This is a genomic window from Cryobacterium sp. M96 (genome assembly GCF_002929845.1).
Classification (GTDB): domain Bacteria; phylum Actinomycetota; class Actinomycetes; order Actinomycetales; family Microbacteriaceae; genus Cryobacterium; species Cryobacterium sandaracinum.
Genome location: NZ_PJJS01000048.1, coordinates 57,672 through 114,367, shown reverse-complemented (window position 1 = coordinate 114,367; position 56,696 = coordinate 57,672). Strand labels below are relative to the sequence as shown.

Sequence of the window (56,696 nt, the reverse complement as noted above, 5' to 3'; positions counted from 1 at the left end):
AGGATCGTGGCAAGCAGGCCGACGGTGACCGAGGCCTGCGTGCCGAAGATGATTCGCGCGTAGATGTCGCAGCCCTGACGGGTGTAGCCGAGCGGATGTCCGTCTCCCGGACCAGCGTGGCTGTCGCCGAGGTCGCACTCGGTGGGTGACACCTGGGCGAACAGGCTCGGGAACAGGGCGACGATAACGATCAGGAGGATCAGGGCCGAAGAGATCCAGAAGGTGGGCCGCACGCGCATGGCGTCCCAGGCATCCGCCCAGGTGCTGCGGGCCTTCTGCGATTCATCGAGGCGGTCGACGACTTCGACCGGGGTTTCTTCGAGCGCGGCCACGTAGTGGGTCTGCGCGTTCGGGTTCTTATTTGGCATAACGAATCCTCGGGTCCAGAGCTGCGTAGAGGAGGTCGACGAGCAGGTTGGCCAGCACGAAGATCACGACCATCACCGCGATGAACGACACCACGGTGGGTCCTTCGCCGAGCTTGATCGCCTTATAGACGGTGCCGCCGACGCCGTTGATGTTGAAGATGCCCTCGGTGACGATGGCACCGACCATCAGTGAGCCGAGGTCGACGCCGAGGAAGGTGACGACCGGGACCAGGGAGTTGCGCAACACGTGCACGCCCACCACCCGGCGGCGGGAGAGCCCCTTTGCTGTGGCGGTGCGCACGAAATCCGCACTGAGGTTGTCGGAGACACTGGCCCGGGTGAGCCGCACAATGTAGGCGAAGGAGACGGAGGCCAGAACAAGGGCCGGCAGCAGCAGTTCACTCAGGGGAGCTTCGCTGCTCACCGTGGTGCGCGCCCAGCCGAGCTTCACCGCGAAGACGTATTGCAGCACGAAACCGATCACGAACGTGGGGACGCTGATCAGGAGGAGGCTGACCACGAGGGCGCTGGTGTCGAAGAGCTTGCCCTTGCGGAGCCCAGCGACGAGACCGACGAGGATGCCGAAGATGGCTTCTATGGCCAGCGCGAGCAGGGCCAGACGGGCGGTGATCGGGAAGGCCTTCGCCATCACGTCGCTGACCGGGCGGCCGGAGTAGGTGGTGCCAAGGTCACCCTGAAAGAAGTTGCCGATGTAGATGAAGTACTGCACGATGAATGGCTTGTCCAGGTTGTACTGGGCGCGGATCTGCTCGATCACTCCAGGAGCCGGGGGCCGATCGCCGTACAGGGCCGCGATGGGGTCTCCGGGAAGAGAGAACACCATGAAGTAGATCAGGAGTGTCGCACCGAAAAACACCGGGATCATCTGGAGCAGGCGTTTGCCGGTATACCAGATCATCAGGTCCCCAAGCCGGAACGTATGTACATGAAATTCACAATCACTGGTTGAGTCTAGTCACGTGTGGGGTCCGGGGCTGTATGCCCCGAACCCCACACGTGTTATCTGTTTACTGCTGACGAGCTGGTTGAACGAGAGCTACTCGCTCTTGGTGATGTCGGTGTACATCGGCACGGAGTCCCAGCCGAAGACGACGTTCTCGACCGACTCGGACCAGACGCCACTGACGTTGGAGTACCAGAGCGGGATCGTGGGGAGGTCGGCGAGGAGGACTTCCTGTGCTTCCTGGTACTTCGCGGTGGCGTCCTCGACGGAGGACGCGGCTGCGCCTTCCTTGAGCAGCGCGTCGAACTCTTCGCTGGTGTAGTCCTCGTAGTTCGAGCCGGCACCGGTCTGGTACAGCGGAGCGAGGAAGTTGTACAGCGACGGGTAGTCACCCTGCCAGCCGGCGCGGGTTCCACCGGTCAGCTTGTCGGCGGAACGGTCGTCGAGCGCCGCAGCGAACGTCGGGTACGGCTTGCCGATGGCTTCGATGCCCAACGTGTTCTTGATGCTGTTGGTCACCGCGTCGACCCAGGCGGCATGGCCGCCGTCGGAGTTGTAGGCGAGGTCGAACGTGCCGGTGTAAGGTGCGATCGCGTCGGCTTCGGCCCACTTGGCCTTGGCTTCTTTCGGGTTGTATTCGAGGACTTCGGCACCCTTGAGGGAATCGGAGTAACCGTCGATGACCGGCGAAGTGAAGTCGGTCGCAGGGGTGCGCGTGCCCTGGAAGATGACGTCCGTGATTTCCTTGCGGTCGATCGACATCGAGATGGCGGCGCGTCGCAGCTTGCCCTCCTCACCACTCCAGTGCTCGAGGTAGTACGGCATGTTGAAGCCCTGGAAGATGGCGGCCGGCTGGTTCACGAAGCGGTCCGGGAAGTCCGACTCGTAGGACTCGAACGCGGCGTCCGGGACGGCGTCGAGCACGTCGAGGTTGCCACCCTGGACATCCGCGTACGCGGCGTCCATCGAGGCGTAGAAGACGATGTTCAGGCCACCATTGGCGGGCTTGCGCACGCCGTCGTACTCGGGGTTGGTGACGAGGTCGATTCCGACCTCGTGCTCCCAGGCGCCCTCTTTGGCCAGCATGTACGGGCCGTTGCCGATCGGGTTCTCGCCGAAGGCTTCCATGTCCTCATACGCGGCGGAGGGCAGCGGCATGAACGCCGTGTAGCCCAGGCGCAGCGGCCAGTCGGCCTCGGGCGAGGCCAGCTCGACCGTGAAGGTGGATTCGTCGACAACCTTCAGACCGGTCAGTTCGGCGTCAGCGTCGTAGCTGAAGCCGGCGATGTTGTCAAAGAAGTAAGAGGCGCTCTGAGCGTTGCTGAACTTCGCTCCGAAGTTCCAGGCGTCCACGAAGGAGTCAGCCGTGACGGCCTCGCCGTCGGTGAACTCCCAGCCGTCGTTGAGCGTGACGGTCCAGTTCTGGGCGTCGTCGGACTCGATCGACTTGGCGACCTCGTTCTCGATCTCGCCTTTGGCGTTGTACGAGACGAGCCCGGCGAAGATCGAGGTGGTGATCTTGCCGCCTCCGGTCTCGGTGGTGTTCGTCGGGACCAGCGGGTTCTGCGGCTCGGATCCGTTCGTGGTGATGATCGCCGCGGTGTCACTCTCTGCCGGGGCGTCTCCACTGGCGCAACCGGAGAGCACGAGGGCTCCCGCGGCAGCCAAGGCGATGGCAGGTATGCCCAGTCTCCTGATTTTCAATTTTCCTCCAGTGCACAGGGAAATGCCGCGTGACCCTCGGGCGAGCAGACATCTCGGATATACCGACCTTAAAGAGTGGGCGCCGACTTCGCATAATCTATTGGGGAAACGTTACAGATGCGAAACAAACTGCGCAGGATAGTTGCGCCACAGCAGGTTCTTGCGCGCAATCCGCCCACCGAATTCAGCAACCTGCACGTTCCGAGCAGTGGGAAGATGGGAGGATGATCGTGACCGCCCACGCACGCCCTCCGCTGTTGATCTTCGACGGCGACTGCGCGTTCTGCACGACCTCCGTGAACACCATGAAGCGTCTGATTCCCGGCATGCCGGCTTCCGCTCCCTACCAGTGGACCGACCTGGCCTCCTATGCGCTGACGACGAAGGATGCCCAGTCCCGGGTTTGGCTGATCGTCGACGACCACCGGTTCGGCGGCGCCGCGGCCGTGGCCGCCCTGCTTCGGCACCAGCCGAATGCGCTCATGCGCGTATTGGGCTGGCTCGGCACCGTGCCGCCGTGGTCGTGGGCGGCCGAAGTGGGCTACCGGCTCGTGGCGCGGTACCGCCACCGGCTGCCCGGGGGAACACCGGCCTGCCGGATGAAGCCGGGCGCGTGACTCTGCGCGGCAATCGAACCGGGCTCCGCTGGGAGGTGGGGATCGTCCTCGGAATGTCGCTCGGGGCATCCGCGCTCTACTCGATCATTTCGATCATCGCCCGGCTGACCGACGCCCGGCCGCTCTCGGAGCAGTCGGCGACCCTGAACGGGTCGCAGTCGCCGCGGGAATGGCTCGACTTCAGCTATCAGTTCCTCGGCATCTTCTTCGCCCTGTTCGCCGTGGCCCTGGTGCTCTACCTCCTGTGGCTGCCGGGGCAGAGCCCGTTCCGGCGGCTGGGCTTCGACTTCACGCAGCCGGGGCGCGACCTAATGCGCGGTTTCGGGCTGGTGCTCGTGATCGGTATCCCCGGACTGGGGCTCTACCTCGCCGGGCGGTCCCTCGGCTTCACCGTGGCGATCGTGCCGTCGCCGCTCGACACGTTCTGGTGGACGATCCCGATCCTGGTGCTCTCGGCACTGCGCTCGGCACTGGTCGAGGAGCTGATTGTGGTCGGCTACCTGTTTACCCGGCTGCGCGAGCTGGGTTGGTCCACCTGGACCATCATCGTGTCCTCGGCGCTTCTGCGCGGCAGCTACCATCTCTACCAGGGCATCGGGCCGTTCTTCGGCAATGCGGCCATGGGGGTGCTGTTCGGCTGGTGCTATCTGCGTTGGGGACGCACGATGCCGCTCGTGATTGCGCACTGGATCCTCGACATAGTTTCCTTCATCGGGTACCCGCTCGCCCTCACCTGGTGGCCGGGGCTCCTCGCCCCCGCTGGCTGACCTGCCGGCCGACCTGACCTGCCTGACCTGCCGGCCGGCCGGCCCGCGAATTCGACGGAGATTTTGCCGAGAATGGCGCGAATCGGGCCAAAACCTGGCCGGACAGGCAAAATCTCCGTCGAATTCGTTAGGGAGTGGCGGTCTACTCGAAGGCCTCGGGGGGCGGGCAGGCGCAGACGAGGTTGCGGTCACCGAAGGCGTTGTCGATGCGGCGCACCGGCGGCCAGTACTTGCCACGGATGAGACTGCGCACCGGGTAGACCGCGGTCTCACGGTCGTAGGCGTGCGTCCACTCCCCCTCGATCACCGACTGTGCGGTGTGCGGGGCATTGTGCAGCGGGTTGTCCTCGGCAGGCCAGCGGCCGGCGGCTACGGCATCCGCTTCGGCCTTGATCGCGATCATGGCCTCGACGAACCGGTCGATCTCGCCCAGGTCTTCACTCTCGGTGGGCTCGATCATGAGCGTACCGGATACCGGAAAGCTCATGGTCGGCGCGTGGAAGCCGTAGTCGACGAGTCGCTTGGCCACATCATCGACGCTGACCCCGGTGGCCTCGGTGAGCGGGCGTAGATCGAGGATGCACTCATGTGCGACCAAGCCGTTGTCACCGGAATACAGCACCGGGTAGTGAGCCTCGAGGCGCTTGGCCACATAGTTGGCTGCGAGAACCGCGGCGCCGGTGGCCGCGTGCAGACCCTCGGCCCCCATCATGCGCACATAGGCCCAGGAGATCGGTAAAATGCTCGGGCTGCCGTACGGCGCCGCCGAGACCGGCCCGCCGGAGTGCACGACCGTGCCGCCCACCGTGCCGCCGACCCTGCCGCCATTTTCATCGACACCGCCGTCGACCGCCGCCGCATCGCCGGAGGCGAGGAGGTAGTGCTCGTCGCTCTGAGCGAGGGGATGCCCCGGCAGGAACGGAGCGAGGTGCGCCTTGGCCCCGACCGGACCGACGCCCGGCCCGCCGCCGCCGTGCGGGATGCAGAACGTCTTGTGCAGGTTCAAGTGCGACACGTCGCCGCCGAAGTCGCCGTAACGGGCGAAACCGAGCAGGGCGTTCAGGTTGGCGCCGTCGACGTAGACCTGGCCGCCGGCGTCGTGCACGGCCGTGCAGATGGCGCCGACCTCGTGCTCGTAGACGCCGTGCGTCGACGGGTAGGTGATCATCAACGCGGCGAGGTTCTCGGCGTGCTTCGCGATCTTGGCGCGCAGGTCCTCCAGGTCGACGTTGCCGAGCTCGTCGCAGGCGACGACGACGACCTTCATGCCGGCCAGCACGGCGGATGCCGCGTTGGTGCCGTGCGCGCTGGACGGGATCAGGCAAACCGTGCGCTGGGTATCCCCGGTGGAGAGGTGGTAGCCGCGGATCGCGAGGAGCCCGGCGAGTTCACCCTGGCTGCCGGCGTTGGGCTGGAGGGACACGGAGTCGTAGCCGGTGACATCCGTCAGCCAGGATTCGAGCTGCCGGATCAGTTCCAGGTAGCCCTCGATGTCGGCACGCGGCGCGAACGGGTGCAGCCCGCCGAACTCGGGCCAGCTGACGGCCTCCATCTCGGTGGCCGCGTTCAGCTTCATGGTGCAGGAGCCGAGCGGGATCATGCCGCGGTCGAGCGCGTAGTCGAAGTCGGCGAGGCGCTTGAGATAGCGCATCATGCTCGTCTCCGAGCGGTGCGTGTTGAACACCGGGTGGGTGAGGAACTCGCTGGTGCGATGAAGTTCGGGCGGAAGGCCGGCCTCGACCATGCTGAAGTCCACCAGGCCGAAGGCATCCCGCCCGCCGAACGCGCCGACGACCAGGGCGAGATCCGCGAGAGTCGTCGTCTCGTCGACGGCGATGCCGACGGTGTCCGCGTCGACCAGGTAGAGGTTGACCCCGCTGGCGGAGGCGGCCCGGGCGATCTCGGCGGCGCGGCCCGGAACGGAGGCACGGACCGTGTCGAAGAACGTCGCGGTGACAACGTCGACACCGGCGGCGAGGAGAGCGACGACGAGTTGCCCGGCGCGCTCGTGCACCTGGGCGGCGATCTTCCGCAGGCCGTCGGGCCCGTGGTAGACCGCGTACATGCCGGCCATCACGGCCAGCAGCACCTGGGCGGTGCAGATGTTCGAGGTGGCCTTGTCCCGACGGATGTGCTGCTCACGCACTTGCAGCGACAGGCGGTAGGCCGGGTGGCCGGCCGCGTCAACGCTGACGCCGACCAGGCGGCCGGGAAGCTGACGCTCGAGGCCACTGCGCACGGCCATGTAACCCGCGTGCGGACCGCCGAAGCCCATCGGCACGCCGAAGCGCTGGCTGGTGCCCACGGCCACGTCGGCGCCGAGCTCGCCGGGCGAGGTGATCAGGGTCAGGGCGAGCAGGTCGGCGGCGACGACGACGAGCGCCCCCTGCGCCTGGGCGGCGGCGATAACGTCGGCCGGGTTCCAGACCCGGCCGGATGCGCCGGGGTACTGCACGAAGAGACCGAAGTACTCGCCGAGGTCCTCAGCGGACCCAGCCAGGTCGACCTCCACGAGGTCGATCCCGACGGCGGCCGCGCGATTGCCCAGCAAGGCCTTCGTCTGCGGCAGCGCGTCGGCGTCGACGAGGAAACGGGTCGACTTCGACTTCGACGCCCGACGGGTGAGGAGCATGCCCTCCACCACGGCGGTCGACTCGTCGAGCATGGACGCGTTGGCCGTGGAGAGTCCGGTCAGGTCGGCGATCATGGTCTGGAAGTTGATCAGCGCTTCAAGACGGCCCTGGGAGATTTCGGGTTGGTACGGAGTGTAGGCCGTGTACCAGCTGGGATTCTCGAACACATTGCGCTTGATCACGGCCGGGGTGACGGTGTCGTAGTAGCCGAGACCAATCATGGACCGCTTCACGGTGTTGCGGCCGGCGAGGTCCCGCAACTCCGCGATGGCCTCCCGCTCGGTGGCGGCGGGCGGCAGGGTGCTATCACCGATGGTGCGGAACTGGTCCACCTGGATCGATTCGGGCACGGCCGCGTTGACGAGGGCGTCGACCGAGTCGTAACCGAGGATCGACAGCATGCGGGACTGCGCGTCGGCATCCGTGCCGATGTGGCGCTGAGTGAAGGGCTGTGACATGTGTGCGGAACCTGGCTTTTCGTTTTCGTTACTCGCCGATGAGGGCGGAGTAGTCGGCGTAACTGAGGAGAGGAGGCAACTCCGCGAACGTGACCTTGAGCAGCCAGCCGGCGCCGAACGGGTCGCTGTTGACGAGCTCGGGGCTCTCGACGACGGCGTCGTTGGTCTCGGCGACGGTGCCCGTGACAGGGGCGAAGAGCTCGCCGACCGACTTGGTGGACTCGATCTCGCCGACGACGGTGCCGCCGGCGACATCGCTGCCGACGGCTGGCAACTCGACGAAGACGACGTCGCCTAGCTTGTCGGCGGCGTAGGCGGTGATGCCGACGGTGGCGGTGTCGCCGTCGACGAGAACCCACTCGTGCTCGGCGGTGTATTGGAGTTCAGACTGTTCGGCCATGGGGGTGTTCCTCTCGAGGGGTGGACTATTTCTGACGCTTGTAGAACGGAAGGGCGGTCACAGTTGCGGGGATGCGGGTGCCGCGCACATCGACGAAGACCTGGGTGCCGAGTCGCGCCAGGCCGGGAGCCACGTAGGCCATGGCGATCGGATGTCCGAGCGTCGGCGACAGCGCCCCGCTCGTGATCACGCCGTCGGCCACGGTCGCGTCGGCACTGCGATATACCGGGTAGTCGGCGCGCCCGGCACGCTTGCCGGCAGATTCCAGTCCCACGAGTACGCGCGCCTCCGCGCTGGGACCCTCTTCGCTGGCCTCGCGGCCGATGAAATCGACCTCCTTGGCGAGGTTCACAACGCGGCCGAGTCCGGCCTGCGCCGGGTAGGTCGAGGTGCTCAGTTCGTGGCCGTAGAGCGGCATGCCGGCCTCGAGACGGAGGGTGTCGCGGCTGGCGAGCCCCGCCGGCACGAGGTGGAAAGAGGCGCCCGCCGCGCGGAGCGCGTCCCAGAGCGCCGCGGCATCCGGCACGTCGACATAGAGTTCGAAGCCGTCTTCACCGGTGTAGCCGGTGCGGGCAATGAGAACGCGGCCGGCCTGGAAGGTACCACCCAGGGCGCGGTAGTACTTCAGCGCTGACAGGTCGCCGCCGACCGTGAGGTCCGCCGTGGCCTCGAGGATGGCGCGCGAATTAGGCCCCTGCACGGCGATCAGGGCGACGTCGTCGCTCTGATCGGTGACGGTGACGTCGAAGCGGGTGGCCCGGGCCGTGAGCGCCTTGACCGCCGGGAAACGGTTGCCCGCGTTGGCGATGACGAGGTACTCGTTCTCGGCCGTGCGGTAGACGACGATGTCGTCGATGATGCCGCCGGCACGGTTGAGGATGAGGCTGTACTTGGCCTGCAGCAGGTCGATCGTGGAGAGTTGGCCGGCGAGGGCATAGTCGAGGAACGCTCCGGCGTCCGGCCCGGCCACCAGGATCTCGGCCATGTGCGAGAGGTCGAAAATGCCCGCGCTGGTGCGCACGGCGTGGTGCTCGGCGAGATCGCTCGAGTAGCGCACCGGCATCTGCCACCCGGCGAAGTCCGTGAAACTGGCGCCGGCATCCACGTGCGCCAGGTGCAGCGGGGAGAACCGCTCCACCGTGGGGGTTGAATCGGTGTGGGCTTCAGTGTCCGAGGTCATGAGTTCTCCAGGTTGTCGCCGGCCGGGGGCCGAGCAAGAATCTCCGGGGCGCGATCGATCGATCGTACCCCTGGGAACTCCCCCTCTGTCGTCAGGCCTGAGAGCTTCACCGCAGCCGTTGGTCGGGCGCGATTTTCACCGTGGGCGAGCCGCTGTCGAGCCGCGACTACTTTTCAGAGTGGCCAGTTCGATGCGGTACGAGTACCTGAGAGATTGTCGGGGAGGATTGCTCCTTCGGTGTTCGACTGCCTGAGGGCGCCGAACTCTCCCGCATCGACCTTGATGGCCCTATATTCACTTAAGGGTGTGCGCTCCGAGCCTAGCGCGTGCGGGCCCGGCAGCGCGGTGCGGCCGCTTCCGTTGCCTCCCGGCGACACCTCCAGCGGGAACGCGTACCCTTGTCACTTCGCCCGCGATTCGTGCGGCCCACACAGAAAGGCGTTCCGTGGACATCACACTCCTCCGGCATTTCATCGCCGTCGCCGAGGAGTTGCACTTCCCGCGCGCCGCGATGAACCTCAATATATCCACCCCGAAATTGCGCTCCTCGATCGCAAAACTCGAGGCGAACATCGGCGTCGTGCTCATCGACCGAACCACGGAGACCACCCGGCTGACCGCGGCGGGCAACCTATTTCTCACGGATGCCCGCACCGAGCTGGTCGCCTCGGATGAGTCCTGGAAGCCGCCGCTTCCGGCGGGCGGAAAGGCCAAGGCGGCGAAGGGCAAGGGCCGCGCGCCCGAGGTGAAGGGCCAGCCGCGTCCCGGCAAGCGCCGCCAGGGCCGCTAGCCCGCACGCTCGACTTCGGACTCTAGACGCCGGCCGAGGCACGGCGCCAGGCCGAGAAACTGGCCACCGATCCGCTATGCGGCGGCACCAGCCACGGCCACGGATGCAGCGCGGCCGCGCCCTCCGCGTAGCGCGCAAAGCTGGGTACCGGTGCAAACGTGACTGCTGCGTCGAGGTCCGGAACGATCACTCGCGGGTCACCCAGGTACACGACCACCTCGCGACGCCGGGCCAGATCCTGAAGGGTTTCCACGGTGAAGATCAGTCTTTTGCTTGAGAGCCGCAGCCTGGCCAGGGCCGGCTCGTCGAAGACGAAGGCGGCCGGGAGTGCGGGATGCGCCGCAAGGGCCGGATCGGCGTCGCCCAGGGAATCCACCGTCAGCAGCACCGACCGGGGTGCGCGGCGGCGCACGACGTCGGTAGGCCCCTGCGTGTCGGACAGGTGCGGATCGTGCGTGAGGTTCGCCGGCGCATCCGTCACCGGCACTGGCGCTGCCCCCACCGGAAACTGCTCGATCGGGCAGGCCCGGGCGAGCGGACAGTCCCGGCAGAGCTGCGGCGCTCGTTTCTCAACCTGCCAGCGGGCGAAGCCGTAGGCGGACCCGGTGCCGGCACCCACGGTCCACTGCCAGCCCAGGAGGTTGGCCGCGCGGGAGCCGTCGAGCAGGTGCCGGTAGAATTCTTCCTGGCCGGCATGCCACCCCGCGCCAGACCGGACCGTGTACTGGGAGGCCAGCCACATCCGGGTCTGGTTGACCAGCCAGCCGTCGGTTTCCAGTTCCGACACGACCGAGTCGATGCAGTGCATCCGGTGCGGCCAGGCCTGGGGTTCGAATTCTCCGGACCAGGGTGCCGCAAAGCGCAGGTTTCGGTGCAGGGCCACACCCACACGCGCATAGAGATGTCGGGCGTATTCCTGCCAGAGCAACTCGTCCCGGAATTTGCGGGTATCTCGGGCAGGTCCGTCTGCGACGTGCTCCCAAGCCCGGCTAAGCGGCACCAGGGAGTGCCGAATGTACGGTGATAGCCGGGATGCCCCGCGATCGATTTCCGGCAGCACCTGGCTGCGCCTAGCCGCATAGCCCGCGACCGAGAATGCCGCGAGGGCACGGTCGGCGCTGGTCTGGCCACCCCGGATGCTCGGGCTCGCCCGCACCTCGTCGTCGACCAGGTGGTGCAGATGGCGCCGCACCACGGCATCCGCGGTTCCGTCATTCAGAGCGATGAGCACACTTGATTTTAGACCCTGCCTGAGGGGCAGCAGAAAGCGAAACGGGCCTGGGCCGGTCACGATCAAAATGATCGGGATCGGCCCAGGCCTGTTGGCGGTGAGCAGGTGGCCGGGTAGGCCTACTTGTTCCGCACGTGCACCGGGGCGGCGATCTCCTCGGCCTCATCGACCGATAGTTCAAGATGTGCGAACGCCGGGTCATCCGCGAACGATTTCATCCGCGCGATCCGGTAGATGATCAGACCGTAGAGGGCCTTGGCGAGGATGTCGGCGACCGAGTATCCGATCTGTTTGCCGACCCAGGCATCCGAGCCGTCGATACCAAGCATGGGCAGTAGGTAGGCGATCGGGTAGACACCCCAGGTCAGCAGCAGAAGCAGACGCAGCTGGCTGATCGTGCGGCGCACACTCCGCGGCTGGCGGTCGAGGGACTTGGTCAGTTCGATGAACAGAACATAGAGGATGTATGCGAACGGGATGGTGGAGAGCAGACCGAAGATTCCGCGCACCCCGTTGTCCCCGCTGAGCTCGCCGGGGTACCCGAGGATGATCATCAGGGCCGAAGCCGGAATGAGCCGGTACAGGAGACTGGTCTGCACCTTGCGGGCCAGGGCGAGAACCGCGATCAGTTCGAGCAGCAGCAGGGGAACCGTGAGCAGCCAGTCGACGTAGCGGTAGCCCTCATTGAAGGACTCCCCGGCGACCTGCACATAGTTGCCCGCCCCGCCGATGGCCTCGGTGACGAAGGCCGCCTTGAAGGAGTCGAAAATGCGGAAGTAGTGGTAGGCGGCAATCGCACAGACGATGGCCGCGACGGTCATCGCCTGACGGTACCGGGGCAGGACCCGCTTGAGCGAGATGATGATGAAGATCGACGTGAACAGCTGTGACGCGATGACGAGCGAGAACACGTTGTAGACGGTGTCGTATTGAATCTGGGTGAGGGAATCGGGAATCACGTTGTCCTCCGAATAAGCGAGAAAGAACAGGAAAGAGCCGTGCTGTAGAGCTTTGCTGTGTTTATTGATTGATCAGTCATTTAACTGCCTAGCTGACTGCTGTCTAAAAATTTAGTACGAGTTTCCTGAATCTTTGCATAGAGTATGCCCCCAGTCAAAAGGTCAATAGCAGGAAGACAGATGACGGCCCCTCGGAGCACGGAAGAGCGGGTTCTCCGGCAGGGGGTCGGCCGATCCGGTACGCGCCACGTCGGTGAACACCCCTCGCCTGACAGCGTGGTGCTTGAGCAGGTGGTTGCGGATGGCGCGCAGCCGCTACACGCTCGGTGACCTGGTCGACACCAGGCCGGCCGCGCCCAAGCCGATGAAGATGGCCGTGCGAATCAGCAGACGCACCATGACTACCCCTTCTTGACCGCGGCCTTTGCCGCGCGCTTGGTTTCCCGCACCCGGGTCAGCGATTCGGGGTCGACAATGTCGGCGACGGACCGGAACGAGCCGTTCTCGCCATAGGGCTCGGAGGCCTCGCGCCAGCCCTCCGCGACGAGCCCCTGACGCTTGCCGAGCAGGGCCAGGAAGATCTTCGCCTTCTGCTCGCCGAATCCCGGGAGCGCTTTCAGGCGCCGCAGGATCTCGGCGCCGTCCGGGGAGTCGGCGGTCCACAGGGCGGACGCATCACCCCTCCAGTCTGAGGCGATCACACCCGCGAGGGTCTGCGTGCGAGCGGCCATCGAGCCCGGATAGCGGTGCACGGCCGGCGTGGCCCGGAACACCTCGACGAGTGCGTCGGCGTCGAAGCCGGCGATGGTCGCCGGATTGAGCGTGCCGATCCGGTCGCGGATCTTGGCCGGACCGGCGAACGCGGTCTCCATCGCGATCTGCTGATCCAGCAGCATCCCGAGGAGGAGCGCGAAGGGGTCATCACTGAGCAGGGCGTCGGCGGCGTCGTCGCCGGTGAGGTGCAGAATCATGCGCCCATTGTGCCACCGGCGGCGCGCCGGCGGGACTCCCCTAGACTCGGCGGATGTCCCGCCTCGTCGTCGTCCTCCCGCTCACGGCGCTCAGCACCGGCGACAGCTTCCCGGTGTCGGAATGGCCATTGCACATCACCGTGCTGCCCCCTTTTCACACGGATGTCGCGGCATCCGTCATCGCGGATGTCATTTCCGGCGTCGTCGCCGCCACGGCATCCGACCGCACCGCCCTCACGGCGGTCGCGGGTGCCGACGCGCTCTTCGGCCGACGCGAGGACGTGCCGGTGACGCTCGTCGGGGACGATCCACGCCTGACCCGGTTGCACCGCGCCCTCATCGAGGCTGTGCGGCCGCTTGCCTCCATCCCCGACGAGCCCGCGTTCACGGGTCCCGGCTTCCGGGCCCACATCACGATCAAGAACGGCGCCCGGGTGCACGAGGGCCAGCGGCTCGCTCTCACCCAGATCGCCCTCGTGGACATGGCGCCCCGATCGGCGGCGAGCGGCCGCACGGTGCTCGCTACGTTCCCGTTGCCAACTGCCGTGTGAGCGCAGTCACCCGGTCGGGTGCAGCGGGTCTGTGCGCCGAGTTCGACGACTGCAAGCGAGTTCGGCGCCTCTGCCGGGCAGGTTGCCGGGTGGGAGGCGATCGCGATGCTCGGCAGCCGATTCGGCGGGCACGCGGAATACGTCTGCATCCCGCAGGATGGCGCGATCACGGCGAAGCCACGGAACATGACCTTCACGGATGCCGTGACTCTCGTCTCCGGCGGGACCACCGCCCATGCTTTTTTCAGTCGCACCGCGATCAAATTGGGCAGCACCGTGCTCGTGAACGGCGCATCCGGTGCCGTGTGCACGGCGGCGGTGCAGCTCGCCAAGCAGATGGGCGCGCGAGTCACCGGTGTGTGCAGCGGCGCCAACCGCGAGCTGGTCACCGCGCTCGGCGCCGACCGGGTGATCGACTATACAACGGAGGATTTCCTGCTCGAGGGGCAAACCTACGACGTCATCATGGATTGCGTCGGGAACGCCCCCTTTGAACGCGCTGCGGCGTGCCTCACTCCGGGCGGGGCCCTGTTGCTCGTCGTTTCCGATCTCCGGGGGGCTGCTTCTGGCCGCCTGGCACACCAGGAGGAGCGGGAGGCGGGTCGTCGCGGGCAACATCGACAGCACCGCGGATGCCCTCGCGCACCTGGTCGACCTTGCCGAGTCGGGTCTGTTCCTGGCGGTCATCGATTGGACGTACGACCTGACCGACATCGCTCTGGCGCACCGTTTCGTCGAGGCCGGCCATAAGAGAGGCAACGTCATCCTGTGCGTCGCGGGCGGTTGAGGGGGCGGAAGGTTGAGGGGGCGGAAGCAGTCGCTCTGGTCCGTGAGCGTCGGGTTACGCGGTTTTGAGTTCATCGAGCGTGGCCCCGATCCCGATTCTGTTGCTCGTCCGCGGAGAAGTCGAGGTGTCGGCCGAGGGATCTCCCCGTTCCCTGCAACACGATTTGCTGAAGCGGGGAGCCCCGCGCGGTGGCTAATTCAGGAGAATTGTCCGGCCCGCGGCGGTATCCACATTGAAAGACCAGTCTGGGGGCATCCCCGGGCGACAGATCTCCTGATTTAGCCACACCCCACCGTGCCGGCTCCGTCGAGCGAGGCCTACCGCGAATTCTCACGCGCCGGATGCCCCGCTGAGAGCGCTGGCAGCGGAGTTCGCCGGCTGCGGTCGAGATCGACCCACAACACCAGGGGAACTCGACCGGACCTGTCGATCTCGGCGACCGCGACCGCGGGCACGGTCGATCGACACGCCACACGCAACGCGCTGGACGTTGAAGCGGAACTCCACCGCATCACCGCACGAAAACACATTACGAGTACCAGATAACTCAGCCGGCCAAGCCAAGGAAGACCATCACGACTCGCTCGAGTGCAACGAGCTTCGCCATCGCAACTGATGCCGGAACGGACAACTGCGCCCCGTGCACCGGCCACAATTGTCCGAAACGGAAACAGTTGCGGCCGGAACTCGGCTAGACGGTGAAGCGGAACTTCACCGCATTCCGTCACCGAAAGACATGGCCCCGCCCACGAAGGCCGCCGACACGTAATTTGTGCAACGATGTCCCGACTGCAGTCAGATCCAAGGCGACATCGGGGGAAGTATGACCGTTCACGGGGTGCCAGATAAGTTCGGCAGAGCGCTGGCAGCTCTGTTTCTGACCGGATGTTCCGGCCCACCGGGTCCCGTCCTCGGCGGCGAAAGCCCGACGGCAACGCCAACGCCGGGCCGCACTGAAGCGGCGCATCCGTCAGCTCCGGCCCCTGTGACGGACCTCCTCATCACTGCAGCGTCGATCGGACTTCGAGACGCGTCCGGCACGACCCTGTCCACGTTCGATTATTTTCAACCTGCCGGCGAGTTGGTTGCCGGTCTGTCCACGGCTTTCGGAAGCGCACCTACCTCAGAGCACTTCGAGGGCGGCAGCGAGGTGCCTCCGGGAACCAATTACATCTGGGGCGATATCCTGCCTACGGGCTCTGAGTCGCCTACTCCATGGGACGGCGATTTCGTCCTCGTGGATGGTGTGCCAGGCGGGACGTCACCACATGAACCGAACACCTGGGTGAAGGTTTCCTCGTCCGCCGTGAACGGTGTTCAGATCAGCACCGTCGACGGAATCGCTGTTGGAGATGATGCCGCCGAGATCGCGGCACGACACCCCGACACAGCGCGCCCACAAGGCAGCAGACGCGACATCTTCGTTGGTCTAGTGCCGCTCCCACCCTTGGACTCCCTGTCAGAACTGACGTTTTCAGTCTGGCTCATCGCCGCCGACCCACTCGGCCCTATCACCGAATTCCGCTCCCCCTCCCCGAACTGGGGCGTGTGAGGTCCACACTCTTGGTGAGAGGACACAGTATCTCGCGGTGAGGCTCCGGGAGCCAGAGTCTCTGTAAGTGAGGTTCCTATCACTGCGAGTGACCTCTTCTGGGGAAGCGTGAATGAACGGAGGCTATGCCCCGGAGCCCTGAATCGACCGAAGCCGCGCGGGGAAGAAGTAGGCTCCGACCAGGCCCCAACATCAACACCTGGAAGACTTTGTAATGCGCCGACCGCTGGCTCTGACCGCCATTGTGGCCGCCGCTTTGCTCACCCTTGCCGCATGCAGCACCGACCAGGTCGAAGGCGATGTCGCCGCATCGTCACCGACACCGGTCGCGACCGCCACGGTAACACCCACACCGGAACCCACTCCATCGGCGACACCTGCCGCGCTGCCGGCAACCATAATCATCGGCGCCGAAGCCACCGATATCGTCACAGCCGACGGCACGGTCCTCGCATCGCTTAACTATCAGAGCGATGGGGATGCAGCTGTGGCCGTACTCAGGGGCCTTCTCGGCGAGCCGACGTCAGAATCGGTGGAAGAGTCCTCCCACTACCCAAGGACCGAACTCACGGAATGGGACGGCTTCACGATTGGGGTGAACCGTCCTGACGCAGACTTCGATCCGCGGCCGGGCCCGTACAACCCCGCCTTTCAGGTCAGGGCATCCGGAACCATGGCCACCAACGGTGTCGCCATTGAGGATGTCAACGGCAACCAGACCGGGCAGGACTTCGAGTCAGCAGCTGACGGCAAGCCTGCCGATCAAGTGCATTTTGACGAAACCTTCGGGATCGACTCTGTCACCCTCGACATGCCGTCGTCATTCTCAGGCGCGATTCCGGATTACGGACTGCCAATGACCTACGGCGTGATCGGTTTCACCGGCCGAGACACCGGCATCATCGAAAAAATCCTCGCCCCCACCGACTTGTTCTCGCTAACATAGCCGCGCCCTCAAACGTCGGGACGAGCTGAATCAACTCACCTGCCTCGTCCTCGACGCACGCCGCAGACATGACGTTGTGTCCCACTTCCCGCACCAGGTCGGACGGATACAGACTCTCGACCGTTGTCATGCCCAACCCGGAGCGGGCTACACGTTGAAGCGAAATCCACGGAGTGGCATCGCGGAGCGACCTTTAGAGCCACGTTTCGCGCCCTCCTGGCTGTCTCCGCATCGTCGCTGCCAGCAGCGTAGTGCCCCCTACTCTCTGCCTTCCTCAAGCGGGATGAGCATTGTTCGAAATGGTCCGGCAACGGCGTGGAGGTCCCAAATCCGATCGGCGACGCCGTCGATGCCGTTGGCAAGCTGAAGCTGAGGAATGCCTCCTGGGATCACGAGTTGGCTGACACGGACTCCCTCACCCGCGAGCGCGTCGTGGAGCATCTCGCCGTAGGCGCTCTCAGCCGGGAAGGCGACCGATGTACCTGCGAAGTCAGCGCGGGCCTTCACCGAGGTTCCGCCGTTGATCATGATGATGCTGCCGCTTCCTGCCTGCCGCATTGCTGGGAGCACCGTACGCACCGCGTGGATGAGTCCGAGGGTCGAGAACTGCAGGGCCTCTAGCGCCAGCTCGGGAGTCATCTCAAGCACCGGCTTCAGGTAGTCGCGCGATGGGAGCGGACTGTACTGCAGCGCGGTGATGGGCCCAAGCTCTGCCGCGGCACGCTTAAGGGCAGCTTCGAGCGACGCCGGCGTGCGGACATCAGCAGGGTAAGCACTCGCGGTGAAGCCGGCAGCGGTGAGCTCGGCTGCCATAGCGTCTAGTTTCGACTGGTTTCTGGCGATCAGGGCAATTGAGAAGCCCTCGCGCCCGAACCTTCGCGCAACTGCTGCTCCGAGTCCCGGTCCGGCTCCGATGATGACGATGACAGGCACGATGGTCTCCTTCGATTGCTGCTGCTTCGATGACTAACGCGAGGAGCTAGAGCCTATACATTGAACCTGAACTCCACCACGTTTCGGAACCAAAGAACGTTACCTTGAAACGGCAACACCAACCCACTCCTGAGGAATATCTGATCGTCTGTGTAACGATGTACCGAGGGCGCTATGCGTCCGATGACTCTGGGGGAAAACCATGGCCGATCACGGCGTGTCTGGTGTGGGCGCAGTCCTCTCAGCCCTGCTCCTCGCTTTTGGCGCGGTGCTGCTGACCGGCTGTTCTGGTCTAGCAGTTCCTATCCCCCGCACTCCCAGCCCGACGGCAATGCCCACGGCGGCACCGACACCAACTCAATCGGTGTCGCCGCCCGATCCAGCCGAAGTGACGGACATCTTCCTCAGTGCGACGTCGATCGAGCTGCGGGATGCATCGGGCAATGCCCTGTCCACATTCGACTATTTCCAGCCCGCCAGCGAGTTGGTCCCTGCACTTTCGTTGGCCCTGGGCAGCGCGCCAATATTCGATACCTTGGGCGACGAGCGGCATCCGAGAATCACCTACTCCTGGGCCGATTTTGTCGTGCAGGATTGGGATCGGGATTGGGATAGCCCGAATGCACCTCGTTGCCCGAACACCACTTTCGCAGTGTCAGCCGAGACCGTGAACGGGGTCCACATCGGCACAGTCGACGGAATCGCCGTCGGAGACAACGCCGCTGAACTTGAAGCCCAGTATCCCGATTCCTCGTGGAACATCTCTTCGCTTGGCCAGCCCACGGATGACCCGCTCCAGCTCCGCATCGTCGTGGGTCATGTTTCACTTCCACCCTGCACGCCATCATCAGACCGACAAGACCGCACATTGTCAGTCGTCCTCATCGCCGACGATCCACTCGGGCCGATCACCCACTTCTATGTCCCCTCGGTGGATTCAGGGGCCTGAGCCGCCACACACCCCGTGAAAGGGTCTGCCCAACCCCGCCGGCTGCTGCGCCCATCGCGAGAGTCGTCCCGGGTCTATTAGTCTGCGGGCTCCACGTTGAAGCGGAACTGCGCCAGCTGACCGGGAAGTGCATGACGCGAAAATAGGCCGTCCAGCCGGCCAAGAGGAGGTAAATCACACCTGAGCGAGACGGAAACTCTGCTGCCGCATGCGGGCCCGCGGTCCACGAGAGAGGTACTCACCCACGAGATCAGGGCAGTTGTTGCCGGAACGGACAACTGCTGCCGGTGCGCCGGCCACAATTGTCCGAAACAGGAACAGTTGCAGCCGGGACTACGAGCTAGACGTTGAACCTGAACTCCACCACGTCGCCGTCCTGCATGATGTATTCCTTGCCCTCGATGCGGGCCTTGCCCCTGGAGCGGGCCTCCGCCACGGAACCGGCCTCCATCAGGTCGTCGAAGGAGAAGATCTCCGCCTTGATGAAGCCCTTCTGAAAGTCTGTGTGAATGACGCCGGCGGCCTGCGGAGCGGTCCAGCCCTTTCGGATGGTCCAGGCGCGTGTTTCCTTGGGGCCGGCCGTGAGGTAGGTCTGCAGGCCGAGGGTGTCGAAGCCGATGCGGGCGAGCTGGTCGAGTCCGCTCTCGGCCTGGCCGGTGGAGGCCAGCATCTCGGCGGCGTCCTCGGCGTCGAGTTCACTGAGCTCGGATTCGAGCTTCGCGTCGAGGAACACGGCGTTGGCCGGGGCCACCAGCGCGGCCAGAACAGCGAGCTTCCCGGCATCCTGCAGCACCGCCTCGTCGACGTTGAACACGTAGATGAACGGCTTGGCCGTCAGCAGGCCCAGCTCGCGGATGGGCTCGATGTCGAGCGTGGCCGATGACAGCGGCGCTCCGGCGTCGAGGATGGCCTGCGCCTTGAGCGCGGTCTCCAGCACGATGGGGGGAAGCTTGCGCCCTTTGACCTCTTTCTCGAAGCGGGAGACCGCCTTCTCGAGGGTCTGCAGGTCGGCGAGGATGAGTTCGGTGTTGATCGTCTCCATGTCGCCGGCCGGGTCGACGGCGCCGTCGACATGCACCACGTCGGGGTCGGCGAAGCCGCGGATGACCTGCGCGATGGCGTCGGCCTCCCGAATGTTGGCAAGGAACTTGTTGCCGAGCCCCTCCCCCTCGCTGGCGCCGCGCACGATGCCGGCGATGTCGACGAACGACACCGGGGCAGGCAGCAGACGCTCGCTACCGAAGACCGCGGCCAGCTTGGCCAGGCGGTGGTCGGGCAGGTTGACGATGCCGACGTTGGGCTCGATGGTGGCGAACGGGTAGTTCGCCGCGAGCACGTTGTTCTTGGTCAACGCGTTGAAGAGGGTGGACTTGCCAACATTGGGCAGTCCGACGATTGCAATAGTAAGAGCCACGAAAGTCAATCGTACCGTCTGCGACCCGAGGCCGGTCGGCACAGCGGCGACGCGCTGTCGGCGGCCCGTGACAGGATGAAGCGGTGCCAGTCAACTTCACCGCCATCGACTTCGAGACCGCCAACTCCTCCAGCGCTTCGGCCTGCTCGGTGGGGCTGGTGAAGGTCCGTGACGGCAAGGTCGTCGACCGCATCGCCTGGTTCATCAAGCCGGCCGTCGGGCACGACGTCTTCCTGGCCTGGAACATCAAGATCCACGGCATCCGGCCGACGGATGTCGCCGGTGCGGCCACCTGGGCGCAGCAGCTTCCCGACCTGGTCGCCTTCGCCGGCGACGACCACCTCGTGGCGCACAACGCCGGGTTCGACCTGGGGGTCATCAAGACGTCCTCCACGGTCGCCGGGCTGGTCGTGCCCGACTTCAACTACGTCTGCAGCCTCCAGGTGGCCCGCCGCACCTACCACCTCGACTCGTACCGGCTCCCGGTGGCCGCGATGGCCGCGGGCTTCGAGGGTTTCGCCCACCACGACGCCCTGGCCGACGCGGAGGCCTGCGCGGCCATCATGATCCACGCCGCCGACCGGCACGGGGCCGACACTCTCGAGGAGCTGGCGCAGATCACCGGCGTGAAGATCGGCGCCATCGGGCCGTTCGCCACGAAGGAGAAGTCCGCCACGCACGGCCCGATGGCGCTGAACTAGGCATCCTTGGGGCACCGGCTCGGGCAATGTCGGTGGCCACTGGCAGAGTAGAACCATGGATTCCTGGTTCAGTCTTCTTCTCGGCCTTGTCGTCGGCGCCCTGCTCGGCACCCTACTCACGGTGGTCCTCACGGCGCGTTCCGCCGAGCGCCGCAACGAAGGCTCGTCCGGCACCGATCCCCTCGTCATCGAGGCCCGGCACCAGGTGGCCTTGGCCGAGGTGTATGCCCGAGAGGCCGGCATCCAGTCCATCCTGCGCGAAGAGCTGGCCTCAGTCCAGGCCACCGCCGACGCCCTGCGCGGACAGGTCGTCGACGCGGGGCGGCAATACCGCGAACTGAGCGACCGCCAGCGCAACGACCAGGACGCGCGCACCGAGCAACAGAATCAGGAAAGCAAGGTGCTCCAGGCCCTCGCTCCGGTCAAGGAGAGCCTGCAGGACATGCAGCAAAAGGTCGCCGAGCTCGAGGCCCAGCGCAGCCTGCAACACGGCGAGCTCAGCCAGCAGCTGCGGTCGGCGACCGAGTCGGAGGAGCGCCTACGGAGCACCGCCGAGTCGCTCGCGTCGGCCCTGCGCGCCAACAACACGCGCGGGGTCTGGGGCGAAACCCAGCTGCGCAGCGTGGTCGAGGCCGCCGGCCTGATCGAGCGGGTCGACTTCGATGTGCAGTCGAGCATCACCTCCGACGCCGGCGCCGGCCGCCCCGACATGGTCGTGCACCTGCCCGGCGGCAAGAACATCGCCGTCGACGCGAAGGTGCCGTTCACGGCGTTCCTTGAAGCCAGCCAGATCCCGGTCACCGCCACCGGTGCCCTGGGAGCCCAGCGGGCCGTCTACATGAAAGCTCACGTCAAGGCCGTGCGCGACCACATCACCGCCCTCGGCAGCAAGGCCTACTGGCAGGGCTTGGAGGCCTCCCCGGAGATCGTGATCGCCTTCATCCCGAGCGAGTCCCTGGTCTCCTCGGCGCTGGAGGCCGACCCCTCGATCATGGAATTCGCGTTCTCGAAACGGGTGGCCCTCGCCTCCCCGGTGACCCTGTGGTCGGTGCTCAAGACGGTGGCCTTCACCTGGCAGCAGGACGTGCTCACGCATGACGCAAAAGTCTTGTTCGACCTCAGTCGGGAGCTATACGGCCGTCTGGCCACCACGGCCACGCACATCGAGAAACTGGGCCGGTCGATCGAGCGCACGGTGAAGGACTACAACGGCTTCGTCGGCTCGATGGAACGCCAGGTACTGCCCACCGCACGCAAGCTCAATGCCCTCGACGAGTCCAAGGTGCTGGCGCCGCTGGCGGGCATCGAGGACACACCGCGCGAACTGGCCGCCTGGGAGTTTGTGTCGGAGCTGGAGGCCGCGGCACTCGAAAGCGCCGCACTCGATGCCGCCGCACTCGAGACCGCCGCACTGACTGACTCCGAGAATCGCCGATAACGCCGAAAATCGCCGTCGGGACGGCGATTTTCGGCCTTGCAGGCAGCTAAAGCCGAGCGCCTAGAGCCACTTCGAGGCGAGGTGCTCGGCGATCACCCGACGCGTGGTGCCGGACTTCGAGCGCAGCACGATGCTCTCGGTGCGGATGATCGGGCCCTGGCGGCGCACGCCGTCGACGAGTCCGCCATCCGTCACGCCCGTGGCGACGAAGAAGGTGTTGTCGCCGCTGACCATGTCGTCCAGCTCGAGCAGCTTGTCGACGTCGAGGCCGGCCGCGACGGCACCCGCACGCTCGGCGTCGTCCTTCGGTGCCAGGCGTCCCTGCATGTAGCCGCCGATGGCCTTGAGCGCGCAGGCCGTGGTGATGCCTTCCGGGCTGCCACCCGTGCCGACGCACATGTCGATGCGCGTTTCCCAGCGGGCCGCGTTGATGCCGCCGGCGACGTCGCCGTCGCTCATCAGCCGCGTGCCCGCTCCGGCGCTGCGAATGGCGTCGATAAGTTCGGCGTGGCGGGGACGGTCGAGCACGGCGAGGACCATTTCGCCGACTGGCTTGCCCGTCGCCTTCGACAGCTCACGGATGTTGTCGCCGATCGGGGCGTCGAGGCTGACGACTCCGCGCCCGGCGGCGCCCGTGACGATCTTGTCCATGTAGAACACGGATGACGCGTCGAGCATGGTGCCGCGGGAGGAGACCGCGATCACGGAGAGGGCATTCTGGCGTCCGGCGGCGGTGAGGCTGGTGCCGTCGATCGGGTCGACCGCGATGTCGCAGGCGGGTCCGGTTCCGTTGCCGACGCGCTCACCGTTGAAGAGCATCGGGGCTTCGTCTTTCTCACCCTCGCCGATGACGATGAGTCCGTCGAAGTTCACGGTGCCGAGGAAGACGCGCATGGCGTCGACGGCTGCCTTGTCTGCGGCATTCTTGTCGCCGCGGCCGATGAACGGGACCGCACGAATCGCTGCGGCCTCGGTGGCCCGCACCAATTCCATCGCAAGGTTGCGGTCGGGGTGCATGAAATTGGGGGCGACTTCGGGGCTGTTCACAGATGGTCCTTCCCGGACGAAGAGTGCGGCAGTGGCAAGACCCATCTTTGGGCCGGCACCGGTGTCGGTGCTGCCTCGTTCAGCCTAGCGCCCGCTCTTCGTCGCGGGGGCGTTCGCTCGCTGGCACGGCCGGAGACCCACCTCGGTAGGATGAGAAGACCGAAACGGTTCAATCGAGGAGACTCAACAATGCCCATCGCAACCCCAGACCAGTACGCCGAGATGCTCAACAAGGCCAAGACGAAGGGGTTCGCCTACCCGGCGTTCAACGTTTCGTCTTCTCAAAGCATTAATGCCGTTCTTCAGGGCCTGACCGAAGCCGGCTCTGACGGCATCATCCAGGTCACCACTGGTGGCGCAGATTACTTCGCCGGCCACACGGTCAAGAACCGCGCATCCGGTGCGCTCGCGATGGCGCGCTTCGTGCAGTCCGTCGCCGACAATTACCCCATTACCGTTGCGCTCCACACGGACCACTGCCCCAAGGGCGCGCTCGAGGACTTCGTCCTCCCGCTCATCTCCGCTTCCGAAGACGAGGTGAAGGCCGGCCGCAACCCGATCTTCCAGTCGCACATGTGGGACGGCTCCGCAATCCCGCTGGCAGAGAACCTCGACATCGCCAAGGACATCCTGAAGCGCACCCAGGCGATCAACACCATCCTCGAGGTCGAGATCGGCGCCGTCGGCGGCGAAGAAGACGGCGTCGAGGGCGACATCAACGAGAACCTGTACACGACACTCGACGACGCGCTCTCGATGATCGATTCCCTCGGCATGGGCGAGAACGGCCGCTACATGGCTGCCCTCACCTTCGGCAACGTGCACGGCGTGTACAAGCCCGGCAACGTCAAGCTGCGCCCGGAGCTCCTCAAGGAGATCCAGGACGGCGTCGCCGCCAAGCTGGGTACCGGCCCGAAGCCGCTCGACCTGGTCTTCCACGGTGGGTCAGGCTCGACCGACGCCGAGATCGCCGAGGCCGTCGCGAACGGTGTCGTCAAAATGAACATCGACACCGACACCCAGTACGCGTTCACCCGCGCGGTCGCCGGCTACATGCTGAGCAACTATGACAGCGTGCTCAAAGTTGACGGCGAAGTCGGCAACAAGAAGGTCTACGACCCGCGCGCCTGGGGCAAGGTTGCCGAGACGGGCATGGCCGCTCGCGTCGCCGACGCCACCCGCCAGCTCGGCTCCGCCGGCCACTCGAACAGCTAGCACCGGATGACGATGGCCGAGAATTCTTCGTCGACTCCTTCGGGAACCCCTCCGGAGGATTCCCGGCCCCGTCCCCAGTACGGTGAGCTTGCGCCCGAGGGTTGGAGCTGGACTCCTAGCCCGGATGAGCCCACGCTCGCCACACCGCCGGCTCCGGGGCCGTCCGCGGCCCCCGAGCGGGCTGTGCGCCCGGCCGGAACCGCGCCGGCCTGGGACCGGCCGGTGACTCTGAGCCTGCTCGTCCTCGGGCTCCTGTCCACGTTCTTCGCGGTCAGCATGCTCACGATGATCACCGAGTCCATTCAGTTGCTCCATACCCAGCTGGATCTCGCCGCGTATGAGCCGGATCCCTCCGCGGCCGGGCTGGTCACGGCCGGGATCATCGGTGTGTCCCTGGTCTGGCTGGCCACGGCGGCAGGCGTGATCCTGTTGCTGGTCCGAGGCAAGCGCGCGTTCTACGTGCCGCTGATCGGTGTGGTCCTGTCCGCGTTCGTGTTCATCGCCTTCACCACCGCGGTTTTGGCCACCGACCCGACGCTGCTCAACGACCCGAACCTGATGGACGTCTACGGCCAGCTGTAGACGACGCCATTCTGCCGGGTCCGGCGTGCACGAAGGCCCCCGTCGGTCAGATCCTGGATCTGATCGACGGGGGCCTTCGTGGTGAACGCGGCTGGCCGGTTCCTAGCTGCTGACCCGTCCGCCGAGACCGCGGGCATCCGCGTTGCCGGCCAGGTCATTGCGCAGTTCCTTCGGCAGCGAGAACAGCAGGTCCTCCTCGGCCGTCTTGATCTCTTCGATGTCGCCGTAGCCGGCCTCGGCCAGATCGGCGAGCACCTCGTGCACGAGTTCGTCGGGCACGGATGCCCCGCTGGTCACGCCCACGGTGACAACCCCGTCGAGCCACTCCTGCTGGATCTCGCTGGCGAAGTCCACGCGGTAGGCAGCCCGAGCACCGTACTCCAGCGCCACCTCGACCAGTCGCACCGAGTTGGACGAGTTCGCCGAGCCGACCACAATGACGAGGTCCGAATCACGGGCCACCTTCTTGATCGCCACCTGGCGATTCTGGGTGGCGTAGCAGATGTCGTCGCTGGGGGGATCCTGCAGATTTGGAAAACGGGCACGCAGGCGACGCACGGTTTCCATGGTCTCGTCCACGCTCAGTGTGGTCTGGGACAGCCAGACCACCTTGTCGGGGTCGCGCACCTCGATGGTGTCGGCGTCGTCAGGGCTCCCGACGAGCGTGGTGTGCTCGGGTGCCTCCCCCGCGGTTCCCTCGACCTCTTCGTGGCCTTCGTGGCCGATCAGCAGGATCTGGAAGTCGTCCCGGGCGAAGCGCACGGCCTCACGGTGCACCTTCGTGACCAGTGGGCAGGTGGCGTCGATTGCCAGCAGGCCGCGGTCCGCCGCCGCAGTGACGACGGCCGGAGACACGCCGTGGGCGCTGAAAACGATGTGGGAGCCGGTGGGCACCTCGTCTACTTCCTCGACGAAGATCGCCCCCTTCTTCTCCAGCTCGGAGACCACGTGGATGTTGTGCACGATCTGCTTGCGCACATACACGGGGGAGCCATACAGTTCGAGGGCCTTCTCGACGGCGATGACGGCACGGTCCACGCCGGCGCAGTAGCCTCGCGGGGCGGCCAGCAGCACCCGTTTGCGTCCGAGCACCGGGGTATCCTTGAGCCTGTTGCGTGCGCGGGGAATCCTTGGCATGCCAAGGCCGATCACAGGCGAATCCGTACTGATAGTCACCTCCTCATCTTATGGGGGCCGACTGTGCAGTCCGTGGGAGGAACGATTGATGACGGACGCACCACCCACCCTCGAGACCCCCTGGCCGGTCGGGCTGCTGGCCAACAAGATCCGCGGCTACATCGAGCGCCTCGGCACGGCCTGGGTCGAGGGCGAGATCACCCAGTGGGGCGCCAGCGGCGGCAACGTTTACGGCAAGCTCAAGGACCTCACCGAAGACGCCACGGTCGGCTTCACGATCTGGTCGTCGGTGCGCGCGAAGCTGACCAACGACTTCAAGCAGGGCGACCGGGTCATCGCCCTCGTCAAACCCAACTACTGGGTCAAGGGTGGCACTCTCACCATGCAGATGCTCGAGATGCGCCACGTGGGCCTCGGCGACATGCTGGAACGGCTCGAACGACTGCGCAATCGGCTGGCCAGCGAGGGTCTGTTCGACGCGTCCCGCAAGAAGCCGCTGCCCTTCCTCCCCCATTGCATCGGCCTGGTCACCGGCAAAGACTCCGACGCTGAGAAAGACGTCATCCGCAACGCCCAGCTGCGCTGGCCGGCCGTCACTTTCGACCTGGCCTACGCCGCCGTGCAGGGTGATCGCATGGTGTCCGAGGTGACCGCGGCCATCCAGCGGCTGGACGCCGACCCGGAGGTCGACGTGATCATCGTCGCCCGCGGCGGCGGCGACTTCCAGAACCTGCTCGGCTTCAGCGACGAGACGCTGATCCGGGCTGCGGCGGCCTGCACGACCCCGCTGGTCAGCGCGATCGGCCACGAGGCCGACCGGCCGCTGCTCGACGACGTGGCCGACCTTCGCGCGTCGACGCCGACGGATGCCGCCAAACGCGTCGTGCCGGACGTCTCCGACGAACTCAACCGGGTACAGCAGGCCCGGGCCCGCCTCAGCAACCGGCTGACCGGTATCCTCGCGCACGAGGTCGACCGGATCGGTCAGCTTCGCTCACGCCCGGTGTTGAGCACCCCCGAGTGGATCATCGATTCCCGATCCGAGGACCTCACCCGCTACGTCGCCCGCGGCGCCGAGCTAATCGACCGGGCGGTCGAGCGGGCCGGAGCGGTGATCGTCGACCTGCGTTCCCAGTTGCGCGCCCTCTCCCCCCAGGGCACCCTCGACCGCGGCTACTCGATCGTGCAGTTGCAGGGCGGCCAGGTGGTGCGCTCGCCCGGGCAGGCACCGTCGCAAACGAAACTCCTGATCACGCTCGCCGAGGGCGCTCTGGCGGCCACCGCGGACGTGGCAACCTCCGACCCGACACCGTCGAATGAGAAATTAGAATGGACACCATGACCTCGGCACCAGACGAAATCAACGCACTGAGCTACGAACAGGCCCGGGATGAACTCGTGCGCGTGGTGAACGCCCTCGAGCAGGGAGCCTCGTCGCTGGAGGAATCGCTCGCGCTGTGGGAACGAGGTGAGGCTCTCGCCCGCCGCTGCGAAGAGTGGCTGATCGGCGCGAAAGCCAGGCTGGATGCCGCCAGGGCAGGCCAAGTCGACTCCGCCGCGACAGCCGGATGAGCCCCGCCAAGCGCGCGCCCCGAATCGTCGCAGAGCTGGGTCGCCCGGAGACGCCGGATGAAACCCGCACCCGGCTGGCCGAGAACTCCCGCAAGTACCGCTCCCACAAGACCGTGAACAATCTGGTCCTGTCCCTGCTGGCCACACTGGGCACAGTCCTGGTGCTCGTGCTGCTGGTGCCGCGCAGCGACGCCCCGCAGAACCGCGACGTCGATTTCGCCGCCGTCGCCGCGCAGGTGCAACCCGGCCTCACCGATCCCCTGCTGGTTCCGGAGTTGCCGAGTGGGTGGACGGCCAACGCCGCGCAGTGGCGCCTGGGCGGAAGCGACAAGATCCCGTCCTGGTACATCGGTCTGATCACGGCCAAGACCGAGTTCATCGGCCTCACCCAAGCGCTCGGCGCCAACCCGAGCTGGCTCGCCGACGAGCTGCAGGATGCTCCGGTCGCCGGCACCGTCATGATCGCCGGAGTCACCTGGGACGTCTACCGCAACACCGCACCGGAAGATGACCGCGGCAATTTCGAATCCGCTCTGGTGACCACGGCCGGCGACAGTACCTACCTCCTCGTCGGCACCGCCGATGACGAGGAACTCGCCGTCCTGGCCGCAGTGCTGGCCGAACAGATCAGTTCCAACAGCACCGAGGGACAGTAATGGGCGAGGCAGCAACACCGGCAGACGTCTGGACCGACCTGCAGCGCGGAAACGACCGCTTCGTGAGCGGCGAGCCGCGGCATCCGCGGCAGGATGTGGACCGCCGAGCCGAACTCGCCTTCGTACAGACCCCCGACGCGGCCCTGTTCGGCTGCAGCGACTCGCGGCTGGCCGCCGAGATCATCTTCGACAAGGGCCTCGGCGACCTCTTCGTCGTGCGCAATGCCGGTCAGGTCATCTCCGATTCGGTGCTCGGCTCACTCGAATACGCGGTCGCCGTGCTGCGTGTGCCGCTCATCCTGGTGCTCGGCCACGACGGCTGCGGGGCCGTGCGCGCCGCCATCGATTCCCAGGCCGCCGACGCGCAACCTCTGCCCGCGCACATCAGCCGGATCATCGAGAAGATCGTGCCGGCCGTCCGCCGGGTGGCGGAGTCCAAGGATGCGACGTCGATCGATCCCGAGCTGGTCGACGCCCTCGCCGTCGGCCGCGAACACCTTCGCGACACGGTGTCCGAACTGCTCGAGCGCTCTGAGATGATCAGGGCGGCCGTGGCAGAAGGTACATTGGCTATCGTCGGGGCGAACTACCGGCTGCTCGAAGGCCGTGCCGTACCCGACATCGTTGTCGGCGTGGTTTAGCCGAGCAGCCCGCCTGCGGCGAGCCGCCCAGGCCGTCGCCGCGCGTTCCCGTACCGAAGAGATTCCCAACCGAAAGGTAATACACACCGTGGTGGACAAGACCGCTGAAGCCGAGTACCGGATCGAACACGACACGATGGGCGAGGTCCGGGTTCCGGTCGCCGCCCTCTACGGGGCGCAGACGCAGCGGGCCGTCGAGAATTTCCCGATCTCCGGCTCGGTACTGGAGCCCGCCCAGATCGCCGCCCTGGCACGCATCAAAAAGTCCGCCGCCCTGGCGAACGCGAAACTAGGGGTACTCGACGTCGACATCGCCAACGCGATCGCCGCCGCCGCCGACGAGGTCTCCACCGGTCGCTACGACTCCGAGTTCCCGATCGACGTCTACCAAACCGGCAGCGGCACCTCCTCGAACATGAACATGAACGAGGTCCTCGCGACCCTGGCGACCCGCAGCCTCGGGCGCCCGGTGCACCCGAACGACCACGTGAACGCGTCTCAGTCCTCCAACGACGTGTTCCCGACATCCGTGCACCTCGCCGTGACGAGCGCGCTCATCGACGAGCTCGTCCCCGCACTCGACCACCTGGCTGTGGCCTTAGAGGCCAAGGCCGAGCTGTGGGCCGGCGCGGTCAAGGCCGGCCGCACCCACCTGATGGATGCCACCCCGGTCACCCTCGGCCAGGAGTTCGGCGGATACGCGCGGCAGATGCGCCTCGGCATCGAGCGCGTGCGCACCGCGCTTCCCCGCGTCGCGGAGGTCCCCCTCGGCGGCACTGCGGTCGGAACCGGCATCAACACGCCCGCAGGGTTCCCGCAGCTCGTGATCGAGCTGCTCGTCGAGGAGACCGAACTGCCGGTCACCGAGGCACGCGACCACTTCGAGGCGCAGGCCAACCGGGACGGCCTGGTGGACGCATCCGGCGCCCTTCGCACCATCGCGGTGAGCCTCACCAAGATCTGCAATGACCTGCGCTGGATGGGCTCGGGACCCAACACGGGCTTCGGAGAGCTGAACATCCCCGACCTGCAGCCGGGCTCCTCGATCATGCCGGGCAAGGTGAACCCGGTGATCCCCGAGGCCGTGCTGATGGTCTGCTCCCGCGTGATCGGCAACGACGCCACCATCGCCTGGTCGGGCGCGTCGGGCTCGTTCGAGCTCAACGTCGCGATCCCGGTGATGGGCACCGCCCTGCTCGAGTCGATCCGCCTGCTCTCGAACGCGGCCCGCGTGCTCGCCGACAAGACCGTCGACGGCCTCACAGCGAATGTCGAGCGCGCGCGCGCGCTGGCCGAGTCCTCCCCCGCCATCGTCACTCCTCTAAACCGGGTCATCGGCTACGAGGCCGCGGCCAAGGTGGCAAAGTACTCGGTGGCCGAAGGGGTGACCGTGCGCGATTCCGTCATCGCGCTCGGTTTCGTTGAGCGCGGCGAGGTCACCCTCGAACTGCTCGACACCGCCCTCGACGTGCTGAGCATGACCCGCCCGCCTCAGGCGAAGTAGCCCCGCACTTTCTCACTTGCGCAGCTCCTTGTCCGTTCAGCGCTCACCAATTCGACGGAGATTTTGCTCCCAGTTGCCTGTTTTCGTACCGAAAGCGGCTTCTGGGGCAAAATCTCCGTCGAATTCGTCAGGGCGCTAGCGCACCTCGTTGCCCTCGAGCATCTCGGTCACGAGGGCGGCGATCGCGCTCCGCTCCGAGCGGGTGAGCGTCATGTGGGCGAAGAGCGGATGTCCCTTGAGCGTCTCGATCACCGACGCCACCCCGTCGAAGCGGCCGACCCGCAGGTTGTCCCGCTGCGCCACATCGTGGGTGAGGACCACCCGCGAGTTCTGCCCGATCCGGCTGAGCACCGTGAGTAGCACGTTGCGTTCGAGCGACTGAGCCTCATCGACGATCACGAAAGCGTCGTGCAGGGACCGGCCGCGGATGTGCGTCAGCGGCAGGACTTCGAGGATGCCGCGCTCGATGACCTCCTCCAGAACGTTCTCGGAGACGATGGCCCCGAGTGTGTCGAAGACCGCCTGGGCCCACGGGCTCATCTTCTCGGCGGCGTCGCCGGGCAGGTACCCCAGCTCCTGGCCGCCGACCGCGTAGAGCGGTCGGAAGACCATGATCTTGCGGTGCTGCTGGCGTTCCAGCACGGCCTCGAGCCCGGCGCAGAGGGCGAGCGCCGACTTCCCCGTGCCGGCCCGACCTCCCAGTGACAGGATACCGATCTCCGGGTCGAGCAGCAGGTCGATGGCGAGCCGCTGCTCCGCCGAGCGTCCCTTCAGCCCGAAGACGTCCCGGTCGCCGCGCACGAGCTTCATCGCGCCGTTGCCGGTCACCCGGCCGAGCGCCGAACCGCGGTCGGAGTGGATGACCAGGCCCGTGTTCACGGGCATGTCCTGCACGAGACGGGTGTGCACGACCTCCTTGTCGTAGAGCTCGTCGATCAGGTTCGAGCCCAAGGTGATCTCGTCGATGCCGGTCCAGCCGGAATCCACGGCAAGTTCATGACGGTACTCTTCTGCGGTGAGGCCGAGCGAGGCCGCCTTGACCCGCAGGGGCAGGTCCTTGGAGACGACGGTCACATTCAAGCCGTCGTGGGCGAGATTCAGGGCCACGGCCAGGATGCGGGAGTCGTTGTCACCGAGTTGCAGTCCGGACGGAAGCACCGACATGTTCGAGTGGTTGAGCTCCACGCGGAGGCTGCCGCCGTCACCGACCGGGATCGGGAAGTCCAACCGTTCGTGCTTCACCCGCAGTTCGTCAAGGAACCGCAGTGACTGGCGAGCGAAGTAGCCGATCTCCGGGTCGTTGCGTTTGGCCTCGAGCTCCGCAATCACCACGACGGGGAGCACGACGGCGTGCTCCGCGAAACGGAAGATCGCTTTGGGATCGGAGAGCAGAACCGAGGTGTCAAGAACGTACGTGCATTCGGTCTGCCCCGTCGCCGACGCGCTCTGGTTAGAACCCTTGTTATCGATCTGATTAGCGGTCACAACCACTCCCACCCCGTGCCCCGTGAGGCACAGATTGTGTTGGCGAGCGGCCACAGGGTTCTCGAGACGTACTTATGTGGCCGTCTCGATCAGGCGCCATACCTGATAAGCATGACGCTACTTACCCGCACGCTCCAGGGGAAGAGCGACACGCCCATTCGAAACAATGTTCACCGAGCCGTCGTCAGTAGGTCACGGCGGTCGCATACGAGGTGAACGCCCCGCGCAGCATGTCGACCGTGTCCGGGCTGAGCGCAGCATGGGTGCTCAGCCGCACGGTCCCGCTGCGGGTCGTCGCCGTCACCCCGTGGTTGTGCAGCGCGATGCTCAGCAGCGTGAGCTGGCTCGCCGGTGGCTCGAGCACCAGGATGCCGGCCCGCTCCCGGTCGTCTCGGGAGGAAACCACGGGCACAGCGAACTCGTCCGCCAGATCGATCAGAAGCGACACGTTCACGGCGATCGCATCTTCAATGGCACGGATACCGACCTCGGCCACCTCCTCGAGGGCGGCCGCGAACCGGGCCTGGGCGATGGCGTCGCCATTGCTCACCCGGAACGCGTTTGCGCTGCGGCTCGGCGGCAATACTTCGTCCCACGGCTCGGGGACGTCGGTGCCGGCGAAACCGGAGAACACGGGGACCAAGCGTTCCACCGCACGGTCGCTGAGAGCCAGGAACCCGGTGCCCCAGCCGGCCCTGGACCATTTCTGCCCGCCCGACGCGACGACGTCTGCCACCTCGTAGGGGACATCCACTGCGCCGAAACCCTGGATGGCGTCGACGATGAGCAAACGGTCGCCGATGACCTGACGGATGCCCTCGAGGTCCACGCGATGGCCGGTGCGGGAATCGACGAGGCAGACCGCCACTGCGGCAGTGGCCGGGGTGAGCTGCTCCCGGATCTGACCAGGGGTGACGCGGCCGTGGTCGGTCGCCAGCCAGAGCGGGGTGACCACCTGCAGCGCCTCCGCGGCGCGCACGGCCGCGAACGGGACCGTGGGAAAGTCGCCCGACGACAGCAGCACCGCCCCCGTCAGGCCGAACATGGCCTGCATCACGCCGGTGGTGGTGTTGGGCTCGGAAACGACCTGGTCGGCGCGGAATCCGGTCGCTCGGGCCACGGCGGTGCGCAGCCGCTCGTCCTGGGCTTGGAAGTGGTCCAGGCTGCCGAACCGGGCCCGCGAGAGCACCTCGGTCTGGCCGAGGGTTTCGGCGACCACACCCGCCGACAGCGGGCCGATCCGGGCATAGTCGAGGTAACCGGGTTCCGCGATGAACCCGTCAAGGAACCGTTCGAGAGCCGTCATGAGGTGCCCCTACCCTCCGAAGCGGCGCTGGCGCCGGGCAAAATCGCGCAGGGCGCGCAGAAAATCGACCTGGCGGAGGTCAGGCCCGAGCGCCTCCACGAAGTAAAACTCGCTGTGTGCGCTCTGCCAGAGCATGAAATCGCTGATGCGCTGCTCCCCCGACGTGCGGATGACCAGGTCCGGATCGGGCTGGCCGCCCGTGTACAGGTGCGCGCCGATCAGATCCGGGGTCAGCGTCTCCGCAAGGTCCTCGAGCACGCCGCCGCTGGCAAGGTGCGCTCCCACGATGCTGCGCATTGCGTCGGTGATCTCGGTGCGCCCGCCGTAGCCGACGGCAAGGTTGACGTGCAGCCCCTTCTTGCGGGCCGTGCGCGCTTCCGCGGCGTTCAGTGCGGCCACCAGCGGCTCGGGCAGTCCGGTCTTCGAGCCGACCTGCTGCACCCGCCAGTCGCGGTACCGGGACAACTCCTCCGCGAGCTTGGCGATGATCTTCGTCAGCTCCGCGAGTTCTTCGCTGGGCCGGTTGGTGAGATTGTCGGACGACAACAGGTAGAGCGTGACGACGGAGATGCCGAGGTCGTCACACCACTTGAGGAACTCCCGCATCTTGGCGGCACCGGCCCGATGCCCGTGGGCGGCGGAGTCGAACCCGAGCTGTTTGGCCCAGCGCCGGTTGCCGTCGATGATCATGGCGACGTGGTTTGGAAGCACATCCGGCGTCAGCCCGCGACGAAGCCGACGCTGATAAACCCCGTAGAGAATGCCGCGCGCCCAAGGAACTTCCCGTTTCTGCACACAGTTACGCTAGCCCACTCGGGAGCGTCGCGTACCGCGCGCGGCATGCACACTGTCCTATTCTTGCAGCATGGCCTCAGCGGATGACATCCCCAACCTGCCGTTGTTCGAGGACGACCTGCCCCCGCAGGTGGACGTCAAGCCCACCTGGCGAGGATGGATCCACGCCGGCACGTTCCCGGTCACGATCGTGACCGGGATCGTGCTGCTCCTGTCGGCCGAGGGCAGCGCGGCCCGGTGGAGTTCGCTCGTGTTCGTGCTCAGCTCGATGCTGCTGTTCGGCAATTCGGCGCTATACCACCGGTTCGACTGGAGTCCGCGCACGAAGGTCATCCTCAAACGGATCGACCACGCCAACATCTTCCTGCTGATCGCGGGCTCTTACACGCCCATCGCCGTGCTGGCCCTGCCGCCCGCCAAGTCCACGCTGCTTCTGTCGCTGGTCTGGGGCGGCGCCATCCTCGGAATCGCGTTCCGAGTGTTCTGGATCCACGCCCCACGCTGGCTCTACGTTCCGCTGTACCTGGCACTCGGCTGGGGAGCGCTGATGTTCATCGTGGACTTCTTCCAGGCCAACGCAGCGATGATGACACTGATCATGGTCGGCGGGCTCTGCTACTCGGTCGGCGCCGTCATCTACGGCATGAAGCGGCCGAACCCGCTGCCGGGCGTATTCGGCTTCCACGAGATCTTCCATACCCTGACCGTGGTGGCCTTCCTCTGCCACTGGGCGGCGATCATGATCATCGCGACGAACCCGATCCACCCGTAGTTCGCTAGTCCTTGTCGGCGATTCCGGCCTCTGCGGCCTTCTGTGCGGCCATCTCCGCCTGCAGACGTTCCTGAATCTCGGCGCGGTAGGTGTTGCGGCGCACTCGGCGGGCCATGTCCATCGCCAGCAGCACCGCTCCCACGGCGACCAGAGCAATCGCCACAAAGCCTTCCGGGCCCGGCGTCACCGTGTTCGGGTCGAACTCCGGCGGTGGGGTGGCGGCCAAGACGATGCTCACGAGGGGAGCCAGGATCAGGCCGCTCACGAGTCGTCCCGGATTCCGGTGAAGAGGTCGGATTCAGGTATCACGGTGTCCACTTTCGATTCGACGAGCTGGAAGTCTTCATAGGGCCACGCCTCGCGGATGAGGTCGTTCGGCCAGAAGAAGAAACTGCTGGTGGGAGCAACCTGACTCGCGTGGGCTCGAAGCGCCGCGTCCCGCACCTCGAGGAAGTCACCGACGGGCACATGGGTCGTGGCCAGCTTCGGGTAGTCTTTCATCCATTCCCTGGCCGCTCCGAGCGGCTCCAGCAGGGGCGAGTCCGGCTCCGTGACGCTCAGTTCCAGGAACATGGCGTCGACGCGTTCAAGGTTGAAAATCCGATCGTAATAGAGCTTCTCGACCTGCCAGGGCTCACCGGCATCCGGGTACCGGGTCGGGTCGGCGGCCGCACGGTAGGCCTCCATCGACACGTCGTGGCAGCGGATGTGGTCGGGATGCGGGTAGCCGCCCTTCTCGTCGTAGGTCACCAGGACCTGCGGCCGAAATTCGCGGATCAGCCGGACGACCGGTTCGGCGGAGATCGCCACCGGGATGTCCGCGAACGAGTTCCGGGGCACCGAACCGTCTTCGTTCATGCCGGAGTCCTCGTAGCCGAGCCAGCGGTGCTGCACGCCGAGGGCCCGCTGGGCCTCGGCCATTTCCAGACGGCGCAGTCCCGGCAGGTCCCGCTCGGCCAGCGGATGGCCGAGCAGAGCCTCATTCAGGATGCTCCCCCGCTCGCCGCCCGTGCAGCTCAGGATCATCACTTCGACGCCGAGACGCCGGTAGTGGGCATAGGTCGCAGCGCCCTTGCTCGACTCGTCGTCGGGATGGGCGTGCACCGCCAAGAGTCGCAGCGCCATGAAACTCCTCAGAAATGCCAGATAACCTTGGTACCAAGACTAATCGTTGATCCGTGAGTGTGGAGTCTGAGTGGCCCTGAGCAGCAACCTCGACACCCGGTACGGGCGCGCCCCGAACCGGGGCACGAGAGACCGCCGCGTTCTGTTCGTCTCAGCCGGCTCCCTCGCGGCAATCCTCCTGGGCTTCGTGGTCTGGGTGGGACTGGGGGCATCGCAGCCTTTGATCGAGACCCGGGACATCCGTCACAGCATCATCGACGAGAACACTGTGAGCGTCACGTTCGAGGCGTCCATTCCGGTCGGCCGCACCGCCAGCTGCGCGGTTCAGGCGCTCAACGAGAGTTTCACGGTGGTTGGCTGGAAAGTCGTCGACCTGCCCGCGAGCATCGTGTATTCGCGGTCGACGACGACGGATGTGCGCACCACCGAGCAGAGCAACACCGGATTGATTTACCGCTGCTGGCTGACCTAGACTGATGACTTCGCCCTGACGTGATCGTCGGGGCGTCCGTTGTATATCTGCGGGTTCACCCGCACGGGCATCGAACGAGCACGAACAAGCATGAGGAGATTCCACCCATGACTACCGAAACCACGGTCACCTGGCTGACGCAGGAGGCCCACGACCGCCTCGCCGCGGAGCTGGACACGCTCAGCACCGTCGGGCGCGTCGAGATCGCGAAGAAGATCGAATCGGCTCGCGAGGAGGGCGACCTCAAGGAGAACTCGGGCTACCACGCGGCCAAGGATGAGCAGGGGAAGATGGAGGCCCGCATCCGCACCCTCGTTCTACTGCTGCGCAACGCCGAGGTCGGCCATGCGCCGAAAAGCCGGGGCGTCGTCGAGCCGGGAACCGTGATCACGGCCACGATCGCCGGCGATGAGACCCGCTTCCTGATCGGCAGCCGCGAGATCGCCGGGGACAGCGACCTCGACGTCTTCAGCGAGCAGAGCCCGCTCGGCACCGCGATCATCGGCCTCGCCGTCGGAGCGACGACGTCGTACGTGACGCCCACCGGCAAGGAAATCGCCGTCGAGATCTTCCTCGTGGAGACCTGGACCGGCGACTAGCCGCACCGGTCCCCCGCTCGCGCCGCGCCCCGCCTGGCTCCCGTCGTCGAACCGATTCGACGGAGATTTTGCGGAAAATGCGAGTTCTCGGGGCTTCTGGAGCCGATCCGGGCAGAATCTCCGTCGAATTCGTTAGAGGCACGGCACCGTCACGAGCGTCAAACCCACGACGCACGATTCGTCGAAGCTCCCCCGCTAGTCGATCTGCGGGTCGTATCCGGCCGCACGCAACACATCCACGACGAGCTGGCGGTGGTCGGGCCCGCGAGTCTCGACGCTGACGTTGAGTTCGACCTCGCTGATCTGAAGCCCCACACCGTGCCGCGTGTGGAGAACCTCGATCACGTTGGCGTGCGCCTCGGCGAGCAGCTCCGAGATGCGGGCCAGCTGCCCGGGACGGTCGGGCAGCATGATGCGCAACGTGAGATAGCGGCCGGATGCCGAGAGACCATGGCTGATCACGCGCTGCATCAGCAGCGGGTCGATGTTTCCCCCGCTGAGGATCGCGACCGTCGGGCCGGTCGCGGTGACCTTGCCTGCGAGGATCGCCGCCACGGCGACCGCGCCGGCCGGCTCGACCACGAGCTTGGCGCGCTCGAGCAGCACCAGGAGGGCACGAGCCGTGTCATCCTCGGTGACGGTGACGACCTCATCGACGGCATCACGCACGATCTCAAAATTGAGCAGGCCCGGTTTGGCCACCGCGATGCCGTCGGCGATGGTCGGCATGATCTGGATCTCCAGCACCCGGCCGGCCTCGAGGGACGGAGGGTAAGCGGCCGCGTTGGCGGCCTGCACCCCGATCACCCGGATCTGGCGGCCGTCCCGGCGCGCGCGCTGCTTGAGCACGCTGGCGACACCGGAGATGAGGCCGCCGCCGCCGATCGGAACGATCACGGTGGCGAGGTCGGGAACCTGGTCGAGGATCTCCAGACCCACGGTGCCCTGGCCGGTGACGACATCCGCGTGGTCGAACGGCGGGATCAGGATGGCGCCGGTCTCGGCGGCCCACTCCGCGGCCGCGAGCAGCGGCTCGGCCACCGTATTGCCGCGCAGGATGACGTGCGCGCCGTAGTCGCGGGTTGCCTGCAGCTTGGGCAGGGCGACGCCCACGGGCATGAAGATCGTGGCCTGGATGCCGAGCTCCCGCGCCGCGAAGGCGACGCCCTGGGCGTGGTTGCCGGCCGAGGCGGCCACGACGCCGCGGGTCTTCTCTTCGTCGGTGAGCTTGGACATCCGGTTGTACGCGCCGCGGATCTTGTAGGACCCGGTGCGCTGCAGGTTCTCGCACTTGAGGAGGACCGGCGCGCCGAGGAGCTCCGAGAGGTAGCGGGACGTTTCCATCGGGGTGACGGCGGCGACCCGACCGACGATGTCCCGGGCGGACTCGAAATCGGCCAGGGTCGGTCCGACGAGCGAGACATTAGTCATGGGAGGCACTTTTCTCGAGGCGGTATGCCGGTCGGCGGAAACCGGGGCGTTGCGGGACGGTCTGCCACAACGAGGAGGCGAAGACGGGTGCCGAGGCGGTCTGCTCGGATCGCCACGCCCCGCTGTTGATGTAGCTGATCATGACGTTGAGTACGGCAGCGATCGGCACGGCGAAGAGGGCGCCGGCGATGCCCGCGAGCAGGGCGCCGGCCGCCACCACGAGAACGACACCCAGTGGATGCACCTTGACCGCCGTACCCATAATCAGGGGCTGTAGCACGTGACCCTCGATCTGCTGCACCAGCAGCACAACGCCGAGCATCAGCAAAGCCACCACCCAGTCGTTGAAGATCAGGGCGATCACGACCGCCACCGCGCCCGTGGCCACGGCGCCGACGATGGGGATGAACGAGCCGAGGAAAACGAGCACGCCGATCGGGATGGCGAGCGGAACCCCCAGCAGTGCGGCCCCGACCCCGATGCCGATCGCGTCGATGGACGCCACCAGGATCTGCACCCTGGCGAAGTTCCCCAGCGTGGTCCAGCCGGCCACCCCCGCGCCATCGATGGCCGCGCGCGCGCCATGGGGGAACAGGCGCACGATCCAGGACCAGATGCCCTTGCCATCGATCAGGATGAACAGCAGGCTGAACAGCGCCAGAAGGAAACCTGTCACCAGGTGGCCGAGCGAGGACCCCACGGAGAGCGCCCCAGAGACGAAAACCTGGCTGTCCGCCTGAATGGCGTCCCAGGCCTGGCCGAGGAACGCGTTGAGCTCCGGTTCGGTCAGCTGCAGCGGCGACGCCAGGAGAACGGCCTTGAGGCTCTCGTAGGAGGCGGCGAGCCTCTCGTTCAGGCCGACCGTGCCGATGGCGATCTGCTTCACGGCCAGCGTGATCAGTCCGCCGAGGATCGCGAAGGTATTGATCAGAGCGACCACGACCGCGAGAGCCTTGGGAAATCGGTGTCGCACCAGGAATCCGACGAAGGGCACGAGCAGTGCCGACACCAGCACGGCCACGAGCAGCGGGATGACGATCAACCGGAGCTGGATGACGATGAAGATGAAAACAGCAAGTGCGCCGGCGAGCGCGAGCAGGCGCCAGGACCAGGCGGCGGCGAGTCGGATGCCGGCCGGCAGGTTCTCGTCGACTCCGTAGCCGTGCGAGGGCGGGAGCTCGACCAGGATCGGGGGTACGGTGCGGCGGCGTCCGAACACGCCGAAGAAGCCGCTGCGGGCGGGTTTTCCGTCGGTTTCCATCACGGCATCAGTCTAGGCAATCACACGTGCCGTCTCCGGTATGGGCCAAAGGTGCTCGCTGCCTCAGGCCCCGGACCGGTCACTACGCCGGAGAGGGGAGCGGGTCGACCGAGACGGGCGCGCCCGTGAACCGCACCAGGACCCGGTCCCCGGCCGACGGATGCAGCCGCGCGCCGTGCTGCACGACGAGCGACGCGCCGTCGTCCAGGCGCACCCTCGTGCGCCGGAGCGAGCCGTGGAAACTCGACGAGAGCACGACCCCTGGTGCCCCCGCAGCGCCGAATTCGAGGTCTTCCGGCCGCACGGAGACGGACACAGCGCCATCCGCCTGCGAGGGGTCGAGTAGCGGCAGAGAGGCACCGTGAACCCGCGCGAACCCGTGGCGCACCACGCCGACCAGTCGATTGCTGAGCCCCACAAAGTCCGCGATGAACGACGAGGCCGGCCGGGTGTAGAGCTCTTCCGGTGCTCCGACCTGCTCGATGGAACCCGCCCGCATCACGGCGACGCGGTCGGCCACGGCGAGCGCCTCGTCCTGGTCGTGCGTGACAAACAGGGTCGTGATGCCCAGTTCGGTCTGGATGCGCCGGATCTCCTCGCGCAGCACCACCCGAACCTGGGCGTCAAGGGCCGACAACGGCTCGTCGAGCAGGAGAACCCGGGGCTCGGTGACGAGGGCGCGCGCCAGCGCCACCCGTTGCTGCTGACCGCCGGAGAGCTGGTGCGCGAAGCGGTCGTAGTGGGCGTCGAGCCCGACCAGGGCGAGGGCCGCGGCCGCTCGGGCGCGCCGTTCCTCGCCGCGGACCTTCCGCATGCGCAGGCCGAACTCGACGTTCTCGCCCGCGCTGAGGTGCGGGAACAGCGAGTAGGACTGGAACACCATGCCCAGGTCGCGCCGGCTCGTCGGCAGTGTCGACACGTCGGCTCCGTCGATCAGGATGCTTCCGGCATCCGTGGATTCGAGCCCGGCCAATACCCGCAGCGCGGTGGTCTTGCCACTACCGCTCGGGCCGAGCAGGGCGACGAACTCGCCCGCGTGCAGGGTGAGATCGAAGCCGGCCAGGGCACGGTGGCCGGTGAAGTCCTTCACCACGCCCGCGAAGCGCACCGAGGCTCCCGCCGGAGCGGTCGCCACCGAACGGTCCCGGTTCTGATTCTGGGTCCGAAGCTGGTTCTGGTTCATAGCTGACCTCCGGTGGTGGGCCGTCGCCGGCTGCCGGCGCGAACCGTGCCGAGACGCCCGATGACGAGCAAGAGCAGAAATGCGAAGGTGAGTGCGAGCAGAGACAGGATGACGGCCGTGTAGGGGTCGGCCTTGCTCACGACAACGAGCGCGGTCTGCAGGGTGATGCGGTTGAGCAGGGAGGCGATCGTGAATTCGCCGAGCACGACTGCGACCGAGATGAACGCGCCGGCGAGGATGCCGCGGCGCAGGTTCGGGATCAGTACCCGCACGAGCACGCTCACCCAGCCCGCGCCGAGCGTGCGGGCCGCCTCACTGAGCGTGCACACGTCGACGCCGTCGAGGTTCGTCTGGATGGCCCGGTAGGCGAACGGGAGCACCGTGATGCCGTAGGCGAACGCGAGGGTCCACACGCCGCTGCCAAGCAGGCGGGCGAGCACCGAGTACACCGGGGCCAGGCCGACCACGAGGACGATGGCCGGGATGCTGATGGGCAGGATGCAGACGAACTCCATCACGCGGCGCAGGCGGGGAAACCGCAGGTGCACCAGCAGCAAGGTCGGCACCAGCAGCAGGAGAACGATCGAGACGGTGCCCACGGCCAGCCCGACCGAGTTCCCGAGCGCGACGAGAACCGAACGGTACGGGCCGGCGAAGCCACCCTGGAACAGGGCCGTCCAGCGGGAGAGGTCGTGGCCGCCGGCGAGGCCGCGGCGCAAGGTGAACTCCACCATGGCGACGATGGGGATGGCGAAGAGGAGGCCGATGCTGCCGAGGATGAGGCCGCGCGCCAGCCGGGTGGGGGTGTGCGCCACCGCCTTCATCGCTGCCACCGGGCCGCCCGTGCCTGCAACGCCGAGTAGCCGGACATGACGACGAACATCACCAGGATCATGCCGAGCGCCAACGCCCCGGCGAGATTCTCCCGGCCGAGCAGGGTTTCACTGGTCAGGGCCGAGCGGATCTGCAGCGGAACGATCTGCGATCCCTGGCTGGTGAGCGCGGCGGCGGTCGCATAGGAGGAGAACGCGTTGGCGAAGAGCAGCAGCAGGCTGCCGAGAAACGAGGGCGCCAGCACCGGGAACGCGATCCGGAACCAGTAGGTGGCCCGGTTGCCGCCGAGGGTTGCGTTGGCCTCGGCCCAGTGCGGGTTGAGTGCCTGCAGCGCGGGCAGGAAGGTGATGATCATCAGGGGAACTTGAAAGTAGATGTAGGGCAGCACGAGGCCGGGGAGTTCGTAGAGCCATACCCCGTCGGCGAAGATGTCGACGCCGAAGGTGTCGCGCAGGATCACGGTGACCAGACCCTGGATGCCGATAGTCGCCACGAACGCGAAGGCCAGCATGACGCCGCCGAACTGGGCGAGCACGCCGCTGAGGGAGTCCACGACGGCGCGGAGGGGGCCGTTCTCGCGCGCGCCGAGCAAGCCGTAGCAGGCAAGGGCACCGACGATCGCACCCACAACGGCGGTGAGTGCCGACAGTCCGAATGACGCGGCGAAGGCGTCTCTCACGACCGGGTTGCCCAGCGCGGCCACAGTGTCGAGCGTGAACACCCCGGACTCGTCGACGAAGCCGCTTCCGACTGCGATCAGGGTAGGCACGAGCAGGAAGAGCACCACATATGCCGCGAACGGCAACAGCCCGAAGGCTGCCGCCGTGCCGCGCCGGCTACCGGACAGCTGCGGCCCACTTCGCGCCGAGGAGCGCGGCCCCCGCGGCGCTCTCCGCCTCGGAGGGGACGACCGTCTCGGCCGGGGCCGCAGGGAGTGCGGCGAAGAGCGCGGCGTCGATGGTGCCGGCCGCCGCCATCGCCTCGGCGCGCACGGGGCGGGCGCCACCGGAGAGCCAGAGGTTCTGGCCCTCGTCGCTGTAGAGGAATTCCTGCCAGAGCCTGGCTGCGGCCGGGTTCGGGGCATCCTTGTTCACGGCCTGGTTGTAGTAGCCGGCGTACCCGGTTCCCGGAAAGACGACGACCTCCCAGTTGCGCTCGCCCGCCAGACTCGTGCCGTAGCCCACGTTGAGGTAGTCCCAGTCGAAGACCACCGGGGTCTCACCCGACGCGATGGTCGCCGAAGTCGGGTCGATCTTGACGAAGTTGCCGGCCTGGTTGAGCTCGTCGAAGAAGTCGATGCCGGCCTGGAAGTCACTCACATCGCTCCCGCTCTGCACGGTGGCCAGCCCGACAGCGGCGAACGCAGCCCCGGCCTGTGTCGGGTCGCCGTTGATCGCGACCTTGCCCGTGTACTCGGCGCCGAGCAGGTCACGCAGCTCGGTCGGCGCGGGAACGGCGTCGGGGTCGTAGCCGACCGCCAGGTAGCCGCCGTAGTCGCCCGTGTACAGCCCGGAGGCCTCCTTGAGCGCATCCGGGATTTCGGCCCATGCCGCCACCTGATAGGGCGCGAAGCGATCGGTGCTGGACAGCGCCACCGCGAGGCCCAGGTCGAATACGTCGGGGGCAGTGTCCTGCCCGGCGAGGTTGTCCGCGGCCAGGATCTCCTCGGCGCTGGACGCGTCCGGCGAGGCCTCGGTGATGGTGATCTCCGGGTACTTCTCGGAAAATGCGTCGAGCACGGCGCCGTAGTTGGCCCAGTCCCGCGGCAGGGCGATCACGTTCAGGGCGCCTTCGGCCCGGGCCGCGTCCTCGAGGGCGGCCAGGTCGCCGAAGGCGGAGAGGCTGGTCGCGGAGGCGGCATCGACCCCCGTGGTGCCGGGACCGGCATCCGCGGCACCGGAGCAGGCGGACAGGCTCAGGGCGAGGGCGGTGGCCGTGGCCAGGGCGGCCAGGATGCGGGTGGTGAACAAGTTTCCTCCGTCGGACCGGTGTCGGCCGCCGCGCGAGAACGCGGACGTGTGGAGCCGGGTAGCCGGTAAAAGCGAGGCTAGGAGCAGCCGTCGACCGTGAGGGGGTGCGCCGCTGAACATCGGGTGAATGCCGTCTGAAGCGTGCCACTAGGGTCGGAGAGTGGTGCAGACGATCTCCCCAGCCCTTGCCCGCCGGATCGCGCTCGGCGCGCAGGGCTTCGGCCGCCCGCCGTCAGTGACGCCGGGCATCCGTCAACTGGATGCCCTGGTGAACCGGCTCGGGCTGCTGCAGATCGACTCCGTGAACGTGTTCGAGCGCAGCCACTATATGCCGGCGTTCAGCCGACTCGGCGCCTACGACAAGGCGCAGCTGGACCGGCTGACCTCGGGCCGCGAATCCCGGTTCACCGAGTACTGGGCGCACGAGGCATCGTTCCTGCCGCGCGACGCCTGGCCGCTCTTCGGCTGGCGGATGCGCGAATTCCGGACCCGGTCGGCAACCGAGGCGTGGGCTCAGGGCAACCGGCCGATGCTCGACTGGCTGCTCGCCGAGCTTGCCGCCAACGGTCCCCTGCGCGCGAGCGCCATCGAGCACGACGCGAACCGCCGCCGCAGCCCGTGGTGGGGCTGGTCGGACGTGAAGACCGGGTTGGAGACCCTGTTCCGCTGGGGCGACGTGGCGATCTCGGGCCGGGAACGGTTCGAGCGGGTCTACGGGCTGCCGGAGCAGGTGTTCCCGCGGGAGTTGCGGGAGCGCACGATCGGCCGGGACGACGCGCACCGCGAGCTGGTGAGTCGCTCGGCGCGAGCGCACGGAATCGGCACGGGGAAGGACTTCGCCGACTACTTCCGGTTGCGCGGCCCGGCGACCCTGGCGGCCATCCACGACCTCGAGGATGCCGGCGAGCTCATCCCGGTCGAGGTGCCGGGCTGGGGTGCGGGCGGCGCATCGGGGGGCGCCTGGTTGCACCGCGACGCGCGGCTCCCGCGCCGGGTGGATGCCGCGACCCTGCTGTCGCCGTTCGACCCGGTCGTCTGGGAACGGGCGCGCGCGTTGCGCCTGTTCGGGTTCCACTACCGGATCGAGATCTACACGCCCGAACCGAAGCGGGTGTTCGGGTACTACTGCCTGCCCGTGCTGCTCGGAGACACGATCGTGGGCCGGGTCGACTTGAAGAACGACCGGCAGGCGCAGGTGCTGCGGGTGCGCGCGGCCTGGGTGGAGCCGGGCGCGCCGTCGGACACGGCCGGGCGTCTCTCATCTGTTCTCAAGGAGGCCGCCGCCTGGCAGGGCCTGCCACAGATCGAGGTGGAACGGCGCGGCAATCTCGCCGAGGCGTTGGCCGCCGAGCTGCGTTAGCGGCCGTCGAAGCAGGTCAGAACTTGCGGCCCATCGTGTGCAGGCGCTCGACGCGCTCGGCGATCGGCGGGTGCGTGGCGAAGAGCTTGTCCATCACGCCGGGCTTGAGCGGGTCGGCGATCCAGAGGTGGGCCATCGAGGTATTCTGCTTCTTCATCGGGCGCCCGAAGGCCTCGAGCTTGCCGAGTGCGCTGGCCAGGGCGTCCGGATGCCGCGTGGTCAGGGCGGCCGTCGCATCCGCCAGGTATTCGCGCTGCCTCGACACCGCAAGCTGCACGATCGTGGCGATCAGGGGCGCCACGAGCATGGCGACGAGACCGACCACCATGATGACGGGGCTGCCATTGTTTTTGCTGTTCCGGCCGAAGAACGCCATTCGAAGGAAGATGTCCGAGATGAACCCGACGGCGACGACGAGGCCGAACACGACCATCGACAGGCGGATGTCGTAGTTGCGCACGTGGCCGAGCTCGTGCGCCATGACGCCCTCGAGCTCGGAGTCGGTCATGATCTCCAGCAGGCCGGTGGTGGCCGCGACGATCGCGTGTTCCGGGTCGCGCCCGGTGGCGAAGGCGTTCGGCGCCGGGTCGTTGATGACATAGATCGCGGGCATCGGCGTGCCGGTGGTGATCGAGAGGTTCTCGACGATGTTCCAGAGCCTCGGATTCTCCGATTGATTGGTGATGCGGATGCCGCCGCTCATCGCGATCGCCTGGCGACCGGCCACGAAGTACTGCACCACGGCATACCCCGTGGCGAAGACGACCGTGAAGATCAGGATGCTGTAGTCACCGGGCGTGCTATAGACCGCGTTGGCGAGCCAGCCGAGACCCGCGATGATGGCGATGAACAGGATGATGATGAAGACGGTGTTGCGCTTGTTGCGCGCAATTGCGCTGTACATGGAAGCCGTCCGCTAGAACTGAACGCGAGGCGGCTCCGCGATGGCGGCGGAGTCGGACACCTCGAAAAAGTCTCGCTGGGTGAACCCGAGGTTGCGGGCGATGAGGTTGTTGGGGAAGACCTGGATCTTCGTGTTCAGTTCCCGAACGCCGCCGTTATAGAACCGGCGTGAGGCCTGGATTTTGTCCTCCGTGTCGACAAGCTCGCCCTGCAACTGCAGGTAGTTCTGGCTGGCTTGCAGCTGCGGGTACGCCTCCGCTACGGCGAAGATGCTGCGCAGCGCGGTCTGCATGTGGTTCTCGGCGGCGGCGGCCTCGGCCGGACCCTGCGCGTTGAGCGACTCGGCCCGTGCCTTCGTGACGTTCTCGAAAACGGCCCGCTCGTGTGCCGCGTAGCCCTTGACCGTCTCGATCAGGTTCGGGATCAGGTCGGCCCGGCGCTTCAACTGAACGGTGATATCACTCCATGCCTCGTCCACGCGCACTTTGAGGGTGACGAGAGAGTTGTACGTGGCCCAGAGGTAAATCCCAATGATGACGACGAGTGCAACAACGATGAGGACCGGGATGAGCCATTCCATGGCAGCTTCTCCTTGAGGTGAGGCGGGGCGGGCAAGCAGGCCGCGGCGGCGTTTTTTACGACGCACGAATTATCATAACCGCGCGCCCTGAGGCTCACATGCGCTTCCCGACACACTCCAAGTAACGCGGCGACGACCGGCCCCACGCGACCGTCAGCGGGCGGAGAGCACCGTCTGCAGCCAGCGGTAGGAAGACTTGGGGGTGCGGGTGCAGGTGCCGCTCTGGAAGTCGACGTGCACGAGGCCGAACCGTTGGGTGTAGCCGGCCGTCCATTCGAAGCTGTCCAGCAGGGACCAGACCAGGTAGCCCTGCAGGGTGACCCCGTCGGCGATCCCGCCGGGGGCCACCGCGGCGAGCGCCGCCGTGATGTGCTCGGCCAGGTAGTCGATCCGCGCCGGATCGTGCACGGCACCCCACGTGTCGGCGACGTCGGGGAAGCTCGCTCCCCCGGCCGTGATGCAGACGGGCGGCAGGTTCTCCGCGTAGCGGTCGCGCAGTTCGCCGAGGGCCACACCGAGGTATTCGGGCGCGATGGCCGTGCCGGCGTTGGTCACCGGGAACTCGCGAAACGGGGTGACGTGGAAGGGAAAGGCCACGACCTTTTCCGGCGGCCCGCTGGGCGGCGGCCCGTTCAGGGTCTTCGGGGCAGCGGCGCCGGCCTTGATCCGGCTCGGCTGGGAGTAGCCCAGCCCGTAGAAGTCGAGCGGCTGGTGGATGGTGCGGAGGTCGTCCGGGTCGGTTTCCAGCAGCATCCGCATCGGCACCTGGTAGGGCTCCGGCGGTTCCGGGTAGCGGCCGAGCAGCACCGCGTCGGCGTAGACGCGATTGTGCAGCACGTCGAAGAGCGCGGCGGCAACCTCGTCGGCTTCGCGGCCGCTGGCGGATTGCACGGGCGAGTGCACGTTGGAAATCCCGATCCGGCCGCGCACATCGGCGGCGCGCAGCCCCTGCACAGCGAGTCCGTGAGCAAGCAGCTGATGGTGCGCCGCCGGCAGGGCACCGAAGAGCCGGGCCTCCCCCGGGGCATCCGTGCCGAGGGCGTAGCCGTTGAGGGTCACCGTCGCGGGGTCGTTCAGGGTCAGCCAGGAGTCGATCCGGTCCCCGAACACCTCGCCGACCTGGTGGGCGTAGTCGCCGAACCGCATCGCGGTGTCTCGGTTCAGCCAGCCGCCGCGCAACCGCAACGGGGTGTCCCAGTGGAACAGGGTCGCCATCGGGCTGATCCCCGCGACCAGGAGCCCGTCGAGCAGCCGGTCGTAGAAGGCCAGGCCGGCCCGGCTGAGCGAGCCGCGGCCATCGGGCTGCAGCCGGGACCAGGCCAGGGAGAACCGATAGACGTCGACGCCCAGTTCGCGGAGCAGCGTGACGTCCTCCTCGAGCCGATTGAAGTGATCGGTCGAAACGGATGCGTTGGAGCCGTCACGGATGCGCCCGGCGGTGGCCGTGAACGTGTCCCAACTCGATTCGCCGCGACCGCCCTGCCTGGCGCCACCCTCGATCTGGAAAGCGGACGTTGCCACGCCCACGGTGAAGCCGTCGGGCAGCCGGTCTCCCAGCTCCCCCGCACGGTGTTCCCAAGCACGGGCGGCGGGGGTGTTGCTGTTGCTCATCGACCCAGGACTCTTTCCAGATAGCTGTTGCTGAAGCGGCGCTCCGGGTCAAGCCTGTCACGCACCGAGAGGAAGTCGTCGAAGTGCGGATAGTCGGTGCGGAGGGACGCCGCATCCCGGTCGTGCGTCTTGCCCCAGTGCGGACGCCCGCCGTGCGCGCGCATAATGGCCTCGACCGCCTGGAAATACGCAGCCGGATCCTCCCGGTAGTAACGGTGCACGGCGATGTAGCCGGTCTCCCGGCCCGCTGCGGTGGACAGCCAGACGTCGTCGGCGGCGGCCGAGCGCACCTCGATCGGGAACGAGATGCGCCAACCCCGCGCCTCGATCAGCGCCCGCACTTCCCGCAGCGCGGCCGGTACCAGGGCGCGCGGCAGGGCATATTCCATTTCTTGAAAACGCACCGTGCGGTTCGTCAGGAACACGCGGTGGGAGACATCCGTGAATTCGCGTCTGCCGGTCAGGCGGGCGGCGAGTCGGTTGAATCCGGGGACTGTCGCCGGCGCCACGGCGCCCAGGGCGCAAATGCCGCGGTAGACCCCGTTCGCGAGCAATTCGTCGTCGACGAAGCGGGCGACCTTGCCGAGCGGCGACCGGCCGGACTCCAGGGGCAGCCGGGTGTTGGTCTTGGTCAGGGCGGTCTCGGTGTGCGGGAACCAGAAGAACTCGTAGTGATCGCTGTGGTCGGACCGGTCGAGGTAGTGCTCCAGGACTTCCTCGAGCGGCTCGGCCGCCTCCACCGCGTGCAGCAGGAACGCGGGCACGCACTGCAGGGTCACGTCCACCACGATTCCGAGCGCACCGAGACCGAGCCGGGTCGCGGGCAGCAGCTCCGGGTTCTCCGTGGCGCTCACGCGCAGCAGGGTGCCGTCACCGACCACCAGGGTCAGCGCCACGATCTGGGTGGCCAGGCCGCCGTACCGGCCGCCCGTGCCGTGGGTCCCGGTGGACGTGGCGCCGGAGATCGTCTGCCGGTCCACGTCGCCCAGGTTCGGCAGGGCCAGACCGTAGGGCCGCAGCAGCCGCGGCAGTTCGAACAGTCGGGTGCCCGCGGCCAGAGTGACCTGCCCGGCCACGGTGTCCACACCGATCAGCCCGGCGAGGTCAAACAGGTCAAGCTGGACCCCGGGCGCGAGCGCGATGCCCGAGAAGCTGTGCCCGGAGCCCACGGCCTTGACCCGAAGGCCCACCGCCCCGGCCGCCACCACGGCGCGCTGCACGGCGGCGACGCTCGACGGCCGCTCCACGCGCACCGGGGTCACCGCCTGGTTCCGGGCCCAGTTGCGCCACACCGCTCCGCTCGCACTCACAGAAAGGCCTTCCCCTCACCCCGGTAGGTCGGCAGGATATCGACCACCTTTCCATTCTCGACCAGCGCGAACTCGTTCACGTGCTCGCTCAGCTCCCCCGACTTGGTGTGCCGCGCCCAGACGCGGTCACCGACGCGGAGCCGGGCCGCACCGACACCGGTGAGCGGCGCCTGCACCTCACCGGCCATCTCCCGCGGCGCCAGGCTGAGGCCCTCCGGCCAGACCACGCGGGGCAGCCGGTCGGCCCCGGGCACGCCGGACGCGATCCAGCCGCCGCCGAGCCGTACGGCCGTGTCGGGGCTGGGCTTCCGCACCACCGTGAGGGCGACCGCGACCGCGGCCGCAGGCGCGGGCCGAAAGCTCGCGAAATTGTCGAAGAGGTGGCCGCCGAAGAAGCCGCTGCCGACGGCAATGTCGGTGACGGATGCGTCGGCGCGCGTGCTCTCGACCGAGCCGGTTCCGCCCCCGTTCACGAACTCGAGGGGCGCGACCTCGCGCACCGCGGCGACGGCCGCGCTGCGCCGCTCCCTGAGCTCGCCAACGGACCGGCGCCGCACCCAGCGGGTGACCAGGCCCCGGAGCGGTTTCCCGGCCGGCCTGTCGCCGATCCCAGCCACCTGCGCCTCATAGGACATCACGCCGACGAGGACGAAGCCGGGGTGGGCGACGATGACCGCGGCGACCCGGCGGGCCTCGCCGGGTGTGTGCACGGGTGAACGCCAGACGCCCAGATGGCCGAGCACGGGGGCGTCCCAGGCCGCGTCGAGTTCGAGGCAGACCCGGATCGGGGTCCGGCTGCCGGGCGGAAGCACGGCGTCGATGACGTCGAGGTGCGCGATCGAGTCGACCATCGGGGTGACCGCCCTGGCCAGCTCGGGCGAGCGGCCCAACTTCCGGATCGCGGACCGGTCGGCCGTGGGGTAGCCGACGACGACATCCGTCACCGTCTCAGCCAGCCAGAGCGCCTCCGCCAGGGTGTAGGCCAGCACACCCCGATAGCCGGGCACGGCCAGGATGGCCTCAAGCACGCCACTCACCCGAATCGACTTCGACGCGACCCGGAGGGAGGTGCCGGCCGCGCGGTCCAGCAGGTCGTGCGCGTTGTGGCGCAGGGCACCCAGGTGGAGGGCGGCGACGGGGGCGTCCAGGTGCGCCGTCGCGGCCGTGAGCTCGGGCCAGAACAGCCCCGGGGTCTGCCACGGCCGGCCCGTAAGGCGGTGGGAGAGGTCGAGCATCGGCGCACCGCCTTCAGTAGCCGGGATTGAGGATACCCGGCGCGGTGACCCAGCCACAGCCGCCCCGTGCTCTTGCGCGGGGAAGCAGCAGCGTGGATGTTCCGACGCCAGTATGGCCTATGGCCCCCGCCGATCACGAATGGGTGCCGTCGCCGTCAAATTGCGTGTCGCACGTTGACTTTCCCGGCGCTGGCCCGTGAAATGGTCACAGGGGGAATCATGTACGGGACACGTATGGCCGGTTCGGGCGGAACGCCCGGGCGCCGTCGCCGACGGTGGACGCCCGGCACCCTGCCTCTGTTCGTCGCCCTGGTCGGCCTGTCTCTCCTCGGCGTGCCGGGCGCGGCGTTCGCCGAACCGACTGCCGCAGCCACGCCGGCTCCCACACCGGCTCCCACAAGCGAGCGGGACACCAAGGCGGCGCCGACGAACGCGCCGGCCATCGTCAGCCCACCGCCGGGCAGTTTCGTGGGTAGCGGAACCACCACCGTCTCCGGCACGGGCGAAGCCGGCCGGGAGATCCGGTTGCTCTCCCCCGTCGACGGTCAGGACCCGCTCTGCTTCGCCGTGGTCGACGGCGCCGGCCAGTGGAGTTGCGCCGCGGTTTCCCTGCCGAGCGGGCCATCCGTGCCGCTTCGCGTCGTCGTCACCGGAGCCGCCGACCTGACCGACGAGCACACGATCGCCGTGTTGTCCGCCCCCCGGGTGACGGGCGGTCCCACCGGTGGGAGCCTGACCAACGGCACGGTGCGCGGCACCGGCTATCCGGGGGCGTCCGTCGTCATCACGGTGAGCGGCGGCCCGCGCTGCACGGCCACCGCCGACTCCTCCGGCAACTGGTCGTGCACGTTCGCCGACGGCCTCGCCGGCGGGCAGGCCGAGGTCTCGGCCAGCCAGCAGACGAGCTACAGCAATCCCTCATGGTCCAATTCGAGCGCACCGGTCGACCTCGTCTTCGACCTCGACCGTCCGGCGCCGCCCACGCTGACCACGCCGGCGAGCGGCGCCCAGCTGCCGCTCACCGACGCCGGGTACATGGGCACCGGAGAAGAGGGTGCGACCGTGACCGTCTTCGCCGGGTCATATTCGGTCTGCAGCGCCGTCGTCGCATCCGGGTCGTGGAGTTGCTCGGCGGGCGGAGTCGCTGCCGGTACCTTCCGGGTGATCGCGGTGCAACTCGACCTGGCCGGCAACCTCGGCCCGGGCAGCCCCGGGGTGGACGTGCTCTACGGCGTCCCCACCCCTTCCCCCTCCGGCTCGACCGGCCCCGAGGCGACCGCCCCGTCCGCCGACGCCCCCGCCGCCCCGCCGCCGGCCGAGGAGTCGGCACCGGCGGAAGCCCCGCCCGGTTCTGCAGCCCCGGCCTCGCCGGCACCGCAGGCAGACCGTCCGGCCGTGGCCCTGGCCACACCGCTGCCGGGCGGCTGGAACGACCCCACCCGGTTCGCCACGGCAGTGCTGCCGCCGTGGTCGACCCCCGACCTCTCCTGGTTCCAGGCGGCGTTGCTGGCGCTCGGTGCCCTCCTGCTGCTCTGCATCCCCGCGCGCCTCCTCGCCGGGACCGTGTTCCGGGCCACGGACGGCCACCCGCTCTGGCAGAGCATGCCGATCGCGGGCCGCAACCGCTCCCGCGAGGAATTCGAGACCGTTCCCGAACTACCTCTGAACCGGTGGCTGGTGGCCGGCGCCGCCGTGCTGGCCGCGGCCACCCTCGTCATGCTGTCCGGGCCGGTCACCAGCCAGCCTGCCTACCTGCGGCTGCTCCTCGCCGTGGCGCTGGCCCTCCTCATCGTCAACGCGGTCGGAGCACTCGTTCCGCTCTGGTGGAGCTCCCGCGTGTGGCGGACGAAAGCATCCGTGACTTTCCTGCCCCGCTACCTGCTGCTGGTCGCCCTGACCGCGTTGGCCTCCCGGGCTTTCGACGTTCACCCGGCGCTGGTCTTCGGGCTGCTCGGCAGCGTCACCGTGGCCCCCGAGGTACTGACGCCGAGGCGCGGCCCACTCGCCGCCGTTCGGGCCGGCAGCCTGATCGGGCTGGCCGTGGTCGGCTGGCTGACGCTGGGCCTGCTGCCGGCCGCGGACGGCTTCCTCAGCGCGCTGGCGGCCGAGATCATCAACAGTGTGGTGCTGGCCGCGATCGGTTCGGCAGCGCTGGTGCTGATCCCGATCGGACGCACCAGCGGACGGAGCATCCTCGCCTGGTCACCGCCGATCTGGGCGTGCCTGACCGTGCTCGCCTTCACGATCATGTTCGGAGTGCTGTCCCCGGCGGTGGAACTCTGGCACGAAGGTGGCAGCCTCAGCCTGTGGTGGGTGGCAGGCACCCTGTTCGCCGCCCTCAGCATCGGGGCCTGGGCCTGGCAGCGGTTCGTCACGCCCGCCCGAGTCTGAGCCTCGGCCACCCCCGATGATTCCGCCGAGAGGGCGCGGGGTCAGGCCCGCCGAGAGGTCACGCGGCCGGTCAGGCCCGACGGATCAGGCCGGCCTGCCGGGCGTGAGGACACCCCGAGCTTCGGGTAGATGTGTGGCGGCCTGCTGCTCGTGGTGGCGATGCTGTTCGGCATCTCGGCGCTGGTCTTCGGCGCGTTCTTCACGGTCTGGAGCATCCAGCGGCACGTCCAGCCTGCTCGCCGTGGCGTCCACCCTGATCACGCCCGACAGCGGGTCCGTGCACATGGGCGAAATCGATGCGACCCTGCTGTCCCTGGCCGAAAAGGCGCAGCTGCGCTGGGATCGGCTCGGCATCGTCTTCCAGCAGTCGAACCTTATGCCGGATGCCGTGGGTCTTCTGGGCCAGGCCGGCAAACGGCCCGCGCGGCTCACCGTCGAGCACGACACCGCCACGGTGCTGGTCACCCACGACCAGCGGCTGCTGCCGCTGCCGCTGGTGGACTTCCTGCACACCATGGTCGACGGCACCCGAACGACGAGCCGCCACAGCATCAGCGCGTAACGGCGCGTCCGCGCGCACGCTATCGTCGAGAGCGTGCGCCTCGGAGTCCTTGATGTCGGTTCGAACACCGTCCACCTGCTGGTCGTCGACGCGCACGCAGGCGCCCAGCCGGTGCCGATGGCCTCCGACAAGGCCGTGCTGCGCCTGATGCGCTACCTCACCCCTGAGGGCGCCATCACCGAGGAGGGGTGCACCGCCGTGCTCGAGTCGGTGCGGAACGCGGCCGAGGTGGCCCGCCGCCACCACGTCGACGACCTCCTGCCGTTCGCTACCTCCGCACTCCGTGAGGCCGTGAACGGGCCCGAACTGCTCGCCCGGGTCGAACGGGAAACCGGGGTCGCCCTGCAGGTCCTGTCCGGCGAGGACGAGGCCCGACTGACGTTCCTGGCCGTGCGGCGCTGGTACGGCTGGTCCGCCAGGGACATCCTGCTCTTCGACATCGGGGGCGGCTCCCTGGAGATCGCCGCCGGCGCGAACGAGGTGCCTGCGGTCGCGCTGTCGCTGCCGCTGGGCGCCGGCCGTTCCACCATCGGCTTCCTGCACGACGACCCGCCGCTGCCCGCGCAGGTCTCCGCCCTCCGCGAGCACGCCGCCGCCGTGCTCGCGGAAGCCCTGGTGGCGTTCGAGGGGCTCCCGGCGCCGCACCACGTCGTCGGTTCGTCCAAGACCATCCGCTCCCTGGCCAAACTGGCCGGCTCCACCGCGGAGGGTTTCGGTTCAGGCGAGCGGATGCAGCTGAGCCGCTCGCAGCTGAGCGACTGGGTCCCCCGGCTGGCCCGGATCCCGGCTGAGGCGCGCCCGGCGCTGCCCGGCATCACCGCCGACCGCACCTTCCAGATCGTGGCGGGCGGCATCGTGCTCCACGCGGCGATGGCCGCGTTCGGGGTGACCGAGCTGGAAGTGTCGCCGTGGGCGCTCCGCGAGGGCATCATCCTGAGGTATCTGGACCACCTGGAGTAGCTGCCCCTAACCAATTCGACGGAGATTCTGCCGAGAATGGCGCCAAACAGACGGGAACCGGGCTCTGAGGCCAAAATCTCCGTCGAATTGGTTCCGCCCTCGGCCGACTGGACTCCAACAGAGTGACGCCGTGAGCGGAAAGCGCGCGGGGCGTCGGTGGTGCAAAGCGCCGGTGACGCCGAGGGAGCGGCCGGGTCGGCGCAGCGCCTTGGCCGTGAGCGGCGCGCCCTCGCCGGTCGTGATGGTTCCGCGCCCGGGCAGCACCTTCGCCGTGGTGATCACTTCCAGAAGAAGAACCGGGTGATGTCCCACGTTGTTTGCAGAAAGCCCCTGACACCGTTCCTACATCGGGGAATGGCACGTGGCAGGAGGCATCGACCGTTTCACTCGCGGATCGTAGCGCGACGAAACCGGGCCGGACAGGCTGCCTCACCCGGCACAGACCGGGGGCAGGGATTTACCGCGGCATCCGTTCAGGGTCTGCCGGCAGGTTGAACGACGCTGCATGGATGCTGTCGCCCGGGCGGCGGGAGTCGAGGCCGTGACGCGGTGACGCGGTGACGCTGTGACGTACCGTGTGGTGCCCCCGCTGGGGGTCGAACCCAGACTGTGACGATTTTAAGTCGTCTGCCTCTGCCATTGGGCTACGGGGGCACGCCCGGCGAAACCGAACGCCTCAAGCGTAGGGGCTGCGGGCGTCATCGGTTTCTCTCGGTGACGCCCGCAGACGCTGTTACTTGACGGCTGCGGTCGCCGCGGCCTTCTCGGTCGTCCCTGCCGGAGCGACTTCCGCAGCCTTGTCGGCCGCGGTCTTTCGCGGGGCTCGGGGTGCACGCGCCGTTGCCTTGGCGGCGGGACCCGTGCCGGGGCCGGCTACGGTGGCCGCTGCCTTGGCCGATGCGGCGACGGTCACCGGAGCCTTGGCCGGAGCGGCAGAATCCACGACCGGCTTGGGCCGCGAGGCAAACTCCGCGAACGTGGCCCGCGGGTTCTGCACCGCGGCCAACGAGACGATGTCGCGACCGAGGAAGAAGTTGTTCATCCAACCCCAGATGATGCGCAGCTTGCGCTCCCAGCTGGGCATGGCCAGGCCGTGGTAGCCGCGGTGGGCGAACCAGGCCGGCAGACCCGTGATGGCGATCTTGCCGGACTGGAAGACACCGGAACCGATGCCGAGGCCGGCGACGGCACCCAAGTTCTTGTGCAGGTATTCCTCGGGATTCTCGCCGCGCAGCACCGCGACGATGTTCTTCGCGAGGAGCTTGCCCTGGCGAACCGCGTGCTGAGCGTTGGGCACGCAGAAGCCGCCCACTCCCCCGCCACTCAGGTCGGGAACGGCGGTGATGTCGCCGGCGCCCCAGGCGTCCGCGATGATCTCGTCATCGGTTCCGACGCGCAGGTCGGGGCGCACCTGCAGGCGACCACGATCTTCGATCGGCAGGTCGGTGTGGCGCACGATGGCCGGGTTAGCCATGACTCCGGCTGTCCAGACGATCAGATCGGTCTCGAAGCTCTCACCGGTGGACAGTTCGACCTTGCCGTCGACCGAGCTGGTCAGCTGCGTGTTCAGGTGGATTTGCGCGCCGCGTTCGTCGAGGTGCTTGATGACCCAGAGGCTGGTCGGCAGCGAAACTTCGGGCATGATGCGCCCCATCGCCTCGATCAGGTGGAAGTGGGTGTCGTCGAACCCGATCTGCGGGTAGGACTTCAGCAGCGATGACGCGAAGGAACGCAGCTCTGCGAAGACCTCGATGCCGGCGAAGCCCCCGCCGATGACGACGAAGGTGAGCAGGCGGTCGCGCTCGGGGCCGGCCGGAAGTTGGGCAGCCTTGTCGAAGTTGGTGAGCACGCGGTCACGGATGGCGACGGCTTCCTCGATGGTCT

53 protein-coding genes, 1 tRNA gene, 1 pseudogene and 1 riboswitch (2 of these 56 cut by a window edge) are annotated in these 56,696 nt (G+C 67.3%); of the genes and pseudogenes, 24 read left to right on the top strand and 31 right to left on the bottom strand.

Translation table 11 applies throughout. The annotated features are described in order from the left end of the window. From CXY79_RS09480 to CXY79_RS09470, 3 genes are all read right to left on the bottom strand, one after another. A protein-coding gene (locus CXY79_RS09480) for an ABC transporter permease (protein ID WP_104100880.1) crosses the window boundary here: on the bottom strand, positions 1-368 show its 5' end (the start). It extends 580 nt beyond the left edge of the window; the window shows 368 of its 948 coding nt (coding positions 1-368); its start codon is at positions 366-368; the stop codon falls past the left edge of the window. Beyond that, positions 358-1,287, bottom strand: a complete 930-nt coding sequence (locus CXY79_RS09475; RefSeq protein ID WP_104100879.1) for an ABC transporter permease — start codon at positions 1,285-1,287, stop codon at positions 358-360. Before CXY79_RS09475 ends, CXY79_RS09480 begins: the two co-directional genes overlap by 11 nt. Positions 1,288-1,425: 138 nt before the next feature. Next, the gene (locus CXY79_RS09470; RefSeq protein WP_104100878.1) at positions 1,426-3,036 is read right to left on the bottom strand and encodes an ABC transporter substrate-binding protein; all 1,611 of its coding nucleotides are present in this window, start codon (positions 3,034-3,036) and stop codon (positions 1,426-1,428) included. A gap of 230 nt (positions 3,037-3,266) precedes the next feature. Here CXY79_RS09470 and CXY79_RS09465 point away from each other — a divergent pair, with 230 nt between their 5' ends. Together CXY79_RS09465 and CXY79_RS09460 are read left to right on the top strand one after the other, a co-directional pair. After that, positions 3,267-3,653, top strand: a complete 387-nt coding sequence (locus CXY79_RS09465; protein ID WP_233191391.1) for a thiol-disulfide oxidoreductase DCC family protein — start codon at positions 3,267-3,269, stop codon at positions 3,651-3,653. Between the two features lie 53 nt (positions 3,654-3,706). Beyond that, on the top strand, positions 3,707-4,420 hold the full coding sequence (locus CXY79_RS09460; protein WP_104100898.1) for a CPBP family intramembrane glutamic endopeptidase: 714 nt from the start codon (positions 3,707-3,709) through the stop codon (positions 4,418-4,420). Positions 4,421-4,562: 142 nt separating this feature from the next. Here CXY79_RS09460 and gcvP read toward each other — a convergent pair whose 3' ends face one another. From gcvP to gcvT, 3 genes are read right to left on the bottom strand one after another with little or no spacing between them, the layout of a single operon-like run. Continuing rightward, positions 4,563-7,511 (bottom strand): aminomethyl-transferring glycine dehydrogenase, encoded by a 2,949-nt coding sequence (gene gcvP, locus CXY79_RS09455; protein WP_104100876.1) that lies wholly within the window; start codon positions 7,509-7,511, stop codon positions 4,563-4,565. Positions 7,512-7,539: 28 nt separating this feature from the next. Further along, the gene (gcvH, locus tag CXY79_RS09450; protein ID WP_104100875.1) at positions 7,540-7,911 is read right to left on the bottom strand and encodes a glycine cleavage system protein GcvH; all 372 of its coding nucleotides are present in this window, start codon (positions 7,909-7,911) and stop codon (positions 7,540-7,542) included. Between the two features lie 25 nt (positions 7,912-7,936). Continuing rightward, entirely contained in the window at positions 7,937-9,091 is a 1,155-nt protein-coding gene (gene gcvT, locus CXY79_RS09445) for a glycine cleavage system aminomethyltransferase GcvT (RefSeq protein WP_104100874.1), read from the bottom strand. Between the two features lie 183 nt (positions 9,092-9,274). After that, positions 9,275-9,372, bottom strand: a riboswitch (glycine riboswitch). 164 nt (positions 9,373-9,536) lie between these two features. Here gcvT and CXY79_RS09440 point away from each other — a divergent pair. Further along, positions 9,537-9,881 carry a LysR family transcriptional regulator gene (locus CXY79_RS09440; protein ID WP_104100873.1) on the top strand — a complete coding sequence of 115 codons (345 nt, stop codon included), beginning with the start codon at positions 9,537-9,539 and terminating at the stop codon, positions 9,879-9,881. Between the two features lie 22 nt (positions 9,882-9,903). Here CXY79_RS09440 and CXY79_RS09435 read toward each other — a convergent pair whose 3' ends face one another. From CXY79_RS09435 to CXY79_RS09425, 3 genes are all read right to left on the bottom strand, one after another. After that, positions 9,904-11,112 (bottom strand): FAD-binding domain-containing protein, encoded by a 1,209-nt coding sequence (locus tag CXY79_RS09435; protein ID WP_199186751.1) that lies wholly within the window; start codon positions 11,110-11,112, stop codon positions 9,904-9,906. A gap of 119 nt (positions 11,113-11,231) precedes the next feature. After that, the gene (locus CXY79_RS09430; protein ID WP_104100872.1) at positions 11,232-12,071 is read right to left on the bottom strand and encodes a bacteriorhodopsin; all 840 of its coding nucleotides are present in this window, start codon (positions 12,069-12,071) and stop codon (positions 11,232-11,234) included. 401 nt (positions 12,072-12,472) lie between these two features. Then, positions 12,473-13,042, bottom strand: a complete 570-nt coding sequence (locus CXY79_RS09425) for an HhH-GPD-type base excision DNA repair protein (protein WP_104100871.1) — start codon at positions 13,040-13,042, stop codon at positions 12,473-12,475. A 53-nt stretch (positions 13,043-13,095) separates the two neighbouring features. Between CXY79_RS09425 and CXY79_RS09420 the strand changes: the two genes are divergently transcribed. The 4 genes and pseudogenes from CXY79_RS09420 to CXY79_RS09405 all read left to right on the top strand — a co-directional run bounded on the left by CXY79_RS09420 (position 13,096) and on the right by CXY79_RS09405 (position 16,878). Further along, on the top strand, positions 13,096-13,593 hold the full coding sequence (locus CXY79_RS09420; RefSeq protein WP_104100870.1) for a 2'-5' RNA ligase family protein: 498 nt from the start codon (positions 13,096-13,098) through the stop codon (positions 13,591-13,593). 105 nt (positions 13,594-13,698) lie between these two features. Further along, a pseudogene (locus CXY79_RS16935) lies at positions 13,699-14,380 on the top strand (NAD(P)-dependent alcohol dehydrogenase). A gap of 985 nt (positions 14,381-15,365) precedes the next feature. Beyond that, entirely contained in the window at positions 15,366-15,932 is a 567-nt protein-coding gene (locus tag CXY79_RS09410; protein ID WP_104100868.1) for a hypothetical protein, read from the top strand. A gap of 214 nt (positions 15,933-16,146) precedes the next feature. Beyond that, positions 16,147-16,878: a hypothetical protein gene (locus tag CXY79_RS09405; RefSeq protein WP_104100867.1), complete on the top strand. Its 732-nt coding sequence runs from the start codon at positions 16,147-16,149 to the stop codon at positions 16,876-16,878. Positions 16,879-17,136: 258 nt separating this feature from the next. Here the strand turns inward: CXY79_RS09405 and CXY79_RS09400 are convergent, their stop codons facing one another. After that, the gene (locus tag CXY79_RS09400) at positions 17,137-17,811 is read right to left on the bottom strand and encodes an SDR family oxidoreductase (RefSeq protein WP_104100866.1); all 675 of its coding nucleotides are present in this window, start codon (positions 17,809-17,811) and stop codon (positions 17,137-17,139) included. A 202-nt stretch (positions 17,812-18,013) separates the two neighbouring features. Between CXY79_RS09400 and CXY79_RS09395 the strand changes: the two genes are divergently transcribed. Beyond that, positions 18,014-18,760: a hypothetical protein gene (locus tag CXY79_RS09395; protein WP_134401704.1), complete on the top strand. Its 747-nt coding sequence runs from the start codon at positions 18,014-18,016 to the stop codon at positions 18,758-18,760. Positions 18,761-19,100: 340 nt separating this feature from the next. Here CXY79_RS09395 and ychF read toward each other — a convergent pair whose 3' ends face one another. Next, positions 19,101-20,174, bottom strand: a complete 1,074-nt coding sequence (gene ychF, locus CXY79_RS09390; RefSeq protein WP_104100896.1) for a redox-regulated ATPase YchF — start codon at positions 20,172-20,174, stop codon at positions 19,101-19,103. 83 nt (positions 20,175-20,257) lie between these two features. Between ychF and CXY79_RS09385 the strand changes: the two genes are divergently transcribed. Both CXY79_RS09385 and rmuC read left to right on the top strand, forming a co-directional pair. Further along, complete coding sequence (locus CXY79_RS09385; protein ID WP_104100864.1) at positions 20,258-20,875, top strand: exonuclease domain-containing protein; 618 nt, start codon at positions 20,258-20,260, stop codon at positions 20,873-20,875. Positions 20,876-20,930: 55 nt separating this feature from the next. Continuing rightward, positions 20,931-22,313 (top strand): DNA recombination protein RmuC, encoded by a 1,383-nt coding sequence (gene rmuC, locus CXY79_RS09380; RefSeq protein ID WP_104100863.1) that lies wholly within the window; start codon positions 20,931-20,933, stop codon positions 22,311-22,313. 60 nt (positions 22,314-22,373) lie between these two features. Here rmuC and glpX read toward each other — a convergent pair whose 3' ends face one another. Beyond that, on the bottom strand, positions 22,374-23,330 hold the full coding sequence (gene glpX, locus CXY79_RS09375) for a class II fructose-bisphosphatase (RefSeq protein ID WP_233191397.1): 957 nt from the start codon (positions 23,328-23,330) through the stop codon (positions 22,374-22,376). Between the two features lie 219 nt (positions 23,331-23,549). Between glpX and fbaA the strand changes: the two genes are divergently transcribed. Continuing rightward, the gene (gene fbaA / locus CXY79_RS09370) at positions 23,550-24,575 is read left to right on the top strand and encodes a class II fructose-bisphosphate aldolase (RefSeq protein WP_104100861.1); all 1,026 of its coding nucleotides are present in this window, start codon (positions 23,550-23,552) and stop codon (positions 24,573-24,575) included. Between the two features lie 6 nt (positions 24,576-24,581). Continuing rightward, positions 24,582-25,157 carry a DUF6264 family protein gene (locus CXY79_RS16465; RefSeq protein ID WP_369827968.1) on the top strand — a complete coding sequence of 192 codons (576 nt, stop codon included), beginning with the start codon at positions 24,582-24,584 and terminating at the stop codon, positions 25,155-25,157. A 102-nt stretch (positions 25,158-25,259) separates the two neighbouring features. On the opposite strand, the gene CXY79_RS09360 is transcribed toward CXY79_RS16465, so the two are convergent. Beyond that, a complete protein-coding gene (locus CXY79_RS09360) occupies positions 25,260-26,294 on the bottom strand; it encodes a 4-hydroxy-3-methylbut-2-enyl diphosphate reductase (RefSeq protein ID WP_104100895.1) in 1,035 nt (344 codons plus the stop codon). An 88-nt stretch (positions 26,295-26,382) separates the two neighbouring features. Between CXY79_RS09360 and xseA the strand changes: the two genes are divergently transcribed. The 5 genes from xseA to CXY79_RS09335 all read left to right on the top strand — a co-directional run bounded on the left by xseA (position 26,383) and on the right by CXY79_RS09335 (position 30,667). Next, positions 26,383-27,636: an exodeoxyribonuclease VII large subunit gene (gene xseA / locus CXY79_RS09355; protein WP_104100859.1), complete on the top strand. Its 1,254-nt coding sequence runs from the start codon at positions 26,383-26,385 to the stop codon at positions 27,634-27,636. Further along, the gene (locus tag CXY79_RS09350; RefSeq protein WP_347232351.1) at positions 27,633-27,866 is read left to right on the top strand and encodes an exodeoxyribonuclease VII small subunit; all 234 of its coding nucleotides are present in this window, start codon (positions 27,633-27,635) and stop codon (positions 27,864-27,866) included. The genes xseA and CXY79_RS09350 overlap by 4 nt, the downstream gene beginning before the upstream one ends. Next, positions 27,863-28,522, top strand: a complete 660-nt coding sequence (locus CXY79_RS09345; protein ID WP_104100857.1) for a DUF4245 domain-containing protein — start codon at positions 27,863-27,865, stop codon at positions 28,520-28,522. Before CXY79_RS09350 ends, CXY79_RS09345 begins: the two co-directional genes overlap by 4 nt. Next, entirely contained in the window at positions 28,522-29,163 is a 642-nt protein-coding gene (locus CXY79_RS09340) for a carbonic anhydrase (protein ID WP_104100856.1), read from the top strand. The genes CXY79_RS09345 and CXY79_RS09340 overlap by 1 nt, the downstream gene beginning before the upstream one ends. Before the next feature lie 91 nt (positions 29,164-29,254). Then, a complete protein-coding gene (locus CXY79_RS09335; RefSeq protein ID WP_369827967.1) occupies positions 29,255-30,667 on the top strand; it encodes a class II fumarate hydratase in 1,413 nt (470 codons plus the stop codon). A 135-nt stretch (positions 30,668-30,802) separates the two neighbouring features. On the opposite strand, the gene CXY79_RS09330 is transcribed toward CXY79_RS09335, so the two are convergent. The 3 genes from CXY79_RS09330 to CXY79_RS09320 form a co-directional block, all read right to left on the bottom strand. Continuing rightward, entirely contained in the window at positions 30,803-32,137 is a 1,335-nt protein-coding gene (locus tag CXY79_RS09330; protein WP_233191395.1) for a PhoH family protein, read from the bottom strand. A gap of 199 nt (positions 32,138-32,336) precedes the next feature. Further along, positions 32,337-33,458, bottom strand: coding sequence for an aminotransferase class V-fold PLP-dependent enzyme (locus tag CXY79_RS09325; RefSeq protein ID WP_104100853.1), 1,122 nt, complete (start codon positions 33,456-33,458; stop codon positions 32,337-32,339). A 9-nt stretch (positions 33,459-33,467) separates the two neighbouring features. Continuing rightward, positions 33,468-34,253, bottom strand: coding sequence for an isoprenyl transferase (locus CXY79_RS09320; RefSeq protein ID WP_104100852.1), 786 nt, complete (start codon positions 34,251-34,253; stop codon positions 33,468-33,470). 70 nt (positions 34,254-34,323) lie between these two features. Here CXY79_RS09320 and CXY79_RS09315 point away from each other — a divergent pair, with 70 nt between their 5' ends. Beyond that, the gene (locus tag CXY79_RS09315; RefSeq protein ID WP_104100851.1) at positions 34,324-35,025 is read left to right on the top strand and encodes a hemolysin III family protein; all 702 of its coding nucleotides are present in this window, start codon (positions 34,324-34,326) and stop codon (positions 35,023-35,025) included. Positions 35,026-35,029: 4 nt separating this feature from the next. Here CXY79_RS09315 and CXY79_RS09310 read toward each other — a convergent pair whose 3' ends face one another. Together CXY79_RS09310 and mca are read right to left on the bottom strand one after the other, a co-directional pair. After that, positions 35,030-35,290 (bottom strand): hypothetical protein, encoded by a 261-nt coding sequence (locus tag CXY79_RS09310; protein WP_233191388.1) that lies wholly within the window; start codon positions 35,288-35,290, stop codon positions 35,030-35,032. Continuing rightward, positions 35,287-36,150 carry a mycothiol conjugate amidase Mca gene (mca, locus tag CXY79_RS09305; protein WP_174720221.1) on the bottom strand — a complete coding sequence of 288 codons (864 nt, stop codon included), beginning with the start codon at positions 36,148-36,150 and terminating at the stop codon, positions 35,287-35,289. The genes CXY79_RS09310 and mca overlap by 4 nt, the downstream gene beginning before the upstream one ends. 70 nt (positions 36,151-36,220) lie before the next feature. Here mca and CXY79_RS09300 point away from each other — a divergent pair, with 70 nt between their 5' ends. Together CXY79_RS09300 and greA are read left to right on the top strand one after the other, a co-directional pair. Further along, positions 36,221-36,622 (top strand): DUF4307 domain-containing protein, encoded by a 402-nt coding sequence (locus CXY79_RS09300; protein ID WP_104100850.1) that lies wholly within the window; start codon positions 36,221-36,223, stop codon positions 36,620-36,622. 107 nt (positions 36,623-36,729) lie between these two features. Further along, positions 36,730-37,221, top strand: a complete 492-nt coding sequence (gene greA, locus CXY79_RS09295) for a transcription elongation factor GreA (protein ID WP_104100849.1) — start codon at positions 36,730-36,732, stop codon at positions 37,219-37,221. Between the two features lie 195 nt (positions 37,222-37,416). Here greA and ilvA read toward each other — a convergent pair whose 3' ends face one another. The 6 genes from ilvA to CXY79_RS09265 form a co-directional block, all read right to left on the bottom strand. Then, positions 37,417-38,652 carry a threonine ammonia-lyase gene (gene ilvA / locus CXY79_RS09290; RefSeq protein WP_104100848.1) on the bottom strand — a complete coding sequence of 412 codons (1,236 nt, stop codon included), beginning with the start codon at positions 38,650-38,652 and terminating at the stop codon, positions 37,417-37,419. Then, positions 38,645-39,913 carry an AI-2E family transporter gene (locus CXY79_RS09285; RefSeq protein ID WP_104100847.1) on the bottom strand — a complete coding sequence of 423 codons (1,269 nt, stop codon included), beginning with the start codon at positions 39,911-39,913 and terminating at the stop codon, positions 38,645-38,647. The genes ilvA and CXY79_RS09285 overlap by 8 nt, the downstream gene beginning before the upstream one ends. An 82-nt stretch (positions 39,914-39,995) precedes the next feature. Further along, the gene (locus CXY79_RS09280; protein ID WP_104100846.1) at positions 39,996-41,096 is read right to left on the bottom strand and encodes an ABC transporter ATP-binding protein; all 1,101 of its coding nucleotides are present in this window, start codon (positions 41,094-41,096) and stop codon (positions 39,996-39,998) included. Beyond that, positions 41,093-41,920: an ABC transporter permease gene (locus CXY79_RS09275; RefSeq protein WP_104100891.1), complete on the bottom strand. Its 828-nt coding sequence runs from the start codon at positions 41,918-41,920 to the stop codon at positions 41,093-41,095. The genes CXY79_RS09280 and CXY79_RS09275 overlap by 4 nt, the downstream gene beginning before the upstream one ends. Continuing rightward, positions 41,917-42,735, bottom strand: coding sequence for an ABC transporter permease (locus CXY79_RS09270; RefSeq protein ID WP_369827966.1), 819 nt, complete (start codon positions 42,733-42,735; stop codon positions 41,917-41,919). Before CXY79_RS09270 ends, CXY79_RS09275 begins: the two co-directional genes overlap by 4 nt. A gap of 31 nt (positions 42,736-42,766) precedes the next feature. Continuing rightward, positions 42,767-43,900 (bottom strand): ABC transporter substrate-binding protein, encoded by a 1,134-nt coding sequence (locus CXY79_RS09265; RefSeq protein ID WP_233191387.1) that lies wholly within the window; start codon positions 43,898-43,900, stop codon positions 42,767-42,769. Between the two features lie 160 nt (positions 43,901-44,060). Here CXY79_RS09265 and CXY79_RS09260 point away from each other — a divergent pair, with 160 nt between their 5' ends. Further along, positions 44,061-45,260, top strand: a complete 1,200-nt coding sequence (locus CXY79_RS09260; protein WP_104100844.1) for a winged helix-turn-helix domain-containing protein — start codon at positions 44,061-44,063, stop codon at positions 45,258-45,260. 16 nt (positions 45,261-45,276) lie between these two features. Here CXY79_RS09260 and CXY79_RS09255 read toward each other — a convergent pair whose 3' ends face one another. The 5 genes from CXY79_RS09255 to CXY79_RS09235 form a co-directional block, all read right to left on the bottom strand. Next, positions 45,277-46,164, bottom strand: a complete 888-nt coding sequence (locus tag CXY79_RS09255; protein ID WP_104100843.1) for a M48 family metallopeptidase — start codon at positions 46,162-46,164, stop codon at positions 45,277-45,279. 12 nt (positions 46,165-46,176) lie between these two features. Continuing rightward, a complete protein-coding gene (locus CXY79_RS09250; protein ID WP_104100842.1) occupies positions 46,177-46,743 on the bottom strand; it encodes a LemA family protein in 567 nt (188 codons plus the stop codon). A gap of 153 nt (positions 46,744-46,896) precedes the next feature. Beyond that, a complete protein-coding gene (locus CXY79_RS09245) occupies positions 46,897-48,354 on the bottom strand; it encodes a glycoside hydrolase family 1 protein (RefSeq protein ID WP_104100841.1) in 1,458 nt (485 codons plus the stop codon). Continuing rightward, the gene (locus CXY79_RS09240) at positions 48,351-49,664 is read right to left on the bottom strand and encodes a D-arabinono-1,4-lactone oxidase (protein ID WP_104100840.1); all 1,314 of its coding nucleotides are present in this window, start codon (positions 49,662-49,664) and stop codon (positions 48,351-48,353) included. Before CXY79_RS09240 ends, CXY79_RS09245 begins: the two co-directional genes overlap by 4 nt. Continuing rightward, complete coding sequence (locus tag CXY79_RS09235) at positions 49,661-50,899, bottom strand: alanine racemase (protein WP_104100839.1); 1,239 nt, start codon at positions 50,897-50,899, stop codon at positions 49,661-49,663. The genes CXY79_RS09240 and CXY79_RS09235 overlap by 4 nt, the downstream gene beginning before the upstream one ends. 219 nt (positions 50,900-51,118) lie before the next feature. On the opposite strand from CXY79_RS09235, the gene CXY79_RS15980 reads away from it, so the two are divergent. The 3 genes from CXY79_RS15980 (at position 51,119) to CXY79_RS09220 (ending at position 54,812) form a co-directional block, all read left to right on the top strand. Further along, entirely contained in the window at positions 51,119-53,290 is a 2,172-nt protein-coding gene (locus CXY79_RS15980) for a hypothetical protein (RefSeq protein ID WP_158250263.1), read from the top strand. A 241-nt stretch (positions 53,291-53,531) separates the two neighbouring features. Then, the gene (locus tag CXY79_RS09225; protein ID WP_158250262.1) at positions 53,532-53,852 is read left to right on the top strand and encodes a hypothetical protein; all 321 of its coding nucleotides are present in this window, start codon (positions 53,532-53,534) and stop codon (positions 53,850-53,852) included. Positions 53,853-53,885: 33 nt separating this feature from the next. Further along, the gene (locus tag CXY79_RS09220; RefSeq protein ID WP_104100837.1) at positions 53,886-54,812 is read left to right on the top strand and encodes a Ppx/GppA phosphatase family protein; all 927 of its coding nucleotides are present in this window, start codon (positions 53,886-53,888) and stop codon (positions 54,810-54,812) included. Positions 54,813-55,390: 578 nt separating this feature from the next. Here CXY79_RS09220 and CXY79_RS09215 read toward each other — a convergent pair. Then, positions 55,391-55,466, bottom strand: a tRNA-Leu gene (locus CXY79_RS09215). Between the two features lie 79 nt (positions 55,467-55,545). Next, a protein-coding gene (locus CXY79_RS09210; RefSeq protein WP_104100836.1) for an NAD(P)/FAD-dependent oxidoreductase crosses the window boundary here: on the bottom strand, positions 55,546-56,696 show its 3' portion. It continues 382 nt past the right edge of the window; only the last 1,151 of its 1,533 coding nucleotides appear in the window; its start codon lies beyond the right edge, outside the window — the gene reads right to left on this strand; its stop codon occupies positions 55,546-55,548.

What these genes read in the sequence shown, in the direction of transcription:
- CXY79_RS09250 (WP_104100842.1), bottom strand. Translation starts at nt 46,743, where the DNA reads ATGGAATGGCTCATCCCGGTCCTCATCGTTGTTGCACTCGTCGTCATC.
- glpX (WP_233191397.1), bottom strand. Translation starts at nt 23,330, where the DNA reads ATGCACCCCGACCGCAACCTTGCGATGGAATTGGTGCGGGCCACCGAG.
- CXY79_RS16465 (WP_369827968.1), top strand. Translation starts at nt 24,582, where the DNA reads ATGACGATGGCCGAGAATTCTTCGTCGACTCCTTCGGGAACCCCTCCG.
- CXY79_RS09235 (WP_104100839.1), bottom strand. Translation starts at nt 50,899, where the DNA reads ATGCTCGACCTCTCCCACCGCCTTACGGGCCGGCCGTGGCAGACCCCG.
- CXY79_RS09360 (WP_104100895.1), bottom strand. Translation starts at nt 26,294, where the DNA reads ATGCCAAGGATTCCCCGCGCACGCAACAGGCTCAAGGATACCCCGGTG.
- gcvP (WP_104100876.1), bottom strand. Translation starts at nt 7,511, where the DNA reads ATGTCACAGCCCTTCACTCAGCGCCACATCGGCACGGATGCCGACGCG.
- mca (WP_174720221.1), bottom strand. Translation starts at nt 36,150, where the DNA reads ATGGCGCTGCGACTCTTGGCGGTGCACGCCCATCCCGACGACGAGTCG.
- greA (WP_104100849.1), top strand. Translation starts at nt 36,730, where the DNA reads ATGACTACCGAAACCACGGTCACCTGGCTGACGCAGGAGGCCCACGAC.
- CXY79_RS09420 (WP_104100870.1), top strand. Translation starts at nt 13,096, where the DNA reads ATGTCCCGCCTCGTCGTCGTCCTCCCGCTCACGGCGCTCAGCACCGGC.
- CXY79_RS09255 (WP_104100843.1), bottom strand. Translation starts at nt 46,164, where the DNA reads ATGTACAGCGCAATTGCGCGCAACAAGCGCAACACCGTCTTCATCATC.
- rmuC (WP_104100863.1), top strand. Translation starts at nt 20,931, where the DNA reads ATGGATTCCTGGTTCAGTCTTCTTCTCGGCCTTGTCGTCGGCGCCCTG.
- CXY79_RS09280 (WP_104100846.1), bottom strand. Translation starts at nt 41,096, where the DNA reads ATGAACCAGAACCAGCTTCGGACCCAGAATCAGAACCGGGACCGTTCG.
- CXY79_RS09425 (WP_104100871.1), bottom strand. Translation starts at nt 13,042, where the DNA reads ATGATTCTGCACCTCACCGGCGACGACGCCGCCGACGCCCTGCTCAGT.
- CXY79_RS09405 (WP_104100867.1), top strand. Translation starts at nt 16,147, where the DNA reads ATGCGCCGACCGCTGGCTCTGACCGCCATTGTGGCCGCCGCTTTGCTC.
- gcvT (WP_104100874.1), bottom strand. Translation starts at nt 9,091, where the DNA reads ATGACCTCGGACACTGAAGCCCACACCGATTCAACCCCCACGGTGGAG.
- CXY79_RS09395 (WP_134401704.1), top strand. Translation starts at nt 18,014, where the DNA reads ATGGCCGATCACGGCGTGTCTGGTGTGGGCGCAGTCCTCTCAGCCCTG.
- CXY79_RS09275 (WP_104100891.1), bottom strand. Translation starts at nt 41,920, where the DNA reads ATGAAGGCGGTGGCGCACACCCCCACCCGGCTGGCGCGCGGCCTCATC.
- xseA (WP_104100859.1), top strand. Translation starts at nt 26,383, where the DNA reads ATGACGGACGCACCACCCACCCTCGAGACCCCCTGGCCGGTCGGGCTG.
- CXY79_RS09350 (WP_347232351.1), top strand. Translation starts at nt 27,633, where the DNA reads ATGACCTCGGCACCAGACGAAATCAACGCACTGAGCTACGAACAGGCC.
- CXY79_RS09245 (WP_104100841.1), bottom strand. Translation starts at nt 48,354, where the DNA reads ATGAGCAACAGCAACACCCCCGCCGCCCGTGCTTGGGAACACCGTGCG.
- CXY79_RS09340 (WP_104100856.1), top strand. Translation starts at nt 28,522, where the DNA reads ATGGGCGAGGCAGCAACACCGGCAGACGTCTGGACCGACCTGCAGCGC.
- CXY79_RS09475 (WP_104100879.1), bottom strand. Translation starts at nt 1,287, where the DNA reads ATGATCTGGTATACCGGCAAACGCCTGCTCCAGATGATCCCGGTGTTT.
- gcvH (WP_104100875.1), bottom strand. Translation starts at nt 7,911, where the DNA reads ATGGCCGAACAGTCTGAACTCCAATACACCGCCGAGCACGAGTGGGTT.
- CXY79_RS09325 (WP_104100853.1), bottom strand. Translation starts at nt 33,458, where the DNA reads ATGACGGCTCTCGAACGGTTCCTTGACGGGTTCATCGCGGAACCCGGT.
- ilvA (WP_104100848.1), bottom strand. Translation starts at nt 38,652, where the DNA reads ATGACTAATGTCTCGCTCGTCGGACCGACCCTGGCCGATTTCGAGTCC.
- CXY79_RS09460 (WP_104100898.1), top strand. Translation starts at nt 3,707, where the DNA reads ATGTCGCTCGGGGCATCCGCGCTCTACTCGATCATTTCGATCATCGCC.
- CXY79_RS09285 (WP_104100847.1), bottom strand. Translation starts at nt 39,913, where the DNA reads ATGGAAACCGACGGAAAACCCGCCCGCAGCGGCTTCTTCGGCGTGTTC.
- CXY79_RS09315 (WP_104100851.1), top strand. Translation starts at nt 34,324, where the DNA reads ATGGCCTCAGCGGATGACATCCCCAACCTGCCGTTGTTCGAGGACGAC.
- CXY79_RS15980 (WP_158250263.1), top strand. Translation starts at nt 51,119, where the DNA reads ATGTACGGGACACGTATGGCCGGTTCGGGCGGAACGCCCGGGCGCCGT.
- CXY79_RS09345 (WP_104100857.1), top strand. Translation starts at nt 27,863, where the DNA reads ATGAGCCCCGCCAAGCGCGCGCCCCGAATCGTCGCAGAGCTGGGTCGC.
- fbaA (WP_104100861.1), top strand. Translation starts at nt 23,550, where the DNA reads ATGCCCATCGCAACCCCAGACCAGTACGCCGAGATGCTCAACAAGGCC.